Genomic DNA, 44,761 nt, shown 5'->3' on the forward strand with positions numbered 1-44,761 from the left:
CGAGAATTTCAATTTAGGGAGGCGGTCGCAAATTGCGATAACCTCTGAAATTTTCATGATTCCTTAGAATAAACGGCCAATTGGATTGTGCGCATTATATTCTTATCCTAAAGGGTAAGGGAGGGGGAGAGGAATTTGAAAAGCGACAATCTCAATGCAGATTGGTATTAATCCAAAAGGAATCATAATAGCTCTTTTACGTAGTTTAGAAGACATCGACCGCCTCAGCAAAGATATCCTCAGCTGGTTTCAATTGATTAGGATATCGCTTTAAAGATAGCGAAACGCGTCCTGGTTTTTTGCTTATTTTTTTCTGGAAAACATATTCGAAAAGAAAGCCATTCTTTTTCCTGGATCTTTGGCGGGCTTGGCGTCTGGCGATTTTTCCGGGGTTGTTTCCGGAACGGCCTCCGCTTCCAATTTGGAAATGACGCCCTCAAGAAAAGAAATGACTTTGGAAATGGAATCTGCGCTTTTTCTTTTCTTGTCCAAATTTTCTTCGTACACGGAAATCGTTTTTTCCAGCAATTCGCGGTTGAGGCTTTTTACGTCATTGACAACGTCGATCTTTTCTTCGTTTTTTAGATTTTGATAAACCTTTACAATGGTTTGCAGCGTTTGCGGAGTAACTTTCGATTTTACGTCCGGGAAATATTTTTTGATAAACTCCTTGGTGTAATCCCGGAATTTTTCCGAAAGGTCGATTTCGGTTTTATAAAGCGTATGTTGGGCTTTCATCTGATCGAGAACCGTTTGACAATACTGTTTGACCAAGGTTTTGATTTCGTTCTTGTTTTTACGGTTAAGTCCCATCCATTGGATGAACTCGCTCTTGGTGATATGGAGATTCAACGTACAATCGGCGCATTTTCTTTCCTGATATTGCAACGACTGCTCGATTTGTTTTCTTTCCACCAGCCCGATCTTGCCGTATCGGCTTTGGAAAAGAAGATAAAGTAGGTTTTTCGAAGATTTAACCGAAATCTGGCAATTTTGATAGCGCTCGTCCGCATCGACAGCGAGTTGTTCGTCCTTGCTCAGTTGCGCTTTGTTGTCTTTGAATTTGGCAAGATCGGCTAATACGCTGTTAATCGTATCGAAAACGAACTGGCCGTTGACCGTGCGCATGACTACGTCTTCGGATCGCGCGCCCGGATTGGCTTTAATATATTCCCTGACGAGCGTTTCTTTAATTTGCTCCGCCGCATGGCTGTATTCTTCATTTCGCATAGAATTATTTCCTCAAAGAAATAGCTGATCCGGCTCTGCAACGCTTATAGCGCATTATCAACAGAATACCCTCCGAGAAGATGTCTTTTCCCTCCCGGTTGGCGGAAACGTCAACTATCAGGTTGAATCATATGGTAATTGTATCTACAAAAGAAATAAATTCAAAAATTTCATTTCTTTGATCTCGCCGGGAGGGGCGGCTTCATTTTTTGTTGCGTTTTGAATCGCGGATATCGCGGATTTTTTTCGGATTTCACGGAAATATCTTTCACACAACGCGATTCCTTGCGCCACCTGTTTTCTTTTCTTTTTTTCGTGTTTTTCTTTTTCCTTTCGTATTTTCGTGATTCAAACGACGATGGCAAGAGATTCCATAAATTTCATATTGCGTATAACATGAGATAATAATTAGGCAGAAGATTGACGGGTTGCGCTTCGTTTTGAGCCTATCCTACTCAACAAAAGTGCGGATTAATGCGCCATGAAACACTCTAAACCTTTCCGTAATATTGAGTTAGAGCAGTTAAAAAATCCAGAATGCGCTAAGGAGTATCTTCAAATCTCTTTGGAAGAAACCCGCAAGGATGGCAATCGGGCCGCCTTTTTGCGCGCTTTGCGCAATGTGGTAGATGCGCGAGGCGGGGTAGTGAGTCTTGCCGAGAGGACAAATAAACCAACAAGCACGCTCTACAAGGCTATTTCCGAGGAAGGAAATCCCCGCCTTGATACGCTGGACATGATCCTAAACGATATTGGTCTGCAATTGTCCATTGATATCATTAAGCAAAACTGCGCTTAATAAAAAAATCCCCCTCCAAAATCATAAATCGACGTTTAAGGTTATTCGCTCGAAAAAACGTAGCCTAACTCCTTGTAATCATTATTCTCCCGGAAAGCCGCCGTTATTTGATCGATCAGTTGGGGATTAAGGCGCTGCTTCCATTGATCGGTTACGGCGGGATCGGGATCGCGATAGTACGATTCCCGGTCGTAATAGACGCCGTCGAGGCTGATTTCTCCCGTATGGGATTGGGCGGCGGGACGCAGCAGGCAATCGCTCCATTCCACGCCGAGAAATTCGCAGAGGGGCAGCAAAACGGCTTTCGGTTCCGCCGTGAGTTTCTCGAACAAAACAGTATTGACCCGGCTGGGACAGGCTTTGGCGGCGGCGGTTCCCGCGCGCACGCACTTTTCGATGCACTCGATGGCGTTTTCCAAGCTGACGCTGAAGGTTGGCGGCTTGATGCCCTTGTTGCGCGCTTTGACTCCTACCTGGATCATGGAGGCCACAATGGCGCGGGGATCACGGACGACGTGGATAAAATGGGCGGCGGGGAAAAGTACCAGCAGATCGCTGAAAACCAGAACGTTGAACGGCGTTTTCTCGCTTAAAAACCGCCGTCCGCGCCGGTCGGCAACAGGCAGGAGCAAGCGTTCTATGAGCGAGGCGATCCCGTCGTCGATATCTTCTTTGTTGCAGAAAACTTCCAGATTTTTTCCATCGGCGGAATGGAGAAAAGTGTTGCGCATAGTAACGATGTGGGGAAGATAGGTAAATTCCGGCCCGGCGAATATTTCGGGATGGCAATCCAGCATATTTTGCAGCAGAGTAGTCCCCGAACGGGGCGTCCCGCCGATGAAGATCAATCGTTCGCCCCGCTTTTCGCTGTTCATGGAATAGAACCTCATGCAAAATTTCATTATTCCTCCCCCAAGCCTGGGGGAGGTCAGGAGGGGGTTGCTTTAAGTCTAATAAAATCAACCCCCCTCTAACTCCCCCCAAGCTTGGGGAGAGAATTTGAAAAGCGGACTTTATTCATATTGCACGAGCCTCAAACAATGTAATCATTGCCCGCCCGCTTTGATCCATTCTTCGCTGAAATAAGCGTGTTTGATTGTTTTCAAATGGTAACTGTAAGTGACGTGCAACAATCCATCCTTGGTTTGGATGATGGACGGATAGTCGAAGCGTCCGCCGGGCGTGTTTTCAAGGTAGCGTTTCCATTTCCAGGTTTCGCCGCCGTCGTTGGAGAGTGAAACGGCAAGCCTATCGCGGGATTCTTTCGTATCGTTATATACCATCGCCAAAAGCCCATCGCGCAAGAGAACGGCTTCGATGCCCGCGCCGGGATTGGGCAGGGTAGTTTTGCTGACGGATGACCAGGTTATGCCATTATCCAGCGATTCGCTGCGCATGATGAAGCCTTCGTCGGCGCCGTCGCGGAAAAAGGCGATTAATTTCCCATCCGGCATACAAACCACGGATGGTTGAATGATACCCGCAGCGGGGACGACCTTTGAAAATACCCACGATTCCCCGCCGTCCGGCGTGATGGCCATGCCGGGGATGTCGAAATTCTCGTTGGCGAGCGGCAGCAATAGCGCCCCGTCCGGCAGAATGGTTGGATGGGCGCGCGGCATCCATCCCAAGCGGCGGTAATAGGGATTGTTCAGGCGCGAGAGCAGTTCCGAAGCGTAACGGGCGTTGGGATTGCTGCTGTCGGATTTGCGGCGCAATTCTCCGGCGATGCGGGCGGCGGTTTCGTCCAGTTCGTTGGGATGGACGACAAGAATGTTTTCTTTGTCCCACACTGGTTGCTCCGGCGTTTGATAATTGGAGGAAATCTTGTAGCGCAACAGACTGCTGCCCCACGTTTCCAAGGGAGCGCCCAGCATGGCGGTATGAAATAGCCATAGACGTTGCTGCTTGTCGACGATCAGGCAGGGATTGTTATCGGCGACTCCGAAAGTATCGGATATGACGAACGGCTCCGACCATCGACCGGCGCCTTGGCGCAGGCGGGCGGCGCCGATTCGCACGTTATCATGTTTGTCTTGATCGACAGTGTAATAATAGTCGTCCCGATCGACGCCGTTCTCGTACCAAACCGCCAAAAGATCGCCGTTAGGATATTCGACGACGCAGGAGGCGTGCACATGCCCGTGACTGACTTTTTCGGGATCGAAGATCAATTGCGAATGGAGGTTTTCTTGTGCGGAGGCGAGAGAAGAGATTGTTAGGGATGCTAATAGGGAGAGAATGATAGTGATCATAGTTTTTTCCTTTTATGTAGAATCAATCTAAGTTATCTGGTAAATATCCCAAGGATGTATCAAAATCCAATTCCCATAAACTGTTAATATAAGATGCCGCTCCATCGATATCGGGAAATAGACTCATCCGGTTAATGTTCATCTTATTTAAGTATTTAAGACATTCAATCCTATCTTTATTTGGATATTTGGTTGAGATGATGATTTTTTGGAGAATTTCTACCGTAGCTTGGTTACATTCCCAATTATTTTCGATATAAGATTCAAGATCGGACCCTGGGGGCATTTTTAAAAAAACTCCGCATTGGTTCAATAAACGATAACTTGTTTCTTTAGTGGGTAAAAAAAGTCTTGGCGCTGATTTATCGGGAGGATTTTTTATCATATTCCAACTTGATAAAAGACATAGTACAGCTCTTTTTTTTGGCGTTATGTACTCTTGATTGGGATTATGACAATTATTGTGTTCAAACGCAAAAAATAACGCGACGAAAGGTGAAAGAGTCCAATCCAGCATTGGAGTAGCAAGTCCATGCTGTTGAGCAAGCACCCACCATTCATCATCTGTAAGTTTAGGAGGATTTGCGCTTCGTTTTCCTTGAACGGCATTTTTGAAAGCTTTTAGATGAACTTCTCTGAGGGTAGGTGGACACTCAAAATATTCTGGATTTCTATCAAGTGTATAATTTGGAGTTCTTGGATATCTTTTTTCTAATCTATCCAATGTGGATTCAATTTTCCATTCAGCATTAGATTGTCCTCGATATATAAATGCAGGACAATTTGAATGATTTTCTAGAATAAAACCACTAAATTCCTCCCAAGAATTCAATTCATATTGAATAATTCCATTTACTTCCTTTGTACTATTCATAAACCACCTACGCGAAGTGAATTCAAATAAATATGAATCTATTATACCTTATCAATACAACGCCCATTCCTCCACGAACACCGGACGAGGGCCGACCGCTTTCTCGGCATAGTTCAAAAAGATCGGCGTTCGCGCTTTTACGAAGTCGCGCGCCAGCTGGGCGGCTTTTTCCCAATCCTTGGGCGTTTTATCGCGTCCCCACATCTCCGCTTCGGCGGGAACGGCGGCGCGCACTTCGTCGAGGCGTTGGTTCAACCGTTCCATTACGTGCGCTTCGTTTAGCGCCGTTTCCAGATAAGCGTTGGTTTTATTCCAAAACTTGGCTTTAAATTGTTCGTTTTTTAATGCCTTTCGAAAAATGTTCCCGATATCGGTATCGCCTGCGGCGTTCTCGAACGTGTTCTGCGCCACTTGGTAGCCGTTTATGCCTGAACCAAAGGAATATTCGACATCCCAGAGATCGAAGCGCCATTCTCCCGCCGCCGATTTTTCGCGCGCGGCGTACCAGTTGTGATGAGGCCAATCGTAGTTCTGCATCCATACGTTGAGGATGACGTAAGAGACGAAATTTTCCAGGTCAAGATATTCTAGCAAGTTCCCGTAATCCCCATCCGCCGAGAAGTCCCTGGCTCCGGTTACGAATGTCTTAAATAGATTCCATTCCTCCATATCGCCGTCGCGTAAAGCGCCTTCTACGATTACGTCATAAGCTTCTCCGCCCAAGTGTTGGCGATAGAAATCGTTATCCGTGCGCTCGGTGGGATTATACAATCCCCAATAGGTTCCGTTGATGTAGAGTTCGGCGAAGAGGCCGTCGCACGCCAGTTGTCCCATATCCATAAAAATATCGCGGCAAACCTGATCTCTGACGTTAATGACCGTAACGCGCTGCATTTCCCGGTCATACCCCCAGCTGTCGTTGAATCCAGCCCGCAGAACCAATTGATTGAAGCGCTGGACGGGATTGCCGGGAAACAGGGGATATTCCAGGCGGGCTTTGCCGTAATCGGAGCGGAAATAAAGCCGGAACGACTTTTTAGGCGAGCGGGAGCGCGAGGCGCCGCCATGAATGCGGACGCCGCAATCCTCTTGGAATCCGCGCCGTCCCTCCATCGTGAAGAATTCCACCGAGCAAACGCGCTCCCAGGCGCGTCCGTGTTGTACGGGATTGGCGTAGATGCCGGTTCGGCTGTCGAAGAGATCGGCAGGTTTGGCTACGAGAGAGAGAATAGGCAAAACCATTTTCTCCCGCATAATATACGTATTCGTTACGATATCGCTGGGGAAATAATTAGGGCGGAAAACGCGCGCGCGCACCGGCGTACTTACGTAGAAGCGAATAGGCTCAAGATAAAGCTCGCTCGTTTCCTCCGGCGGCGCGCCGTCAAGCGTATAGCGAATTTTAGTTTCCGGTTCCGGCGTGGATAATGTCAAATTGACGCTGTCGGGATATACGCCCGCCGCAACGGAAAAAATCGGCGCGGAGGCGAAGCCCGCTTTGCCGTCGGCGCCGTTCGCCTTTCCCGGCGTTGGATTGGCGAAATAAAGCCATGCCTTGCCGCCGGGAGCGCGTCCGTAGGAGATGTTGCGGCGCTGCTCGGGAAAACGAATCTCGTCCGCCGCCGTTCCGTTAGGCTGAAACAAAGCGAGATATTCGCCCTCGCGCCGCAGTTGGAAATTGGCGTGATAATTTCCTGGATCGAGCAGGCCATATCCCGTCGCCCAAATCAATAGATAAGCATCCGGTGGCAAGTCAATAACGGGCAGGCGGAATTTATACGGCGCTAAGGGATCGTCGGTCAACGCATACCCCGCCAAACTTTCCGCTTCCGTCCCTGCGTTATGCAATTCGATCCACTCGAGCGTGGATCCGTTTTCGTCCTCGGCGGAAGCGGAGGCGAGGAGTTCGTTGATTACTACGCTGCCGAATGCGGGAAAAGAAGAGAAGGCGACGAATATTAGCCATCCTATGATGAAGCCGCGTTGGTTCATAGCGAATCGTCCCTTATAATGACGTTGATGTTTATTTAACAGCCAAAGCAACGAGCTCAAGGGCAAAAAAAACCTTGCCCTTGCCACCCCCGATTCAAAATTCAAAATTCAAAATTTATAATTCATCATTCCATCCCGACTCTATCATAAATAGAAATCGGCGTCGCGTCCTAACGGCTGCGAGCGACGTTTTTGCGCTCGCAATAGGCGGCGAGACGGCATTGCGAGCATTTGGGCGAGATGGGGAGACATACGTTCTGCCCGAACGTCACTAAGAGGTCGTTAAATTCGATCCAATATTCCGGCGGCAGTTTTTCCCGCAACGCTATTTCGCTATGCTTCGGCGTTTTCGTGGCGATATAGCCCCACCGGTTGGGGATGCGGTGGACGTGGGTATCGACGCAGATGCCGGGTTTGTTGAATCCCAACGTTACGACGAGATTGGCCGTCTTGTGGCCCACGCCTTTCAATTTTAACAATTCGTCGATGCTGTTGGGAACCTCGCCGTTATATTCGTCGATCAAGACGCGGCTCACTTCTCGCAGCGTCTTCGCTTTTTGGTTATAAAAGCCAACAGGGTAAATGATGCGCGCTAGTTCTTCTTCGGGAAGCCGCAATATTCCCTGCGGCGTCTGCGCCCGGCGTTTCAGGCGGGTGAAGGCTTCCGCCGTGGTCTCGTCCTTGGTGCGCAGGCTCAAAAGGCAGGAAATCAATACGTAAAATGGATTGCGCGAATCCTCGGCGACGACGCTTACGGCTGGAGTCTTCCATTTCAAAACCTCTTGCCGTAGGATACGCACGATTTCATGGATGGAATTGTTATTCAATGGCGCGCCCTCGACGAGTTAACTCATGTTACGCAGCCTGGGAGCGCAGGCATCTTGCCTGCCTTTTGAAATACTCATCCCAGAGCGGTGAATAGGCTTAATATCTTCTGCGTTTTTGAATCACGAAAACACGAAATAACTCGAATTTCACAAAATTTACGAATCACGGATATCGCGAATTCTTTTGGATTTCATGGAAAAATCTTTCGCACGGCGCGTTTCCTTGCGCCAACTGTTTTTCTTTTCTTTTTTTCGTGGTTTTCTTTTTCCTTTTGCGTTTTCGTGATTCAAACGACGATAGATAATAGAATCCATTAATTTCTCATCGGGCGCAACATGAGTGAGTTAAGAGAAATATATAGAAAAAATTGTCCATCCTCCCGCTCTCCGAATCGTAATACGCAATAGACGAATAAAACAGACTCGCCGGAAAATGGGCGGCGGGTTGGATCGCGATCCAATTGCGTCCATAATAACGGAAATTCGGTACATCCGGCAATCCAGGATAAAGCATGAACGCTGCCGCTAAACGCATACTTTCCGCTCTTCTCCTTCTCCTTATTTTCGGACTGGCGCTTTACCTGCGCTTTTACGGCGCCGATTGGGCTTTGAAGGATAAAGTGTACAGCCCCCATCCCGACGAGAGGCATTACGAAAGCTGCGCTTCCATTATGCGTCCGCAATGGCTGAGCGCGGACGAGAGGAAATTGCCTTTACGGGAAAAATTCCGCTTGCTCTACGAGAGAAATCTCGACGCCTCGAAAATTCAGGGCGTGAGCCGGGATTACGGCAATCCAGCTTCCGTCTTCATGAGGGAGAAGCCGGGGCTGGCGCCAATCAATTACAATTATGGAACGTTTCCCCTGCATTTGTACCTGCTATATCAGGAATATCTGAAAGCCCATAGCGGCCTGGACCGGCGATGGACATTGTTGGCGTTTCCCGATTGGCTGAGCGGAATCGCCATAGCGCTGGTTCTTTTCATCGGTCTGCGCTTGTTTATTCTGGTCAGCCGCGATCTGCGGCAATCGCGGTTCCGGCCTATTCCCTGGCATAAGGACGACGAGCGCCTTTCGCTATTCTTTCCTTCCATCGTATTGCCCATCGTCAGCTTGATTCTATTTCTCTATATTCCATACCGGCTGATCGATTTTTCCCAATACGATCCCCAAAACGCATCGATTTTATTGACGGGGCGCATTTTGACGGCGTGGCTGGGGGCGTTGACGGTGTTGCTGGTTTATCTGATCGGACGCGACGCCTATAGCCGCGCGGCGGGGCTGCTGGGAGCTTTGATGCTAACTACGGCCATGCTGCACGTGCAGACCAGCCATTACATCACCGTAGACGCCATCTTGGGATTTTGGGCGACAGCGGCGGTATATTGCTTTTTAAAAATCAGCCAAAAACCGCGTTTGATCTGGTATATCCTCGGCGCTATATGCTCCGGCTTCGCCGTGAGTGCGAAGTGGAGCGGGGTTACATTGCCGGGAATTCTGCTGCTGGCTCACGCTATCGCCACTTGGGGCGACGAACGCCACGGCAAAACGGCGCGCGCTATTCATTCCTTCTGGCTTCTCGTCATGGGGACGCTATTAGCGCATTTTTATTACGCCGCTAAGTCGGTCAATCCGCCGTTGAACGTCACTCTGGCCGCTTTCCGCGATTTTTATCTGCATCATTGGATCGTTTTCGCTATTTTAAATTGGTTCTTTTTATTTCTCTCCCTAATTCTGCTTCTTGTCCGAAAATCCATAACGGGCGGAAAAACCGGCTTTTTCCGTCCCGCTTGGGATATCTACCGCCCGTGGTTGTGGCTGGGGCTGGCGATCCCCATCGGCGTGACTGCGTTCTACATCGGGCAGCCGATGGCTTATTTCGACAGCGCCGAATTCGGACGCAATATGGCGGAGCAGGCGGGCATCAACATGACCGGCGCTCGTCCCGTGCCTTATACGCAGCAATTCCGCAATACCTGGCCTTTCTTTTATTCTCTGGATAACCTCTTTTATCCATCTTTGGATTATCTCACCGCCTTTTTCGTCTTCGCTGGCTGCCTATACGCTTTCGTGCGCATCTTCACCCGGCGCAATTCCGCCGATCTGCTGCTCTCTGCTTGGGTGATTCCCAGCTTCCTGATGTACAGCAGTTTCAGCAGCAAGTTTCCCCGCTACCTTGTCATCATCTTGCCGGTGATGATGCTTATGGGCGGGCGGCTCATCGCCGATTTGGCGCGCTTGCGTTCTACGATTTATATTCCCGATATGCCCTGGCTGCGGCCGGTATGGAAGAAGGCGCTGCGCTTTGCGGGGATCGCGGGCGGCGCGGCGGCGTTGGTCTGCGGATTGATCTACGGACGGGCTTACGTAGGCATTTACGACCAGCCCCATACGCTGGTGACGGCGGGGCGCTGGATGCAGGAGCACATGCGCCCCGGTTCGCATGTTACTCAACAAAGTTGGGATGAGGGCATTACCGGCGTCCATACCGAATGGAGCGATATGATCTTTCTCCACGACCGCAATGCGGAAGAGAGCAATCCGCTGGGCCGCGTGGATTATTATACGCAAATTTTGAACAAAAACGATTACATCGTTTTGCAAAGCAAGCGCGGCTACGGATCCACGATGCGCAATCCGGATCAATATCCCGTTACCAATAAGCTGCTTCGCGCCTTGTTCGCCGAGCAGTTGGGATTCCGCATCGCCAAAGTTATTACCAATCCTCCTCATTTTTTAGGATGGGCGTTTCGCACCGACGAGGAGGACGAAACCGCCCGCATTTACGATCATCCCAAAATCGTCATCTTCGAAAAAGTCCACAAATTCGATGGGGAACAACTGCGCCGCTTGATTCTGGAACCGCCGGATTGGGTGAACCAGATTACAGACAAGGAAATCTACCGCGCGCGCGACGGCTATCCCGTCTTTATGGCTTATTGCGATCATCCGGCGCTGAGTTGGTGGCTGGCGATTCAGGTCTTGGGCTGGATCGGCTTTCTTTTCCTCTTTCCCCTTTGCGCAGCGCTGCCCGACCGGGGATACGTTGCCGCCAAAGTCGCCGGAATTGCGCTCTTCTCATGGTTGTGTTGGATCGTTGCTTCCGTGAACGTAATTCCCTTCTCGCGGATGCAATGCCTGATCGTATTTCTACTACTTCTTCTCGCCGCCTGCATCGCCGCGCGCAAACAAAGCGAAGCGCTGCTGGCTTATCTGCGCGAAAAATGGCTGCTGCTGATTGGATTAGAAGGGCTTTATTTATTGTTATGGATTCTCTTTCTCGTCATCCGCGCTTATCATCCCGCTGCGCTTTGGGGCGAGAAGCCCATGAATTTCTCCTTCATCAACGCCGTCTACCGCGCCGACGGCTTCCCGCCGGAAGATCCTTGGTTTTCCGGCTATTGGACGAATTATTACTATTACGGCCAGGCTGTTTTTTCCATTATTGGGCGATTCATCGGCGTTCCGCCGGAATATCTCTTCAACGTCGCCGGCGCCAGCGTCTCGGCCTTGGCGGGATTGTGCATCTTTTCCATCGCTTACGCCCTATGCCGCCGTACGCTTGTCTCCCTGCTCGCGCTTTATCTCGCCCTCTTCGCCGGGCATGTCATCAGTTATATCAACATCGTCAGGGAAGGTTTGGATAAGGGAGGCCCTACCATTTGGTTTTCCAAAATCAATCTTTGGGATTGCATTCTTGGCGTCAAAACCGTTTTTCATCTGATCTGGCTTTGCCTAATGTCTTATTTGGGTCTGGCTTCGGATGCGATGCTGCAAGAAATCCACTCTCTCAATTGGGATTTGATTTTCTGGCAGTCGCGCACCGATATTTTCCTAGGCAGCGTCGCCAACGAATTCCCCTTTTGGACGAATCTTTTCATGGACTTTCACGCGCACATGCTGGTGGTTCCCTTTTCCCTGACGTTCTTGATCCTGCTATACGCCTATTTTGCGCATCCGCGCAGTGATACGAATTTAGGACGCATGTCGGGTATGACCTTTTTCTTAGGATTATTGCTGGGAACGGTCATCTGCGCCAATACGTGGGATTTGCCGGGGTTGATGCTGGGATTGCTTTTTGCGACCGCCGTCAAGTTCTGGCGCGAGTCGGAATTTTTCCAGGACGGCCCGAATCGTCCCGCCTGGCTTAGCCCCGACGCTTTGCGCTCGCTGGCGCGCTTTCCTATCGGCCATTTCGCATCGGTTCTCATCCTGGCCGTTTTTCTTTATCTGCCATTCCATTTTCATTTTATTTCGCGAGTGTCGGAAGTACGCTTCATGACCGAAGGCAATACGCCGATTACCGCTTATCTTGGATTTTGGATTCATATCTTATTCCCCGTCGTTATCGCCATTTTCCTCTTGGCGGTGGTTCGCAAGGACGGCGGCGTCTCGCTTCCCCGGACGATGCTTTTCGCCGCCTTTCTCTTTTGCAGCGCCGCTTTCGCCTTGTGGTTCACTCGCGCCAATCCTTTGCATTATCCCCCTCCGCATCCTTTCGACTATCCGCCCTACGTGGGTTGGATCAAGCCGATGGATTATCGCGTCGTGGGATTATTCGCCCCTTTTCTGACGGTTTTGTTTTTCATGCTATGGAAAAAAGAGCGCGAGCCGGGAACCATCTTCGCGTGCCTTCTCGGCGTTCTCGGTCTGGGGCTTTCTCTGGGCATCGAATTTTTCTATGTGAAAGAAATTTGGTCCGAACCCCGCCATCGCTACAACACCGATTTCAAATTCAACCTGCAAATATGGCTCTATCTCTCCATCTTCGCCGCTTTGGGCATTGGGTACTCTTGGGACATCCTGAAAAGAATGGGCGAAAAGTACAAATTTTGGACGATCCAACCCTTCCGCGCCGTCTACTTGGTTATTCTGTTATTGCTCTTGGCGTTGACGCTGCCATTCGTTCTGATCGCGCCCGCCGTCGTTACCCAAACCGCCCGCGCCCATTCCCAAAGCGCGCGGGGCAATCCGCCGACGCTGGACGGCATGGAATGGATCAAGTCGGAGCGGTACGAAGCCTATGCGGCCATCAAGTGGCTCAACCGCTTCGTTCCCGGAACGCCCAACATCGTGGAACGGCGCGGCGGCGCTTATAACGACACCTCGCGCTTCTGCACCAATACCGGCCTGCCCGCACTCATCGGCTGGGCCGAATCGCCCCATATCGGCGAGCGTATTCATTTCAACAACGAACGCTACAACCGCATCCGCGCCGAAGAGGCCATCTTTGGATCGTCGGTAAAAAAAGAGGTTCTCAATCAACTTGGTTTATATGATATCGAATACTTGATCTTCAGCGATTTCGAACGGCGTCCTGCCGGCGGTCCCGCCGCGCTTAAGCGATTCGAAGAATGGGGCGATGTTTTTCGATTGGTTTATCGTTATGGCGAGACCTCCATCTTCCATATCGATAAAAACCTGAACGCCGCCTATGGCCTCGCCGCGCAATCCGCTACTCCAGCCCCGCTGCCGCCGCCCGCGAAGCGTCCGCCGGAATTTGGCGTTTCCATGTTCGAAGGCGGAACCGGCAGCGGCAACGGCCAATTCGAGGAAGGACGCGGCATGGCGCAGAACGCCGAAGGGCGCTTTTATATCGCCGATACGCGCAACCACCGCATCCAGGTCTTCAATCCCGATGGCTCTTTCGCCTGGAAATTGGGCGAGGAAGGCGATGGCGAGGGGCAGTTCCGAGAACCGAACGGCATCGCCATCGATCCCCAGACCCAAGACCTCTTTGTTACCGATACCTGGAATCAGCGCGTCGTCCGTCTCAGCAAGGATGGCCAATTCGTTGGCTCCGCTTCGTTAGGCTTTTACGGCCCGCGCGGCATCGCCTATCATCCAATATGGAAAATCCTATATATTACCGATACCGGCAACCATCAGGTCAAAGCGATGACGCTGGATGGACAATTGCAGCAAACGTGGGGAACGCCCGGCGGCGGTTCGCCGGAAGAGGCGTTCGTGGAGCCGGTGGGAATCGGCGTAATGCCCGACGGCAACGTCATCGCGCTCGACAGTAAGAATATCCGGCTAAAAGTTTATTCGCCCGATGGGAAATTGCTGCGCTTTTGGAGAGTGCAAACGGAATGGGACGGTTCCGGCGGCTTTGAAGGCCATATCGCCTGCTCGCCGGATGGAACGATCTATTTATCCGATCCCAACGAGAAATCGGTTCATATCTATACGCCCGACGGAGAATTGAGCGGCAAGATAACCTCCGACCTCGCCGGACGCCGCATGATGCGGCCGGTTGGGTTGCTTTATACAAGCGACCGGCAACTTCTCGTTACCGACCTGGCTTTAAATCGGGTTCTTCGTTTGCGTTGAAGGAAGTATATGAGGGAATGGTCAGGAATCGATTCAATTCCTTGGGATCATCCTGGGATTGCGGCAGCAGAAGAATGCGAATCGCGGAGGGCAATACGTCGTTGTAGCGTTCGTATTCTTCATTGAGAAGAAAAAAGAAGCCTTCTTCCGTTTCTTTGGGATCGTTTGGAAGCGAAACTTGAATTTCCATAGAACGCAAAGATGGAATGGCGCCGATTTCCTGCAACAATTCGTCTTTGGAGGGGATCGTTTTTTCCTTAAGAAAAATCGCAAGAAAATCGCTTAGCCGTTCGATGGCTTTTTCGTATTGCTCTCGGCGTTTGCTCATAAACACACAACCAATTCGGAATATCGAGATTCTAATTTTCTGTCGCGTATTGAATCGCGAAACCACGAAAAAACGAGAATTTCACGAATTTTCGAATCGCGGATTTCGCTGAGAAATACTATTACGCGTTATCTCTCCGTTTTTTTTGCCTTTTTTCTCGTTTTTATTTTTCTTTCGTGTTTTCGCGATTCAATACGATAAGAGAAATAACCAAAGATTATCCCGTCCCTTGCGCAAGGGAAGAATTATACTTCGCAGCCTAAGCAACGCCAACGGCTATTGAATCTTTCCCTTGGCGGCGGAAGGGTGGGTTTTGAGATATATCCGGTAAAGTTCGAAAAAGGATGGCGCGTCCAGGAGTTCGAGTTTTGAATCCGCCTCTTTCAATTTATCCCGCACTTCCACATACCAACTGGGGGGCTTCAAGATATTGCGGAACCAGTGAAAGGGGACTTTGCGCGCCTTTACCCGCTCCATAATGACTCCGACCGCCTCGTCGGGATTGCCGTTGACGTCGTAATCGGCGCGCAGAACCGGCATTTCTCCATGCAATAGGGTTAGCGGAATTTTCTGCGGAACGATGCCGTTGGGGCTGAATTGGGCGTAACAATCCAGTCCCTTCTGGTTCAGCCCCGGCGCATAGCCGTCGATGACGAAGCCGGTAACGCTGAGATCCCAGCGGTCGTAATAGGAGGCGCAATGCTTCCCCCAAGCTTCAAGCCCGCTGGGCAAGCCGGAAATGGGGCGCGGTTCTTGCAACATGCCGGGATTGAGATATCCGGCGCCGTTGTCGGGGGCGGCGAAATAATCGTTCGCCGCGGACGTGCGCCGCATATAATCCATCGCCATCCCCGCCCGCTTCTCGATGATGGGGCTGACGCACCACATCATGGGAAGTTTGCCCCGGTTAGGATCGTCCCAATAGAGGGGCATTTGCTGGTAGACCCAAGCGGCGGAATCGTAATCGCCGACATAAAAGACAATGAATTGCCGTCCGTCGAAATTGATCTTTCCATCGGGAGCGAGATAGCCCCGCGCCGTCAAGTCCTCCTTCGTCGTCCACGCCTGAGGATATTTTTCTTGCAAGGGGTAATGGGAGAAAAAGGAAGCGTTGGCCATCGCTCCCATTCCAAAGGCGTCGGCGTCTACGTAAGTGTTATAAGCGCTGGCGATGCGGCTGAATTCCCATTCCGTCGGCACGCCTTCGTGTTGGCCGCCGCCCGCTCCGTCGCTAGTATATTTGAAAGCCCAAGGGATAAAACCGCCTATATGAGTCATTACGTCTTTCCCGCCGCGCTCGTAGGCGCTTAGCAGCAAGGCTTTCAGCGTGTTCAAGTCCGTTCCCAGCACTTGCTTGGGATCGTCGATCGGCGCTTCGTCATCCCAAACGCCCAGGTCGAAAAAGAATCCGCGCTTGGCGACGAAGAAATCGTGATTAGTCAGCGTATGATGATTGGGATTGGCCGCCGTGGGATTTTTCAGCCAATAGGAATCGATGTAAAATCCGGCATGGACGGCGTCGCACAATCCCGCGTCGATGTATTTATTTTTCAGCCATAAATAAGCGTCGCATTTGGCGCTGCCGGTGGAAGGAATGTCCGTATCGGGAATGACGCCCCTGCCCGTGAAAAGTGAAGAACCGTCCGCTTTGAGCAAACGCTTGACGACCGGTAGTTTGGGGCCTTTGACGATGATTTTCGTATAGAGGGATTGCGAAGAGGGATCGTAGCGCACGGCGATCAGGTCTTCCGCTCCGGCGATGGTGGATGCGAGGTTGCTGGTTGCGGGAACCTTAGGATCGTAAACGACGGCGCCCTTGATGAAATCGCGGAACGTAGTGATGAGGGCGGCGATATCGGGTATCTTTTTTCTCTCTGCGCCCGCCAGCCATTGCCCCGGCTCCGACATCCGATTCAACCAATAATCGTCGATGTTAATCCCGCCGTTGGAAACGTACCGGATATACAGCCGGGGATCGTCGCGGTTGACGATTCCCTGCAAGGTGGCGGCGGCGTGGCAATGGTCCCAGGCGGCGGCGGCTTGCTTGGGATCGTTGAGATCGTAGTTGAGCGTATAGGTAAGATCGAATATGGCGATAGGCTCCATCTGGCCCATCATGAGAAGGACGGCGAGACAAGGAAGTATAGTCATGAATTAACGTCTCCTTACAGGCGGGGATCGATCCGCTATTTCTCTTGGCTAGATGGTAAGCAAAGGAAGGAAGGAAATCAATGCAGGAATGCTATTGAATTATGTTAGATTCCAATTCTGGATAGGATAATAGTTTTAGACCGCTGATGTAGCGATAATGTCGTTGGTTTTTAGTAACGAAAGGGATATTTTGCGCCAAGGCGGTGGCAGCAATCATCGCATCGGGGATCGATAAGCCGTGACTTAATCGATATTGGCGAAGAAGGTCTATCGCAGCTATGCACATTGCTTCATTTAGCGCGATTAGTTGGAAACGTCCCAAAAAACGTTCCGTCTTGCGAAGTTCCGTTTTGTTCCTGCATCCGACCAACAATTCCATCTGTGTGATTACGCTGATCGCCAACGCCGATTGCCGTTCGATCTGTTTTAGGCAGTTCACGGCCTAAGCCGTTTGCATGGCTGCATCAATCAGGATATCGCTGTCTACGATGGTTTGGCCGTTCATTCGTTGGGTTTCCATTCGCGTTGTCGCAAGTTTGGCGCCCACGACGCGCTGTCCTGCATATCTTTCCGTTTTCTCCACATGCCAATGAAAGGCTCATCGATCAATTTGCCTTTGGGTGGTCTTCTCATAGGCTGTCGAACCGGATGTTGGGATTTCAAAAAGGCGATGAAATTCATTACTTGCTTTTGATCTTCCGGCGGCAGCGATTCAATATCGCGAACAATGGCCATTGCTTCCATTTTAAGTTAACCTTTACCGAGTAATATTATCCTAATCGTCGCTCGTACCAAATTCAATTATAACCTACTTTATTATTATATCCCAAATCGCAACTTCCCAAATGCGTACATTCTATGCAATCAAGATTAAAAATCCAGAAATGAAAATTCCTTTGATTTATCTAAAAATTGATTTAATATTACTACGCCGATATAGTAAATTGTTCATTCCATCCGAAAGGCATTAAATCCTTGATACGAAATCGGTTAATCGTTCTCTTGCTATCAACCGTTCTTTTTTTTCCGATGGCGTGTTCGGAACGAAAAAATGTTCATGAGGGGAAAATCGTCGTTCTGGGCATGGATGCGTTGGACCTCAAAATTCTTCGCGAATTGATCGCGCAGAATCGATTGCCCGCCTTCAAGCGTTTGATGGAAAACGGCGCTTATGGAGTATTGCAGTCCTATCATCCCCACGTCTCTCCTTTGATTTGGACTACGATCGCTACCGGCAAAACGCCCGATGAACACGGCATTCTTGATTTTATGGGATTTGACAATAACGGCGCTCCTATCAATATTCCCTCGTCGAAAAGACGATGCTCCGCTTTGTGGAATATCCTTACCGATCATGGAAAATCTTGCTCCGTCATAGGTTGGTACGCCACTTGGCCGGCGGAGACCATTCGGGGAAGTATTATTTCGGATCGGTTCGTTCCTCCTTTGTATGTAGAAAAACAAAACCAGCCGGAAGATATCCTTCCCCATCTCGCCTTTCCGGAAAAACTGGGTTACGCCCTATACGATTACCGCCAAGAGTATTCGCAAATAGGCTGTGCGGAGTTGTCTTCTTACATTCGCTTGAATGAGGAGGAGTGCCGGAAAATTCTGGCGGCTCCCTTTTCGTTTTACGACCGAGTCCATTTTCTGCGATTGATTCTTTCCCGCACGGAGACCTATGCCAGCGTTTTGCTCGATCTTTTGCAAAACCATCCCGCGGATTTAACCCTCGTCTATTTCGACGCCGCCGATTCCGCCGCCCATCTTTTTATACAGGAAAGGCCGCCTCGGCAGCCGGAAATTACGGACGAAGATTATGCGCGGTTCTCGAATGCGGTGGACGCCGTTTACGAAAGAATGGATCGCCTCCTGCAGGAAGTTGAGAATCGATTGGACGAACGCGATACGGTGATCGTGATATCCGATCATGGATTCCGCAGCGGGGAAGAACGATTGAAACGGTCTTCGTTGACGACGATGGGACCAGCGGTGTTGTGGCATCGAATGGAAGGGACGATTCTCGCGCGCGGTCCCGCCGTTCAACCGGGCGGGATAGTCAACGCTTCCGTTTTCGATATCGCTCCCACGCTCCTGGCGATGCTTGGCATTGCGCCTTCTATGGAAATGCCGGGGAAAATCCTGCCCGAATTGATCGGGGGCGAGGAAAAAGCAAAAGCCTTCGTTCGAACGCCGGATTTAGACGGCGATTATCGTCCTCCCGAATTGCCCAATGCGCCATCCTCGTTGAATGCATTCGACAGGGAACAATTGGAGGCGTTGGGGTATGCGGCGGCGGAGGGAAAACGGACGAAAGAGGGGAAATGGGAAAACGTCAACGAATATTTCAATTTAGCCGTTTACTATGAGCTCCGAGAAGAATACGAAAAAGCCCTTGGGGAGATCGATCGCGCGTTATCCATCGATCCCAACCACCGATCGTCGTTGGGAACGAAATGCCGATTGTTGACGCGAATGAATTTATACGAAAAGGCCTTGCCGGAAATCGCTCGGGTGGAGGCCATCTTGAAAAGCAAGATGGCGGCGGCGGAAAACGAACTGGAACGGAAAAAAGAGGCGGAGTCCCTCAAAACCGAACTCATCCGCGCGCGTTTGGACGCCGAGAGAATCGGACTTTCGGAACTCTATCACAACCGAGGCGAATTGGAATATCAACAGGGCCATTTCGAGAAAGCCGTGGAGAGTTTTTCGCGTTCGTTGGAATTGGCGCCCGACAATATGGAGACGATGTACAATTTAGGGACTTGTTGCGGAATCGCCGGCCAATACGAACAATCCATAACTTTATTGACCGGCTTATTGAAACTCGATCCCCAACATAGCAAAGGACGGCAAAGTCTGGCGGTAGCCTATCTGCGAACGAATCGCGCAGAACTGGCGCGTCCCTTACTTGAATCGCTGGTTTTGGAAAAGCCGGACGACGCGAATATCCTTTACCTTATGGGTGAAGCCTTTCGAACGGAACAAAATTTCGAAAAAGCGCGGGAATGGTACGAAAAAGCGCTGCGAATCGATCCGAATTTGAAGAAAGCGAAGCAGAAGTTAGAAGCATTAACCGAAGAAAAGTAGGGTGGGCTCAAAGCGAAGCGTAGCCCACAATTCTTCTTATTTTAAAATAAAAGCCCCAGCGGATTGAGCTGGGGCATATTTTTATTGCATTTTAAAACAACAAGATTAGAAGAGTTCCCAATTGGCGATGCGCGTCGATTCTTTAAAAGTTGTGGATAATGTGAGGGTTCCATTCAATTGGGGATTTGCGTTTTTGCTTCCCGACGACCATCCGATCCAAGCGCCCTCGCCTTGCGCCGAAGTCATCGCAGCGATGCTTCCATCGCGGTCCATCAATGTAACATCGAATCCAAGCCCCCGGCCGTCGTTCATGTTCGGCCCCAAATCGACCGTGTCGAGTTTTTCATCGGGGTCCACGCCCTCTACCAGATAATTAAGAATCTTGAACGACATTTCGAACTGCCCGACATAAGGGCCGAAAGGCTTGCTGGCGTCTTTGGGTTTAATAACCCATTCCGCTTGGGCGAAAGGAGGCCGTCCATCCAACGTGACGGCAGTGAGATTTGTAATCCAAAACGCCGTGCCTACGTCGAGAATGTTACCCGCGGCGTCTTTTTCCTGGCTGGTGGCGTATTCGCCGTCCGTTCGATCCTTGTCGTTTTGAACGACCGCATATTGGACGTTGCCGTTTTCGGTATATCCGTATGCTCCCGTTTTGTCGTTATCCCATTCCACATAAATTTCCCACCGGTCGTAAAACCAAACGTCGGTGGGAATGACGCCTTCGTTCCATTTGGTCAACTGGGAGACGTTGACGTCATCTTCGGAATAACCGGCGACGTACAATTTGTTCTCCGAATCGTTCCACGCCACCATAAACCAGTTGTCCTGCGTACTCGCTCCGCTATTGTCAACTCCATAGCCCGGATAAAATTCTTCGCAAGAGCGCTTTTCCAACGTGTTAGGCCAATCGCTCAGATCCCCATCGACGGTAATTGGCTTAATCTGATAAACCGTCATGGTTTTGGGATTAGTCCCCGCTTGCGGATCGTGATGCGTAGGCTTTTGCGCAAAACATAACGTGGCGGCCAACAACATAGTTGCTCCAAAGACAAATCTTTTCATCCTTGTCCCTCCTATTTCGAAAATTTATCCACTAAAGCGATTTAAAAAGGAGCTTATGCGATCCTAACAGAGAAAGTCAAGTTTAAAACATAAAATGGTCAAACAATATTTATGCCTATTTTAGGAGGAGATAAATAAAAAGCCCCGGAGGATTGCGCCGGGGCTTTTTGCCGTCATTTTATCAAGCGAGAAAATTAATAGATATCCCAGTTGGCGATGCGCGTCGATTCTTTAAAGGTTGTGGAAAATAAAAGGTTGCCATCGAACTGGACTTGATTGACTTTACTCTCCGACGACCAGCCGATCCAAGCCCAATCCATTGAAGTAACCATTGTCTTAATATCTCCGTCCCGATCCATAAACGTCATGTCAAATCCTATTCCACGGCCATCATTGACATTCGGACCGAGATCGACAACGTCGGTGCTTTCGTTAGGTTCAACGCCTTCCAATAAGTAATTGAGAACTTTGAACGAAATTTCGAGCTGTCCAACGTAAGGGCCGAAGGGATTATTGGGATCTTTCGGTTTGAGGACCCATTTGGCTTTGGCGAAGGGCGGACGTCCGTCCGGCATAATCGTTTCGTATTTGTACATCCAAAACGCCGCGCCATCGTCAAGAATATTGCCGGCGGCGTCTTTTTCTTGACTTATGGCGTAATTGCCGTCGGTGCGCCCCTTGTCGTTTTGAACGATTACATATTGAACATTGCCGTCTCCAATGGGTCCGTATGTTCCAGCTTTGTCGTTATCCCATTCCACATACACTTCCCACCGTTCGCAGAACCAGGCATCGCCGGAGATGACGCCGCCGTTCCATTGGCTCAATTGGGAGGCGTTGACGTCGTCCTCGGAATAGGCGGCGATGTAAATTTCATTCGTCTGATCGTTCCAGGCCACCGAAAACCAGTTGTCCTGCGTGCTCAATTCGCTGGTATTGATGGCGTAGGCGGGATAGAACTCCTCGCAGGAACGCTTTTCCAAGGTGTTTGGCCAATCGCTGAAATCGCCGTCAACGGTGATGGGTTTAATCTGGTACGCCGTGACGGTTTTGGGATTGGTTCCCGCTTGCGGATCGTGATGAACAGGCTTCTGCGCAAAACATAACGTTGCGGTCAAAAAAATAGTAGCTCCAAAAATAAATCTTTTCATACTTGCCCCCTTTTCTTTTTTTAAAATGCGTCCCATAAAGAGACTTAGAAAGAAAGATAATCCTTCTCAAAAGAGAATGTCAAGTTTTAAGTACTAAATGGTTAAATATAATTTCTGTCTGACGTTAGAGAATGGCGGGAAAGAAATGATGAATGATGAATGATAATCTCTCCTGCCAAAGTATTTTTTGCGGTTGCGACGCCTGCGCTTCCAGGCGAAGAATAGGGATTAGCGATTTTTTTTCGATGATTTATTGGAAAATTCTATTGACGAAAGCGGGATTCGCCTATTATAATTTAGCCAAAATTGAGTTTTTTCGCCCTCTGTCGGCCGGATAAGAAAAAGGTCTGGCATCATCCCTCCTCTATCTTACTCTAGCAACCGGCTGTCGGAGGGTTTTTTTATTTCGCCAATTCCGCTTTCAAATAGTCAATGGCCGGGATCGGCGTCGGATCTTGATGGTAGAGATAGGCGAGATAGACGCTGACGTAATCCCCGAAATGGATAGTGGACATCATGCGCGCCAGCAGTCCTTCTCCCCGGCTTTGCCATTCCAGGATTTCCGTTCCTGACGCGGCGAGAATTTGTTTCATCGCCTGAAAGCGCTTCAATGTTTGCGGGTGATATCCCTCGTCCAGCAGGTAAATCGCTTTGAGATGCTTCAGCGTCTCCTGGGGATGGCTCCACCCCAATATTTCATTGTGGTTCATTTCCGGCAGCGCGGAATCGTGGGCGAAGGTTTTGGCGTTTTCATTGAATTGACTGCGCCAGCGGACGGCGACGGGTTGGAAAGCGTCCTGTCCCGCATAGATGACGGGGATGCTATCCTTCAATTGTTCCGCCATGCGCTTGGCGGGATTTTCCTCGTAAGGAACATCGAATCCATAGAGTTTTTGCGATTCTTCCAGCGCTTTGTACATCGCCGCCAACTTGGGCGTTTGGTTTTCGATCCAGCCCCAGCGCTCGAAGAGAACCAGCAATGGAAGAAATGAATAGCCGAGCGCAGCCCGGGGCGAGTATCCGGAAGGTATTTCCAGACGCGGACATCCATCCTCGACGCAGCGGCGGGAAATTTCGCCGCCGGTGGTTATGGCTTGGATGAAGGCGCCCCGTTCTTTGGCTTCTTCGTAAGCGGAGAGCGTCTCTTCCGTATTTCCCGAATAGGAACTGACGATGACGAGGGTTTTCAATCCGACGGAATGGGGCATCGAATAATTGCGCGCGATTTCGATGGAGATGGGAGATTTCCAATTGGCGTAAGCCCGCAGCAAATCCCCCCCAATGGCCGAGCCTCCCATGCCGCAGACGACGACGCGATCGATCTCGCCTAGATGGGGCAGAATAAATTCGCGCGCCAAGGCTTCTCCGTGAACGCATTGTTCCCGGAACGATTCCACGAAACCGAGCATATCTTGAGGGTCGATGGTTTTCCGGAAGTCGGGGTTGTCGAGAAGATGAGTCATTACGCCAAGTTCCTTTCGCCGTGCAATGGATGAACGAAAGTAAAATTTTAACGGCTCCGAAGCCGTCAGGCTAGATTCATTCGCTATGAGGAAAGGGAGGGGAAGGGAGGCGGTTGGGAAATAGGAGACAGTACTCCGCCGCGGGCAGAAAATCTGGAGGGACCGATCTTTGTTCGTTATTCCCCAACCGTCGACGATGGGTTCGTGGAATCGACGCTGGCTGAAGCGTCTTCCGTTTCGGCGCCGTCGATTTGGTAGCCGTTCAAATACTGCTGCCGGAATTCTTCGATGCCTTGCATAACCAGGTTATACGTCTTCTTGATATTGGCGCCGATTTCGCCGAGATTGTCGAAATGGCCAAGAATTTTTTCCGCTTCTTGAAAGCCTTGCTGGACGGCGCCGCCGATCAAGTCCGAAAAACCGTTGACTTTATCTTCCCGGCTGGCGTCTTGATGATTCTGGAGGTAAGCGCCGAAGAAACCAGTGGCGAAGCCTACGATCCGCTGCGAAGTATTTTCGGGGCTGAAGAATTCCATCAGCTCCTGCGCCGAGGCGTTTTCCGAGGGCGTTATATCCGCATTCTCCACGGCGTCCGGAGCGTTCGCCGCCGTCTGGCCGTAGTATTTCTGAAGTTGCGATTTGACTTGGTCGTAAACAACGTCTATGGCTTCTTTCAGAGCTGCCGGATCGCTGTTTAGATCGGACGACAATATTACAGCGTCGCCTTGGGAGGTCTTCGCCGCTGGAATGGGAGTATTTACAACAGCCGCCGTTGAATAGACGCTGCTTTTTATTCCTATGGAGAGAGAGAGCAAATCGGTCTCCTTCACTTTGGGGGCGGCGGCGTATTTATCCGGTGAAGATTCCTTGATCTTGCGGCTTTCGTCCCGCGCCGGTTTGGTTTGGGATAAAGGTCCCGAACGATTCGCTATCGTAGAACTGACTGGATCCAACATGATACCGACTCCTTGCCTTCAACTTCATATCTCAATGCGCTTCACAGAGGATAATCCAGTTTCATTATCGGCAAAGATGACGTTTATCTTAAGCTTTACGCCGTTAAGAATAACGGACTAAGTCATGAATTCGCGATGCGAAGCATCTCTTCATCGATTTCTTTTCGGATATGATCCAACCTCATTCGCAATTCCATCCAACGCGCCCGCATTTCTTGCAGGGGACGCGACAATTCCGCGGCGATCCAAGGGATGAATTCCTCGAACCAGCTGTCGCCGAATTCTTCCGCTCCTTCCCGCAAGACGCGGCGCGTTCCATTAGCGAATAATATTATCAACCAGACGGTATAAAAAACAAGCAAAAATACGGCGCTCTCCAATAATGCCCCCGCTCCCGCCAAGGAGATGGCCATGGCGATCATATCACCGATCCCAGCCAGCGAGAAAAAATGTTGTTCCCTTTGCGCCATGTGCAGCAAAACCGGCTGCAAAACCGGAAACCAGAGCAGGGGAAAATAGACTCCGAACCGTTTCCATCCCTTCGGCGCCGATATTCCCGCCGCAGCGCGTTGTACGACCTTTTCTTCATAAGCGTTCAAGAGGCGGCCGAATTCCCTGTCCACCTGTTGGGCGTAATCGTGCGCGGCTTTCATGCGGCCCAAGGATATAGATAGATTTTCTCTCAACGCGAGATGGATTTCCTGCATCCGGGCCGAAGCCGTGGTTCCTTCGAAGCGCAAAAGGTCGCGCGGCGTTTCCGCGCCGCCGTCTCCCGCTGGAGCGGAACCGAGACTGCGCCCCGCCAGCGAAACGATTCCCGCCAGCGGATAGCAAAGGTGGCGCAGGATAGGCCAGCTCTCGATTCGCCGATAAAACAAGTTCGTACTGATTCTCCGCCGCATCTGTTCCAATATTTGTATACGCTGAAGCACGGTTCGGCAATATTCATCTCCAAACTGTTCGCCGATGGTTTTTTGCAGATTTTCCAGATGCCGATCGATTTCTTCGATTTTTTCCGTCAAGGCGTAGCGTCCGGATAGCCGAGCCAGATTCTTGTCGAATTCCGCTTGAATGTTTTTTGCCTTCGCTTTGAGAATCTCTTCGATCGAATGGCGGCGAATCAAGCGGGTGTAAAGTGCGTTGTAATCGAAGCGATTCGGTTCCCGCGCGGAAATCAGCAGCAGACGGTCCTGTTCCGGCGGGGCCAGGCGCCTTTTGCGGCATTCTTTTTCCAAGTAATTCCCTATTTCCCGGCGTACGGTTTCGGAGTCGGCGGCGCCGTCCAGCTGATCCATTTTATTAAGGACGATGTAGTAGTTTTCGTTGCTTTGCGCGATGGATTCAAGGCGGTCTGCGAATTCGTGGTCGCCGTATTTGCGGGGAGTAACGATCCAGACGATGCCCTGTAGATGGCGCGAAAGGCTCCGAACATCGCTGCGATGGGTTTCGAAGCGGCTGTCGAAATCGGGAAAATCGAGCAGAACCACGTTGCGCAATTCGTCCCGGTTGTGCGGAGCGTACAACACGCGGCCTCCGGCTTCGCCCATGAGCCGTTTGCGCAGCGTAGGCTGATCTTTCTCATGGCAGTAGGCGACGGCGGTTTTGGTTCCTTCGTCCAGCAAGTCGGTGTCGATGGAGATGCGGCTGCCCGCCAGCTGGTTGATGAGGGTTGTCTTGCCCACGTCCTTGCCGCCCATGATGCCGTAGAGAAACAAAGTATCCTCTTCGGCCTCTCCGCTTTGAAAGACGAGCGCGTCCGGCGTCATTCCGGTCAGCGCCGCCAAATCGCGGTTCAATTCTTCCAATTGCCGGCGTAGAAATTCAATTTTCATGGTTTTGGCTGTAGGTCCTCAGCGCCTCCAGGATGGGATCGGCGTCTTCCAGCGCGATGGAGCGGCGAATCTCGTTCAATTGTTCGATTTCGCGCAGGAGCGTCCGCCGGACGATATCGTTGACATTTTGTTGAAATTTCCGCTTCGTTTTTTCGAAGGGTCCCAGAGGAATGTAGCGGAACAAACTGGGCGCCAACGCCCAGGAACCGAATCCGGGCAGCGTGAAAGCGTCCACCGCCAACGCCGCCGCTACGCCCAAGGCCACCAGTGGATCGTTCTTCAACGAAGTTTTGAGACTATCCGAAGCGAGCAGGTCGCGGCATTGCGTCTCGAAGGTTTGCACCGCCTCGCTCAACGAACCGGCGAGGGAGCCGTTCAGAGCCAAGGCGGCGGCGCGGAATTCCGGCGCGATTTCCATGAGACCTTGGCTTTCCGCATGATGCAGAATGCAATTTTTCAATCGTTCGCGATGATCGCTCAGGCGCTGGCGTACTTCCTCTTCCAATTTTTTCAAATCCAGATGCAGCGCATGGGAAAGAATTTGGTCCTTGCGATTACCGAAAGCCAGTTGAACGCTTTCGCGCAGGGAGCCGGTCTTCGCCGTTCTCTTCATGAATTGATAAAGATTGCTGACGGCGAAGCGCTTCAATCCCATATGATGCAGCGCTTGGATAACATCGTCATGCAGAATCTTGCGCAGTTCGATGGGTGGCTCTTTCGCCAGCGAAGATTGGATTTCGGCGGAAAGCGATTCTTGCAAGGATTGGAGCGCTTCCCGCCGCCTCCGATTTTCGTCGAGCAACTCTTGGGCCAGGGGGGCCGCGTTCTTAAAGAGAGGAGCGAGCGGCGCAGGATGCCGGACTTTGCGCAACGCTTCCCGGAAACGCAAAAACTCCGGCTCGCATCCGAAACGCTTGCCTCTGCCGATGTTGGGCAATACGTAAATGGATTCTACGCCGAAAAAACGCATGGATTCGCGCAAATCGCGATGGTTCAAATCCACCTGATCCAATCCCCGGTTGTTCAACACGCAAAAACGCGATTGTTGCAGCGTCGCCGCCGGTTCGGCGAAGGATTCGTAATCGCGATGATAAAGGGTTTCGTCGTCGACTACGAAAACCGCCGCATCCAGCCAGGGCATGAGCTGCATCGCCAACAGCCGCTCGTCGCGCGCCAGGGTGGTGTTGATGTCGGGCAGATCGATAAGGATTGTGTTTTCCCATTGCGGATCGGAAGAAGCCGTCCAAAGCAGCGCTCCGGGAGCGCCGGCCGCTTTCTCTCCATTGGCGACCATTTCGCGCTTCAGAGAAGGGAAAAGCAGTTTCCCCAGTTTCTTTTCCAACTCGTCCACCAGGCGCCAAAAGCGATCCTGGCCCAACATCACCGGCCCGCGCGTATTATGGGTTTTCCAGCCGGTAAGGCTCAATTCCCGGCCGGCCAGGCTATTGAAGAGAGTCGATTTTCCCGTTCCCGTACAGCCGATGAAACCGGCGAAAACGGGACGGTTTACGCCCAGTCCCGCCCGCAGAGCCGCTAAGGCCGATAAATTGAGCAAGGCTTCCGCCGCGGCTTCCGGGAAGGAGAACGATCGCAGACGTTCCGCCGAGAGGACCAACGTCTGCGCCGCTTCGATGTTCGAACGTTCCGAAGACATTACTAGATGAATTCCATTTCCATATTATAAAATCTATCGCCGCTCATCTCTTCGATAGAGGACGGCCGTCCGATGAATAATACGCCCGAACTAGCCATTTTATGTCGCTTTTAGTTCGAGCGCCGGACTTCGTGTAAATGATCTTTCCGTTTAGGGAAAAATTCAATGATCGGCGTCGTCGACGATCCGCCGCGCAAGCTAACGGCGGAGCCGCATGGCCCCGCCGTAGTCTTACCTCAGTTTCGGATTGTTCAATGGATTGGACAAGGGCCGAAAAGACCTTGCCCTTGCCACCCGCTTGGAATGACGAATGATGAAATAAAACAGGATGATCCATCACGCTTCACAGGGCGTCTCTACGATCCGATCAATTTTTCCAGGATCGCCTTTCCGTTGCGGATAGTGGCGTTCATATCGGGAACGCCGTCCTGTTCGAAGGAGAGAAAGCCGGTATAACCGATTTTCTTCAAGGCTTCCACGACTCCCGGATAATCCATGACTCCTTCGCCGATGCCTACGAAAATCAGTCCCTGCGCGTCGATGTCGCGGATATGAACATGGCGCAGATGATGCTTTACTTTATGGATCGCAAAAGGCGGGTATTCCCGTTGCAGTTGAATCCAACCGATATCCAGATTCATGCCCAGGGCGGGGCTTTTCACTTCATCCCATAATTTCAAGAAAGCCGTTGCGTCGTGAACGAGCGTGTGCGTATGATTCTCCAGCGTGAATTCCACCCCGTGACTCTGCGCCCGTTCTACGGCTTCCTTGATGGTGCGGACGAAAGTCGTCCATACGGCGTCCCAATCGAAGCCATCGGCGATATCGATATGGTATTTGCGTTGCGCGTCGTTTTTTCCCACGGCGAAGTAGCGCGGCAGATACTCGCGCGGTCCCGATAGTTCCCGCGCCCAGGGCGCCACGATGTTGATGTAGGGTGCGTTCAATTTCGCCGCGATCTTGCATCCTTCTTCGAAGACATCCAGGCTGCGGTTGCGCTTGTCCGCATCCAGGTTGGAGAGGTTTTCCACGGCGGATTGGAAAAGAACGAATTGCGAAACCGCCAGTTTATTCTTTTCCAATTTCTTTTGGATCGTCGATAGCGCCGGTTCCTTCTTCCAGTAATTGTCCAAATCTTCGGGACGCGAGACGATCAATTCGATTCCTTGCAGTCCCAACGCTCCGGCGGCGTCGACCGCTTCGTCCCAAGGCGGACCTTGGCCGATGCCGCGGAAGTTCCAACTCACGCTTCCCAGTTTCATCTCTCCGGGCCGAAAGCCGCTTTGCGCTTTTGGACTCGCCGCGCTTTTCCGGGCGACAGCCGCCGCTGCGCCCGCTAGAGCCGTGGTCTTTACGAAATCGCGGCGGGTAGTTCTCGCATTCTTTTCCATGGGTTTATCCTCCGTTCGCTGTATGAAAAGACGTTTCGATTTTATCATAAGCGATGAGTCGTCGTGACGGTTCTATGCGTTTTTCTTCAAATGCAGGACCGCTTCCAGGTGGTAAGTTTGGGGAAACATATCGAAGGGATGGAGGCTTTCGATGCGATAGCCTTTTTTCATGATCGCCGCCGCGTCCCGCGCCAGGGCGGCGGGGTGGCAGGAGATCATGACGATATCCAACGCTCCCAGTTCCGGCGCTTGTTGGCGAACCTGCGGCGACAATCCCATGCGCGGCGGATTCAGAATCACGGTCTGGAAAGATGCCTTGCTCTTCTCCAGAAAATGCTCCATGGTTTCATGCTCGATGCGGATGCGTCCGCCGCCTTGGTTCAGCTTTTTGCCGCGCACCGCATCGGCGGCGGAGGAAGCGTCCGCTTCCACGCCGGTGACGGATGCGAAGCGCTCCGTCAGGCGCCGGGTGAGCAGCCCCGCGCCGCAGTAGCCGTCCAGCGCCGTCTCCGATCCTGCGAAGGGTAGATTTAAGACATGCCGATAGAGTTGCTCGCGGGCGGCGTCGTTGACTTGCAAAAAAGATTCGACGCTGGCGGCGGTTTCCTTACCCTCTTCTTTCCTTAAAAAACGCCGCCGTCTTCCCGTTCCAATGGCGGCGATGATGAATTCCGCCAGTTCTTCCAGTTCGGTGGAGAGTTCTTCCGCCAGAGTCTCTCCCGCCGTTCTCGACGCCTTCGTCTCCAACAATTGGAGCGACATTTGTTCGCCCATAATCCGAAATACTAATTGCGAACCGTTCTCTTCGCCGCGGCGTGGAATTTTCAATTCCAATGGGACTTGATTTAAAATGGCTAACACTGGCGCCAGCGCCTGGCGGATTTTAGGGTGCGCGATGTAACAATCCTCGATCGTTACGAACTGAGCGGGCGCTTGCGCTTGATGGAATGCGTATTGGATTTCCTTGTCGGGCCGACGCAAGGGTACGTTGATTTTATTGCGATATTCCCATGGCTGTGAAGCCGCGACCGGCGCGGGATCGATTTCGATATGTCCGATCCGCCGAAAGGTCTCTTGCAGCCAATCCCGCTTCAAGCGCAATTGTTCTTCATACTCGATGTGTTGAAGCTGGCAGCCGCCGCATTTTCCGTAATAGGGACATCGCGGCTCCGCGCGGCGGGGATGGATTCTCACGCCTATACGGCGGATGGGCGCCGCCCGGTCGTAATTCTTACGGCTTTCCGTAATTTGAATTTCCCACTGCTCGCCCGGCAGCGTATAGGGAACGAAAACGGTTTTTCCTTCGATGCGTCCGATTCCTTCCCCTTGGGTGGATAAGGCATCAATCTCTAAAGTATTTGCGCTCATCAAGGGCTCTTTTCAAAATTTTGCATAATTTTTTAATTATAACTGGAAAATTACGTGAAATTTATGATAATGTTAGGTTGATGTTAGAATCACTAATCCAAATGACGGTATGAAATGCCATTCAAAGGAGGAACAAAGCATGAAAAAGTATTTAACGATCATCGTATGCCTGTGCGCCGCCGGTTTTGCAGGGGCGCAAGAAGCAAAGCAGGTGGATATTACCAGCTTTGAAGGGGAAACAGAATGGGCGTATAGCGGCGGCTCGATTGTAGAGTCCTACGTGGATACTATGCCGTTTTTCGTTCATGCGGATGTGACCGCCAAAGACGGGGAGAAAGCCCTGTATGTATCCTATGATAATTCCGGCGGCGTCTGGCAGTGGGCGCAGCTCAACTTCGCCGACGGCGCGCTCGACCTGACGGGCATGAGAGAAATCCACATGTGGGTCTATTTTCTTCCTGATTCCGTGGGCGATCTTACGATACGCTGCGATATTGGGGGCGGATCGTTGGGAACCCAAACGGTTCCAGCCGCCGGGGAATGGACCGAGTTGGTTTGGCCAATCGACCGCCTCACGTCGGATACTCGGATCGCCAGTGCGGGCAGCATCGGCGGCTTCATCGCCCCCGGTTCCGAAGGCGCTTATGGCGAAATCTATATCGATAAGATTTTCGCCGTTCGTCCCGCCGGCATTCCCGAAGTGGAAACGGTTCTAGTCTACGGCTTCAATGAAGAAAATCCTGATACGGCGGCGCCGATGGGTTGGGAAAAAGCCAACGCCGAATATTGCTTGCTCGGCCAAGGGGATGTCGATCCGTCGGAAGGTTCGAATTATATGGAAATTCCTCTAGCCGCCAATTATATTCAATCTTTCCGCACCACGAATGCGAAAGCCGATTTCGACCGCTGGGGGGAAGTGCTTGAAATCATGATCGACGCGCGCGTCAGCGCCGAGTATTCGGGGGGGTGGGTTCAATCCGACCTCATTATCCAATCCGGCGCGACCGACGCCGATGGCAACGCCGTTACGGAAGGCGTGGACGATTGGGACGGCCAAGGGAAAGAAATCGGTTTTTCCGATAACCGGAACGATTGGAAAACTCTTCTCTGGAGCGTGGATATGAGCAAGCACAAAGCCGTTTTCGAATACGAAAACAGCTGGCTTACTATCTCCTTCACCACGAACAACGACGCCTCCCAGGCGGGCGCCCGCGTCTTTTACGACAATTTCCGGGTGTCGGTTCCTATTATCGTCAATATTTCCAATTGGAGTCTCTATTAACCTCTTTCCCTGAATAAAGTACGAATGCGGGGGACGCGAATCATTGCGTCCCCCGTTCTATTTCTACAGCGAAGATTTTCGGCGTTATGCGGACGAATCTCTCGCGTTCGTATATTGGTTTAGAAAAGAGCGATTATAATAACGAAATTAGAAAAAATACGATATGGAGCATTGAATGATCGATTTTATTATTTCCGATCCGCAAGAAGGCGTGGCTTATTTTTGCATGTTGATTCTCGCTATATCGATTCATGAAATGGCGCACGCCTGGATGGCTTACCGGTGCGGGGACGATACGGCGGCGCTGATGGGGCGATTGACGCCCAATCCCGTCGCTCATTTCGATCCTATGGGTTTCACTTTTATCCTACTCGGCCCCATTGGTTGGGGAAAGCCGGTGCCCTTCAATCCCGCCCGATTGAAAAACGTCAGCCGCGATTCCATGTTGATCGCCTTGGCTGGTCCGCTCAGCAACTTCATCCAGGCTGTCTTTCTCGCCCTGTTGTTTCGCATCGTTCATTGGGGGATTGCGGAAAAATTCTTTTTGGGATTCCGTTCGGGAGAAGCCATGCTGGACGCTTGCGACTTGGTTTTCACGGCGGGCGTCGGCTGCAACCTGATGCTGGCGTTTTTTAACCTGATCCCGCTATTTCCGTTGGATGGGGAAAAAATCCTCGCCTGGTTTCTTCCCCGCGAACTGGCGATCAAGTTGGAAGAATTTCAATCCCACGGTCCTATTGTTTTGTTCTTGCTGTTGGCGTCGGGTTTTCTCTTCGGGTTGCCTATTCTTACCTGGTATCTTGAAATCGTTACAACGCCGGTCAGCTATCTATTGATCGGCTATTCCATTTGGGGATAGACGGCGGCAAAATACAGTAGGGAGACAAATAACGTTCTTAAACAAGACGGACGAACGATTGGAGGCTGCAAGCCAATGCCATTGCCGAAATTGAAAGAAAAATTCACTTATCGGGATTATTGCGCTTGGCCGGACGAAGAGCGTTGGGAATTGATTGACGGATTCCCTTATGATATGACTCCTGCGCCGTTCATCAATCACCAAATCCTTGTGGGCAATTTTTTATTTATTATTAGCAATGCGTTGAAAAATAAACCATGCAAGGTACTCCCCGCTCCACTGGACGTCGTCCTCTCTGAGTGGGACGTGGTGCAGCCCGACGTTCTCGTCGTTTGCGATAAGAAGAAAATTACGGAAAAGAACATTCAGGGCGCGCCCGATTTGGTTATCGAAATTCTCAGCCCCTCGACGGCGAAAAAGGATCGCTGGGAGAAGAAGAATCTCTATGAAAAATTCGGCGTACGGGAATATCTGCTCGCCGATCCCGATGGCAAGTTTGTAGAGCGGTTTTGTCTGGGCGAGGATGGCCGTTTCGATCGGGGCGAGGCTTTCGACAAGGCGGGCGAGATTACTTTGAAGTCATTGCCGGAGATTGTTATCAATCTTAATGAAATCTTTGGGTGAACGAAACATGCCATTGCCGAAGTTAAAAGAAAAATTCACTTATCATGATTATTGTACGTGGCCTGATGAAGAACGTTGGGAATTGATCGACGGACGACCTTACGATATGTCGCCTGCTCCAGCACTGAAACATCAGACCGTCGCTGGCAACTTCTTTACTCGCCTTAATATCGCTCTTCGAGGAAAATCGTGTACTCCTTTTTACGCGCCAACGGATGTCGTCCTCTCCGAGTGGGATGTGGTGCAACCCGACGTTCTCGTCGTTTGCGATAAGAAGAAAATTACGGAAAAGAACATTCAGGGCGCGCCCGATTTAGTAATCGAAATTCTTAGCCCTTCCACGGCGAAAAAAGATCGTTGGGAGAAAAAGAACCTCTACGAAAAATTCGGAGTACGGGAATATCTGCTCGCCGATCCCGATGGCAAGTTTGTGGAGCGGTTTTTCCGGGGAGAGAACGGACGTTTCGACCGGGGCGAAGCCTTCGACGCAGCGGGCGAGATCACGCTGAAATCGTTGCCGGAGATCGTCATCTCCCTTAACGAAATCTTTGGGTGAAGAAATCATGCCGCTACCGAAATTAAAAGAAAAATTCTCTTATAATGATTACTGTACGTGGCCGGACGAAGAGCGTTGGGAGTTGATTGATGGACGCCCATACGATATGTCCCCCGCTCCAGGCTTCCACCATCAAGATATCGCTCTTAGTTTCGGAACGTTGTTTAAAAACGCTCTTCGAGGGAAAACATGTACTCCTATCATTGCTCCTATGGACGTCGTTCTATCCGAGTGGGACGTCGTTCAGCCCGATGTTCTCGTCGTTTGCGATAAGAACAAAATTATGGAAAAGAATATCCAAGGGGCGCCCGATTTAGTAATCGAAATTCTTAGCCCTTCCACGGCGAAAAAGGATCGCTGGGAGAAGAAGAATCTCTATGTAAAATACGGCGTACGCGAATATCTGCTTGTTGATCCCGACGGCAAATTCGTAGAACGGTTTTGTCTGGGCGATGATGGCCGTTTCGACCGGGGCGAGGCTTTCGACAAGGCGGGCGAGATTACTTTGAAGTCATTGCCGGAGATTGTTATCAATCTTAATGAAATCTTTGGGTGAACGAAACATGCCATTGCCGAAATTGAAAGAAAAATTCACTTATCATGATTATTGTACGTGGCCGGACGAAGAGCGTTGGGAGTTGATTGATGGACGCCCATACGATATGTCCCCCGCTCCAGGCGCCAGCCATCAAGTTATCGCTCTCAATTTTGGTACGGCGCTTAATATCGCGCTGCGAGGAAAATCATGCACTCCTTTCATTGCTCCTATGGACGTTGTTCTCTCCGAATGGGACGTGGTGCAGCCCGACGTTTTCGTCGTCTGCGATAAGAAGAAAATTACGGAAAAGAATATTCAGGGCGCGCCCGATTTGATTATTGAAATTCTCAGCCCCTCGACGGCGAAAAAAGATCGCTGGGAGAAGAAGAACCTCTACGAAAAATTCGGCGTGCGTGAATATCTGCTTGTTGATCCCGACGGCAAGTTCGTAGAACGGTTTTGTCTTGTCGATGATAGCCGTTTCGACCGGGGCGAGGCTTTCGACGCGGCGGGAGAGATTACGCTGAAAACATTGCCGGAGATGGTTATATCCCTTAACGAAATCTTTGGGTGAATGAATCATGCCTTTGCCGAAGTTAAAAGAAAAATTCACATATCATGATTATTGCACTTGGCCGGATGAAGAACGCTGGGAGTTGATCGACGGACGCCCTTACGATATGTCGCCTGCGCCGGGAGTGAAACATCAAACCATCGTCGGCAATTTCTTTCGCATTATTGGCAATGTGTTATTGAATAAACCATGTAGAGTCTTCATCGCGCCAACGGACGTTGTTCTCTCCGAATGGGACGTGGTGCAGCCCGACGTTTTCGTCGTCTGCGATAAGAAGAAAATTACGGAAAAGAATATTCAGGGTGCGCCCGATTTGATTATTGAAATTCTTAGCCCCTCGACGGCGAAAAAGGATCGCTGGGAGAAGAAGAATCTCTATGAAAAATTCGGCGTACGGGAATATCTGCTCGCCGATCCCGATGGCAAATTTGTGGAGCGGTTTTGTTTAGGAGAAGATGGCCGCTTCAACCGGGGCGAGGCTTTCGACGCGGCGGGAGAGATTACGCTAAAAACATTGCCGGAGATGGTTATATCCCTTAACGAAATCTTTGGGTGAACGAAACATGCCTTTGCCGAAATTAAAAGAAAAATTCACTTATCAGGATTATTGTACGTGGCCGGACGAAGAGCGATGGGAGTTGATTGACGGACGCCCTTACGACATGTCGCCTGCTCCGTTCCTATATCATCAAACCATCGCCGTCAATTTTACCGGGATTCTCAGAAACGCGCTCTTGAATAAACCATGCAAAGTTTATGTCGCGCCATCGGATGTCGTCCTCTCCGAATGGGACGTAGTGCAGCCCGATGTTTTCGTCGTCTGCGATAAGAAGAAAATTACGGAGAAGAATATTCAAGGCGCGCCGGATTTGATTATTGAAATTCTCAGCCCCTCAACGGCGAAAAAAGATCGCTGGGAGAAGAAGAACCTCTACGAAAAATTCGGCGTGCGTGAATATCTGCTGGCTGATCCCGACGGCAAATTCGTGGAGCGGTTTTGGTTGGGAGAAAATGGCCGCTTCGACCGGGGCGAGGCCTTCGACGCAGCGGGGGAGATTGCGTTGAAATCGCTGCCGGAAATTACGATTTCCTTACGCGATATTTTCGAGCAAGCGCTGTAAAGATTCCTCCCAGATGGGGAAGAACATTTTCACGATGGAATGCGCTTCTTTGAGATGCCGGTATAAATAATCGTTCCGCCGATCGAATGGAATCCGCTCCAAAGGTGGTTCCAGTTGGAAGGGGAAGACGGCGTGATCGAGCAGCGCGCGCGTTTCCTCGTCGCGCAGGAAGAAGCGCCAGAGTCCCTCTATCTCAACCAGATTCCAATTTCCCGCTGCGGCGGTATTCATTCTTTCTTCCAGCCGCCGCAACCGCGAAAAACTCTCATTCAACGATTTGACGCAATTTTCTGGATGAAATTTCATGACCTTGGGAAGGGCTTGCAGTCGCTTTTCGAACTCGTTTCCCAGATTATCAAACTCGGCAATTACTTCGTTCAAAGGCCGGATTTCTGCGCCTTTTTTCAATGCGCCTCCTTCGGTGGCGTCGATCCAGCGTACGGAGCTCGACGCCATTAACGCTTCCAACCGCTCCAAGTAGAACTTGAAGGAATACAATGTCGCTACGGGTTCGCCGCGAATGCCTTCGACGTATACGATCTTATGCTTAACGCTGGTTCCGTCGGCGTTGACGGTCTCCATCTCATCGTCCATCAAGCGCAGTACGCGGGCGGCGCGGGCGCTGAGGCTGGAATGCGTCATGCCGCCCGCCGGCGGAATCGCCAAATCCAAGCCTGTAAAGACGATGGGATTGCATCCTAAAACCAGCGCCAGGCGAATCGCCGTTTCCGCCACGTGCAATGGGCGTGGAATCAATTCTTCGAAGCCAAGAAGATTTTTCAACCAATAAGTAAAACGGGCGCTGTCGTCATAGACGCAAAGGCGGCGTTGCAATGAGCGATATCGGCGGGGAATGGCGTAATAGCAATCGGGAGAGAAAGCGAATAGCGTTTTCGGCGGCAATTCGACGCCTTCGAGGTGTTTGTCGTTTTCCGGCGAGGGATCGGTGGCGACGACGATCGGCGGTTCCACGCCATGACGTTGCAATGTCCGTACGGCCGTATCGACGCCGAGCAGCAGAGCGCGGCCTTGGGCATTTCTTAACGCCTTCACGTTTCGATCTAGAGATGGCCCTCCGGCGGCGATGACGGCGGGCGTTCCCGCGAAGCGTCCGCGCGCGTCGTCCAGCGTGAGCGCGCTCAGCATCTCCGGCAGGTTCGTAATTAAATTCCGCTGCACGAGCGGTCCCCGCGTCAGCCGCGCCCGCAGGCTGAATGCCTCCCGCTCCATCATCCGCCGCAACTGCGTCTGGACGGCGTCGTAGTAGGACGCGTCCTCCGGCGGAATCGAGGGATGGCGCAGCAATTGAAAGCCGTGCGCCGCCAAGGAGGTTTTGACATATTCCAGATGGTCTTCCAATGCCTCCGGCGCCGCCGCCAGCGCCAAAAAGACATGTGGATCGCTCAGCGTTTCCGACAGGTCGCGGTTTTGCAGCGCCCAGGCCAACCGCCGCCAATCTTTTTCGACGACGGCCAGGTTTCGCAAGCCGAATTCCCGCCGCAGCATTTCAATGGCGGTTCCATCTCCCGCGCCCAAAAGGACGGCTTGCTCGGCGCCATTGGGCAGGGTTTTGCGCAGCCAGGCTTCCTCATATCCGGCCGTTATCGGTTCGCCTAGTTCTGGAGGCAATCTGCGTAAAGCGGCGGCGGCCTGGGGATAGCGCCGTTCCAGTGCGACTAGATTTTTTTCGTAAAGACGATCCTGCAAGGCGTTCACTCCGAGGATTGTACTTTCGGTGCGTCCATCGCCGCTCGAAATCCCATGATTCCCCAATAAACGTACCCGATTTGCGGCTGCGTTCCTCCGCGCCAGGCGCAGCGCAACAGCCGAGGGTTGCCTGAAAGAAACGAGCCGCCGCGAAACATGCGGTAGATCGATCCGTCATAGGCTTTCTGTTCCAAGGCGTCCGCGCACCATTCCATGACGTTGCCCGCCATATCATAGGCGCCATACGGGCTGACGCCTTCCTCGTAATAGCCTACGGGCGAGGTGCGGGCGAAGCCGTCGCTTTCGCTATGCGGCTGATAGTCTTTATTAAAATCTCCCAGCCAATTGCACGCTTTTTCTTTCCATTCGTTTCCCCAGGGAAAGATGCGTCCGTCCGATCCCCGCGCCGCTTTTTCCCACTCCTGTCCTGTGGGCAAGCGGTAGGGCTTTCCCGTCTTTATGCTCAACCATCGGCAATAGGCTTGCGCTTCGAACCAACTGATGGAGCAAACGGGATAACGTTCTTGATGCTGGCCGTTATAATCCCGATCCGTCCAACTTCGCGGCTGAGTCCAGTTCATTTGCCGCCGAAAATTCCATCCCTCTTCCGGCCAATACTCCGGTTTTTCGTAACCGCCCGCGTTAATGAAACAAGCGAATTCTTCATTGGTGATTTCATATTTTCCAATGAAATAACCGGGCAGCGCGGCTTTTTGCTGCTCGGGTTCATCCGGCGGAGCGAGGAAAGCCGATCTTTCCTCTTTGCTGGAACCGAAAAGAAACTCTCCGGCGGGGATGGCGATCATTTCCGGCTCGACCCATTCTTGCGCCCGGACGTTCGCCGCCAAGGCCGCGAAACCAATCGTCCATAACCATCGAAAGGTCTTTCGCGCCGCTTGAGAAGCGCGGCGATCCGCCCGATAATTTCCCCCACGTATGACTCCGCCAATCATAAAGAAATTAATAGTCAAACTGGAAACCTCCACGCCTCTGTTCATAGCGTTATTGGCCGCCGGGGCGGCTATACGCTTGATTTACTGCGCGCTGCCGCCGCTGTATACTACCGATCTTCTGCGCAATTTGGGCTACGGCAAAGCCTTCCCTGTCTGGGGATTCCGCTTGTACGATCTTACGCCCTCGGACTTGACGCCGTCGCCGATGCAATATCTTTGGCCTAACCATAACTTTCCCTATCCCGCTGTCACGCTGCTTTTTTACGCTTTGATCGCTTGCCTTCATAGTTCGCTTTTCTTCGGCAAACTGGCGCTGACGCTCATCGACGCCGTCAACGCCCGTCTTATTTTTAAAATCAGCCAAGACCGCATACTCGCGGCGCTCTATTGGTTTAATCCTATCAATATTTGGTTTGGTTCGCGCGAGGGCCAATTCGAGCCGTTCGTTATTCTCTTGATGCTCCTGGCCCTGCGCGAGTTGCAAAAGGGCCGCTCCCGCGCCTATTTCTATCTTGGACTAGCGGTGCAGGCCAAATTATTCCCTATCTTTCTCGCTCCTTATTTTCTCAGCCGCCTATCTTGGCGCGAGCTGGGCCGATGCGTTCGCGTTGCAGTTTGGGGAGCGGCCAGTCTTGTTCCCAGCCTGGCCGCCGCTTGTACTAGCGGCTATATGGCCTATTTCTTTCGTCCCGGTTATATTCCCGCTTACAATCCGATTACGTGGAACCTGGGCGATCCATCATTGTATCCCTTTTTTCCCTTTTCCCTTGTCCTTGCGCATGGGATCGCCGGATTCGCGTTTGTTCTCTTTTGCTTATACGGCCTGCGTCGAACGAGACAGCTTATGCAGTGGCTGGCGCCGTTGGTTTTCGTGTTTTTCGTCAAGTTCAACCGCATCGGACAGTTTTGGTATCTCATGCTCACGCCCGCCTTCTGTCTTACGGTGGAGGAGCCGAGCTGCCGCCGATGGCTTTTTCTGTTTTCCGCTGCACTGGGCGTTCGTTCCCTCTATTCCATCTTGATCGGTCCGATCGGCTATTACAATCCGCCTGACGCCCAGTATTTAAACATACTTTGTTTTTGGGGATTTTAATTGATGCAAACTTTTTGCCGAATAAAGAAATTCCATTCCAAGATAAGGCTGATTTTTGCCTGTATGTTGATTCGATTCATCATAATGTCGCGCTAGTCAATCATTGATCCTATCCGATGTTTTTCTATAATATATACCGCATTTCCATGTTCTATTTTTTTTTTTGATTATTTTTGAATTACTTGTTGACAACGGATCACTTTTGTGATTTACTCCTTTTCAGCGATGTTGTTGGGCGCTATTCCAAAACTACATATTTCACCAAAGGAGGATGCTTATGCATGCAGCAGGTATCATTATGCTCATCGTCTGCGCGCTGGCGGCGCCGTTGGCGCAGTCTCAGCCGCAGACGCAAGAGTCGTATCCGGCGCCGGTTTCCGAATACGCGGAAAAGACGGGGCCGAATACGATGACGTTTCTCGCGTATCCCAAGTATTATCGCGCAGAGGATGGGGCGCTGGAGTTGGTTAACACCAACCTTGTCGCATCCAAAAGCGGCGAGTGGGATTACGAGGTCGCGGCGGGGATTTGGCAGCTCTACGTGCGCGCCGACGGAACCTTCCAAGCGCGGCACGAGGGCGACATCTTCACCTACCGCTTTGCCGGGCTAGGCGTAGGCCGCGGCGCGGATTACAAGCCGCTGGAGTTGGGCAAACTCAACTGGGAGAATATCGGCGTCGTGGGCGATAGCGTGCGTTGGTCCGAGGTTCTGCCCAACGTGGACGTGACAGTGCGCTATATCCACGATATTCTGAAAGTGGATGTGCGGCTCAAAAGCGCGTTTATGAGGCAGCTACGCGAACAAGTGAAAACGGGCATTTTGCCCTCGGACGAGTATCTAACCGCCCGCTTCGATATCCCATCCGTGCAGATTACAACCCAAGCCAAGCAAAACGGCGAGGCGGCGGATGTATATGGGGAGAAACTACCATTGGATCAGCCGCTTCATTTCGAACGCGATGGGAAAGAACTGCACAAGCTGCTTCCCGTAAAGACATTCCTGGCGGACGAAGCGGGAATGCCATTGGACAAGACGGCGCCCGTTATTCGCTCCGCTCAGTCGTGGCGGCTGAAGCGCGACGCTGCGGGCGAGGCGGAAATGTCGGCGCATCTCGGCGATCTCGCCGCCGCCAAGGACGGCGACGCGGTGATCGATCCGAGTATGACGTTTGGCCCCGATCAAGGGATGAAGGATACGTTGCTGCGATACCAATCGTCAACAAATTATGGCTCCGTAGACCTCGTCCAATGGCAGCCGAATGATTTGCTATTATTCGGTTTTGGCGTTTCTACCTTGCCGAGCGGCGTATCGATCAAATCGGCGAAATTGAATATATTCAAAGCCAATAATACGCTGCAAGGAAGCAATATTAAAGCGAAAACCTACAAAGTCAAAACAAATTGGAATGAATATTACGAGGTATGGGAAACGAACTGGGGAGTAACCGACGCCAACTATTCCGATCCTAAATACCAAGGAAAATCAGTTTCCATAATTGGCGGATATAATTGGCTATCGCTTGACGTTACTTTCGCGTTTAAATCCCATTTTTCGGGCAGCAGCGGCAGTTATGACGTGACGAATAAAGGATTCACCGTGAAAATGACGGGGGCCACGAGCGGATATGTAGAAATAGCGATGAGAGAGAGAACGCAAGATCCTAACTATCGTCCGCAATTGGTCATCAATTATGGTTTCTGCGAATTCGGGGCGGATGCGGGTCCCTACGGCGACGGTTCCAGTCAACGGCAATTGTCAATGAAAAACGATAATTTGCATACTATACGTTTCTTCGACGATGGAGGTTTGTATGATTCTGACGGTTCGTTATTGGAGAATTTCGTTAATACGGTGGCGACGAATGGGATGAAGGTGATTACTGTTTTTGGGGCGTGGCCTTATTACTACGACAATGGGAATTACGACATTACAAAAAAGACACAGTATGCGCAGCGCTTAGTAACGGTATTTTCCAGAAACGGAGTGAAAAACCGCGTTCAAGACGGAACAATCATCGGAATCGAACTGGGAAATGAAGAAGCGAATGGCATATGGATAGGTATGTCTCCTGATACGTATTATAACGGTTCATCTATTGGTGGAGAGCGATATGCATCCTTCTATTTAGAAGCATATACTCAAATGGAATCCAATCTGAACTATTCGGAATGGAAATATTGCGATATTTTAGCCAGTGGAAGTTCTAATGCTAGTTATTCTCTAGCATGGCCATCCACCGATTGGGGAAGCAATGCGATCTTTCTGCAGAGTTTTGTAAACACAGTCATAACTAATGGCGGTTGGGATAGACTTCCTAACGTTATCGCTATTCACAATTATTCTTTGGATAGCTATACGTATTCATCGGAATTTCATGAAAATACATCTGATCCTAATACGCAAAGAACGGAATGGTTCGATAGACTGAGTCAATTACATAGTGTTTGCAATGGAATTGGGTATATTCCCAATTTCGCGATGACGGAATACGGTTATAGTCCGAGAACGGGATATGATCTTGCGCCATTGAATACGGACGATCGCGCGCAAGCCATTTACTATCTGCGAAGTTCATTGATATCGGCGACAATGAAAATTCCTAATGGGTCCAGTTGGATGAAAGGAATCGGATGGAAATACCACTTCTATTATCATCATTGTCAAGATTACTGGCCAAGCGAATTGGAAGATTACGGATTTTTTAATGAAAACAATCAGAGCCGCGTAATACGCATCCCAGCGGAATTACTACACCGCTCCTTAACCACCGGTGGAATAAAACTAGGCTGGGAGAATTCAAGAATATGGACTCCGGCAAATCGCGTTAAACCTACCGCTGTAAGTCCAGAAGGTTATGCGTGGTGCGGTTGGCAAGAAAACGCCAGCGACATATGGTGGGGCGCAATTTGGAAATATAAACATAGTAACTCATTTGAAGATATATCAGAAACATCAAAGAATTTCATCACCAAAGGAAATTTCAGCAACCGCACCGTTGACGTTTACAAGTTCGATTTTACCTTGAATAACGGCGTCTGGTCGGCAACATGGAACTATAAGACAACTATAAATCCTCCACCTGGCGGCTTTTCCTATAATTCCAGTACGGATGAAACAACAATTCCCGTCACCAATGTCGATGAAAATCCAACGTTCATTTTAATTGATTAGCAAAGGAGAAAAACAATGAACAAACTAATAAATACAATGCATTCCAGCATTGCATTCACTCTTGCGGTAATTTTATTAATCGCAATTAATTCTCCCAACGGCTTTACTCAATCCAAGCCTCTCGTAGTCGTTCAGGATGAGAATGGAATCCATAATTCGTTATCCTTTTCACCCGACGGAGAAAGGTTGTTAACTACTGGAAGCAAAACCGCTATTGTGTGGGACGCGAAAACGGGAGAAAAATTATTGACGTTTGAAGGACATATACCCTATGGTGGAGCTGTTGCTTGTGGAGATTTTTCCCCAGATGGGACTAAAATCGCAACGGGAGGATACTCGTATACGGCCCTGATATGGGATTCTAAAACCGGTAAAATTGAATTTAAAGCAAAATTCATTGAAGGAATGCTTCCCAATCATATTGATAGCGTCGCATTTTCTCCAAACGGAGAAAATATCGCCATTGGAGGTGGTCCAGTAGGATTATCTATATGGGATATTTTAAGCAATAATATGATTATACAATTTAACATGTCATATCAAGCGAATAAGATGGAATATTTCCCTGAGGGCGGAAAGATATTAACACAATACTTAGGAAATATTAAAGTGATATCCGTGAAAGGTGAAATTTTAATGCAGTATTCAATTAACGGAATTGCTGCATTATCAAAGGATGGCAAGTATATACGAAACATAGTCGGTGACATTGATGGTATACTTGACAAATACGAATTGAGAATAATTGATGTGGAAACAAATGAAAGAATTTCATCGTACACGTTCAACGCAAAAAGAGGTACGCCTTATTTGTCAACCGATGGTCAATTTATCGTAGCCGCTTCGGAGAAATCGCCGGAAGGAATAGGCATTCGCAAGGTAGGCGCGTTGGATTCGGTTATGAGATCATTTTCCCTTGAAGCTAATGTGGATTACAATTACATGAAAGTAGCGTTTTCCGATGACAACAAGAAATTCGCTTGCATGATTGATACTAAGGCGTATATCTACGATATCAGCGACATAACGTCGGTCATCAAAGAATCGACGGCGCAATAAGCAAGCACACGCGGATGCGCGTTGGACGCGGCGGCGGGGCATGGCGGAGACGCCATGCCCCGCTGGCTATGTTTAAAATAATGGCGTCTGGTCAGCGGCATGGAACCCAAAGCCGACAATAAATCCTCCGCCTGGCGGCTTTTCCTATAATTCCAGTACGGATGAAACTACGATTCCCATCGCCTATGTCGATGAAAATCCTACCTTCATTTTAATCGATTAATAAAGGAGATAAAAAAATGAACAAACTAATAAATATAATGCTTTCCAGCATTGCTTTCACGCTTGCGGTAATTTCAGTAATCGCAGTTAATTCTCCGTGCGGCTTTACTCAAACCAAACCTCTCGTTGTCGTTCAGGATGAGAATGGAATGCGCGGTTCTATAACCTTTTCCCCCGATGGTGAAAGGTTGTTAACAACAGGAGAGAAAACCGCGATTGTGTGGAATGCTAAAACTGGAGAAA

35 protein-coding genes are annotated in these 44,761 nt (G+C 50.6%); 15 read left to right on the forward strand and 20 right to left on the reverse strand.

From position 1 onward, the window contains the following. Positions 1-303: 303 nt before the first annotated feature. Complete coding sequence (locus tag AB1656_25670) at positions 304-1,230, reverse strand: hypothetical protein (protein ID MEW6238787.1); 927 nt, start codon at positions 1,228-1,230, stop codon at positions 304-306. A gap of 481 nt (positions 1,231-1,711) precedes the next feature. On the opposite strand from AB1656_25670, the gene AB1656_25675 reads away from it, so the two are divergent. Beyond that, the gene (locus AB1656_25675) at positions 1,712-2,029 is read left to right on the forward strand and encodes a transcriptional regulator (GenBank protein ID MEW6238788.1); all 318 of its coding nucleotides are present in this window, start codon (positions 1,712-1,714) and stop codon (positions 2,027-2,029) included. A gap of 41 nt (positions 2,030-2,070) precedes the next feature. On the opposite strand, the gene AB1656_25680 is transcribed toward AB1656_25675, so the two are convergent. From AB1656_25680 to nth, 5 genes are all read right to left on the reverse strand, one after another. Further along, a complete protein-coding gene (locus AB1656_25680; GenBank protein MEW6238789.1) occupies positions 2,071-2,904 on the reverse strand; it encodes a sulfotransferase in 834 nt (277 codons plus the stop codon). Positions 2,905-3,075: 171 nt separating this feature from the next. Beyond that, the gene (locus AB1656_25685; GenBank protein MEW6238790.1) at positions 3,076-4,284 is read right to left on the reverse strand and encodes a sialidase family protein; all 1,209 of its coding nucleotides are present in this window, start codon (positions 4,282-4,284) and stop codon (positions 3,076-3,078) included. Between the two features lie 22 nt (positions 4,285-4,306). Beyond that, positions 4,307-5,158 (reverse strand): FRG domain-containing protein, encoded by an 852-nt coding sequence (locus AB1656_25690; GenBank protein ID MEW6238791.1) that lies wholly within the window; start codon positions 5,156-5,158, stop codon positions 4,307-4,309. 51 nt (positions 5,159-5,209) lie between these two features. Then, on the reverse strand, positions 5,210-7,150 hold the full coding sequence (locus tag AB1656_25695) for a CotH kinase family protein (GenBank protein MEW6238792.1): 1,941 nt from the start codon (positions 7,148-7,150) through the stop codon (positions 5,210-5,212). Positions 7,151-7,320: 170 nt separating this feature from the next. Continuing rightward, on the reverse strand, positions 7,321-7,977 hold the full coding sequence (gene nth / locus AB1656_25700) for an endonuclease III (GenBank protein ID MEW6238793.1): 657 nt from the start codon (positions 7,975-7,977) through the stop codon (positions 7,321-7,323). A gap of 512 nt (positions 7,978-8,489) precedes the next feature. On the opposite strand from nth, the gene AB1656_25705 reads away from it, so the two are divergent. Continuing rightward, complete coding sequence (locus tag AB1656_25705; GenBank protein MEW6238794.1) at positions 8,490-14,309, forward strand: DUF2298 domain-containing protein; 5,820 nt, start codon at positions 8,490-8,492, stop codon at positions 14,307-14,309. Here AB1656_25705 and AB1656_25710 read toward each other — a convergent pair. From AB1656_25710 to AB1656_25725, 4 genes are all read right to left on the reverse strand, one after another. Then, positions 14,269-14,637: a hypothetical protein gene (locus AB1656_25710; protein MEW6238795.1), complete on the reverse strand. Its 369-nt coding sequence runs from the start codon at positions 14,635-14,637 to the stop codon at positions 14,269-14,271. The genes AB1656_25705 and AB1656_25710 overlap by 41 nt on opposite strands. 276 nt (positions 14,638-14,913) lie before the next feature. Further along, complete coding sequence (locus AB1656_25715; protein ID MEW6238796.1) at positions 14,914-16,788, reverse strand: GxGYxYP domain-containing protein; 1,875 nt, start codon at positions 16,786-16,788, stop codon at positions 14,914-14,916. A 91-nt stretch (positions 16,789-16,879) separates the two neighbouring features. Beyond that, the gene (locus tag AB1656_25720; GenBank protein MEW6238797.1) at positions 16,880-17,227 is read right to left on the reverse strand and encodes a type II toxin-antitoxin system VapC family toxin; all 348 of its coding nucleotides are present in this window, start codon (positions 17,225-17,227) and stop codon (positions 16,880-16,882) included. Positions 17,228-17,289: 62 nt separating this feature from the next. Further along, positions 17,290-17,532 (reverse strand): DUF2281 domain-containing protein, encoded by a 243-nt coding sequence (locus tag AB1656_25725; GenBank protein MEW6238798.1) that lies wholly within the window; start codon positions 17,530-17,532, stop codon positions 17,290-17,292. A gap of 231 nt (positions 17,533-17,763) precedes the next feature. On the opposite strand from AB1656_25725, the gene AB1656_25730 reads away from it, so the two are divergent. Further along, on the forward strand, positions 17,764-19,878 hold the full coding sequence (locus AB1656_25730) for a tetratricopeptide repeat protein (protein MEW6238799.1): 2,115 nt from the start codon (positions 17,764-17,766) through the stop codon (positions 19,876-19,878). 105 nt (positions 19,879-19,983) lie between these two features. On the opposite strand, the gene AB1656_25735 is transcribed toward AB1656_25730, so the two are convergent. The 8 genes from AB1656_25735 to rlmD form a co-directional block, all read right to left on the reverse strand. Beyond that, positions 19,984-20,943, reverse strand: a complete 960-nt coding sequence (locus tag AB1656_25735; GenBank protein MEW6238800.1) for a hypothetical protein — start codon at positions 20,941-20,943, stop codon at positions 19,984-19,986. A gap of 194 nt (positions 20,944-21,137) precedes the next feature. Beyond that, positions 21,138-22,061, reverse strand: a complete 924-nt coding sequence (locus AB1656_25740; GenBank protein ID MEW6238801.1) for a hypothetical protein — start codon at positions 22,059-22,061, stop codon at positions 21,138-21,140. A gap of 434 nt (positions 22,062-22,495) precedes the next feature. Further along, entirely contained in the window at positions 22,496-23,557 is a 1,062-nt protein-coding gene (locus tag AB1656_25745; protein MEW6238802.1) for a bifunctional phosphoglucose/phosphomannose isomerase, read from the reverse strand. 176 nt (positions 23,558-23,733) lie between these two features. Next, positions 23,734-24,513 (reverse strand): DUF5610 domain-containing protein, encoded by a 780-nt coding sequence (locus tag AB1656_25750; GenBank protein MEW6238803.1) that lies wholly within the window; start codon positions 24,511-24,513, stop codon positions 23,734-23,736. 122 nt (positions 24,514-24,635) lie between these two features. Further along, positions 24,636-26,345 (reverse strand): GTPase domain-containing protein, encoded by a 1,710-nt coding sequence (locus AB1656_25755; GenBank protein ID MEW6238804.1) that lies wholly within the window; start codon positions 26,343-26,345, stop codon positions 24,636-24,638. After that, positions 26,335-27,999, reverse strand: coding sequence for a GTPase domain-containing protein (locus tag AB1656_25760; protein MEW6238805.1), 1,665 nt, complete (start codon positions 27,997-27,999; stop codon positions 26,335-26,337). Before AB1656_25760 ends, AB1656_25755 begins: the two co-directional genes overlap by 11 nt. A gap of 356 nt (positions 28,000-28,355) precedes the next feature. Continuing rightward, positions 28,356-29,390, reverse strand: a complete 1,035-nt coding sequence (locus tag AB1656_25765) for a sugar phosphate isomerase/epimerase (protein MEW6238806.1) — start codon at positions 29,388-29,390, stop codon at positions 28,356-28,358. Positions 29,391-29,462: 72 nt separating this feature from the next. Further along, positions 29,463-30,758 carry a 23S rRNA (uracil(1939)-C(5))-methyltransferase RlmD gene (gene rlmD, locus AB1656_25770; GenBank protein MEW6238807.1) on the reverse strand — a complete coding sequence of 432 codons (1,296 nt, stop codon included), beginning with the start codon at positions 30,756-30,758 and terminating at the stop codon, positions 29,463-29,465. 139 nt (positions 30,759-30,897) lie between these two features. On the opposite strand from rlmD, the gene AB1656_25775 reads away from it, so the two are divergent. The 8 genes from AB1656_25775 (at position 30,898) to AB1656_25810 (ending at position 36,312) form a co-directional block, all read left to right on the forward strand. Beyond that, complete coding sequence (locus AB1656_25775) at positions 30,898-32,040, forward strand: hypothetical protein (GenBank protein MEW6238808.1); 1,143 nt, start codon at positions 30,898-30,900, stop codon at positions 32,038-32,040. Positions 32,041-32,215: 175 nt separating this feature from the next. Beyond that, a complete protein-coding gene (locus AB1656_25780; GenBank protein ID MEW6238809.1) occupies positions 32,216-32,899 on the forward strand; it encodes a site-2 protease family protein in 684 nt (227 codons plus the stop codon). 75 nt (positions 32,900-32,974) lie between these two features. Then, entirely contained in the window at positions 32,975-33,523 is a 549-nt protein-coding gene (locus AB1656_25785; protein MEW6238810.1) for a Uma2 family endonuclease, read from the forward strand. A gap of 7 nt (positions 33,524-33,530) precedes the next feature. Then, positions 33,531-34,079, forward strand: a complete 549-nt coding sequence (locus AB1656_25790) for a Uma2 family endonuclease (GenBank protein ID MEW6238811.1) — start codon at positions 33,531-33,533, stop codon at positions 34,077-34,079. Positions 34,080-34,086: 7 nt separating this feature from the next. Beyond that, positions 34,087-34,635 carry a Uma2 family endonuclease gene (locus tag AB1656_25795; GenBank protein ID MEW6238812.1) on the forward strand — a complete coding sequence of 183 codons (549 nt, stop codon included), beginning with the start codon at positions 34,087-34,089 and terminating at the stop codon, positions 34,633-34,635. Between the two features lie 7 nt (positions 34,636-34,642). Then, a complete protein-coding gene (locus AB1656_25800; protein ID MEW6238813.1) occupies positions 34,643-35,191 on the forward strand; it encodes a Uma2 family endonuclease in 549 nt (182 codons plus the stop codon). 7 nt (positions 35,192-35,198) lie between these two features. Then, the gene (locus AB1656_25805; GenBank protein ID MEW6238814.1) at positions 35,199-35,747 is read left to right on the forward strand and encodes a Uma2 family endonuclease; all 549 of its coding nucleotides are present in this window, start codon (positions 35,199-35,201) and stop codon (positions 35,745-35,747) included. Between the two features lie 7 nt (positions 35,748-35,754). Continuing rightward, entirely contained in the window at positions 35,755-36,312 is a 558-nt protein-coding gene (locus tag AB1656_25810; protein ID MEW6238815.1) for a Uma2 family endonuclease, read from the forward strand. Here AB1656_25810 and AB1656_25815 read toward each other — a convergent pair. Both AB1656_25815 and AB1656_25820 read right to left on the reverse strand, forming a co-directional pair. Continuing rightward, positions 36,283-38,019 carry a 6-hydroxymethylpterin diphosphokinase MptE-like protein gene (locus AB1656_25815; protein ID MEW6238816.1) on the reverse strand — a complete coding sequence of 579 codons (1,737 nt, stop codon included), beginning with the start codon at positions 38,017-38,019 and terminating at the stop codon, positions 36,283-36,285. The genes AB1656_25810 and AB1656_25815 overlap by 30 nt on opposite strands. 5 nt (positions 38,020-38,024) lie before the next feature. Next, on the reverse strand, positions 38,025-38,990 hold the full coding sequence (locus tag AB1656_25820; GenBank protein MEW6238817.1) for an SUMF1/EgtB/PvdO family nonheme iron enzyme: 966 nt from the start codon (positions 38,988-38,990) through the stop codon (positions 38,025-38,027). Here AB1656_25820 and AB1656_25825 point away from each other — a divergent pair. The 4 genes from AB1656_25825 to AB1656_25840 all read left to right on the forward strand — a co-directional run. After that, a complete protein-coding gene (locus tag AB1656_25825; GenBank protein ID MEW6238818.1) occupies positions 38,956-40,065 on the forward strand; it encodes a glycosyltransferase 87 family protein in 1,110 nt (369 codons plus the stop codon). The two genes, AB1656_25820 and AB1656_25825, sit on opposite strands and share 35 nt — an antisense overlap. Before the next feature lie 277 nt (positions 40,066-40,342). Continuing rightward, positions 40,343-43,237, forward strand: a complete 2,895-nt coding sequence (locus AB1656_25830; protein MEW6238819.1) for a hypothetical protein — start codon at positions 40,343-40,345, stop codon at positions 43,235-43,237. 15 nt (positions 43,238-43,252) lie between these two features. Continuing rightward, positions 43,253-44,296, forward strand: coding sequence for a hypothetical protein (locus AB1656_25835; protein ID MEW6238820.1), 1,044 nt, complete (start codon positions 43,253-43,255; stop codon positions 44,294-44,296). 239 nt (positions 44,297-44,535) lie between these two features. Further along, on the forward strand, positions 44,536-44,761 hold a 226-nt coding region (locus AB1656_25840; GenBank protein ID MEW6238821.1), incomplete at its 3' end, for a hypothetical protein.

Source organism: Candidatus Omnitrophota bacterium (assembly GCA_040755155.1).
Taxonomy (GTDB): Bacteria; Hinthialibacterota; Hinthialibacteria; order Hinthialibacterales; family Hinthialibacteraceae; genus JBFMBP01.

What these genes read in the sequence shown, in the direction of transcription:
- AB1656_25795 (MEW6238812.1), top strand. Translation starts at nt 34,087, where the DNA reads ATGCCGCTACCGAAATTAAAAGAAAAATTCTCTTATAATGATTACTGT.
- AB1656_25760 (MEW6238805.1), bottom strand. Translation starts at nt 27,999, where the DNA reads ATGTCTTCGGAACGTTCGAACATCGAAGCGGCGCAGACGTTGGTCCTC.
- AB1656_25785 (MEW6238810.1), top strand. Translation starts at nt 32,975, where the DNA reads ATGCCATTGCCGAAATTGAAAGAAAAATTCACTTATCGGGATTATTGC.
- rlmD (MEW6238807.1), bottom strand. Translation starts at nt 30,758, where the DNA reads ATGAGCGCAAATACTTTAGAGATTGATGCCTTATCCACCCAAGGGGAA.
- AB1656_25685 (MEW6238790.1), bottom strand. Translation starts at nt 4,284, where the DNA reads ATGATCACTATCATTCTCTCCCTATTAGCATCCCTAACAATCTCTTCT.
- AB1656_25690 (MEW6238791.1), bottom strand. Translation starts at nt 5,158, where the DNA reads ATGAATAGTACAAAGGAAGTAAATGGAATTATTCAATATGAATTGAAT.
- AB1656_25780 (MEW6238809.1), top strand. Translation starts at nt 32,216, where the DNA reads ATGATCGATTTTATTATTTCCGATCCGCAAGAAGGCGTGGCTTATTTT.
- AB1656_25745 (MEW6238802.1), bottom strand. Translation starts at nt 23,557, where the DNA reads ATGACTCATCTTCTCGACAACCCCGACTTCCGGAAAACCATCGACCCT.
- AB1656_25680 (MEW6238789.1), bottom strand. Translation starts at nt 2,904, where the DNA reads ATGAACAGCGAAAAGCGGGGCGAACGATTGATCTTCATCGGCGGGACG.
- AB1656_25835 (MEW6238820.1), top strand. Translation starts at nt 43,253, where the DNA reads ATGAACAAACTAATAAATACAATGCATTCCAGCATTGCATTCACTCTT.
- AB1656_25810 (MEW6238815.1), top strand. Translation starts at nt 35,755, where the DNA reads ATGCCTTTGCCGAAATTAAAAGAAAAATTCACTTATCAGGATTATTGT.
- AB1656_25825 (MEW6238818.1), top strand. Translation starts at nt 38,956, where the DNA reads ATGACTCCGCCAATCATAAAGAAATTAATAGTCAAACTGGAAACCTCC.
- AB1656_25710 (MEW6238795.1), bottom strand. Translation starts at nt 14,637, where the DNA reads ATGAGCAAACGCCGAGAGCAATACGAAAAAGCCATCGAACGGCTAAGC.
- AB1656_25705 (MEW6238794.1), top strand. Translation starts at nt 8,490, where the DNA reads ATGAACGCTGCCGCTAAACGCATACTTTCCGCTCTTCTCCTTCTCCTT.
- AB1656_25670 (MEW6238787.1), bottom strand. Translation starts at nt 1,230, where the DNA reads ATGCGAAATGAAGAATACAGCCATGCGGCGGAGCAAATTAAAGAAACG.
- AB1656_25725 (MEW6238798.1), bottom strand. Translation starts at nt 17,532, where the DNA reads ATGGAAGCAATGGCCATTGTTCGCGATATTGAATCGCTGCCGCCGGAA.
- AB1656_25830 (MEW6238819.1), top strand. Translation starts at nt 40,343, where the DNA reads ATGCATGCAGCAGGTATCATTATGCTCATCGTCTGCGCGCTGGCGGCG.
- AB1656_25695 (MEW6238792.1), bottom strand. Translation starts at nt 7,150, where the DNA reads ATGAACCAACGCGGCTTCATCATAGGATGGCTAATATTCGTCGCCTTC.
- AB1656_25755 (MEW6238804.1), bottom strand. Translation starts at nt 26,345, where the DNA reads ATGAAAATTGAATTTCTACGCCGGCAATTGGAAGAATTGAACCGCGAT.
- AB1656_25790 (MEW6238811.1), top strand. Translation starts at nt 33,531, where the DNA reads ATGCCATTGCCGAAGTTAAAAGAAAAATTCACTTATCATGATTATTGT.
- AB1656_25715 (MEW6238796.1), bottom strand. Translation starts at nt 16,788, where the DNA reads ATGACTATACTTCCTTGTCTCGCCGTCCTTCTCATGATGGGCCAGATG.
- AB1656_25675 (MEW6238788.1), top strand. Translation starts at nt 1,712, where the DNA reads ATGAAACACTCTAAACCTTTCCGTAATATTGAGTTAGAGCAGTTAAAA.
- AB1656_25775 (MEW6238808.1), top strand. Translation starts at nt 30,898, where the DNA reads ATGAAAAAGTATTTAACGATCATCGTATGCCTGTGCGCCGCCGGTTTT.
- AB1656_25750 (MEW6238803.1), bottom strand. Translation starts at nt 24,513, where the DNA reads ATGTTGGATCCAGTCAGTTCTACGATAGCGAATCGTTCGGGACCTTTA.
- AB1656_25800 (MEW6238813.1), top strand. Translation starts at nt 34,643, where the DNA reads ATGCCATTGCCGAAATTGAAAGAAAAATTCACTTATCATGATTATTGT.
- AB1656_25805 (MEW6238814.1), top strand. Translation starts at nt 35,199, where the DNA reads ATGCCTTTGCCGAAGTTAAAAGAAAAATTCACATATCATGATTATTGC.
- AB1656_25765 (MEW6238806.1), bottom strand. Translation starts at nt 29,390, where the DNA reads ATGGAAAAGAATGCGAGAACTACCCGCCGCGATTTCGTAAAGACCACG.
- AB1656_25735 (MEW6238800.1), bottom strand. Translation starts at nt 20,943, where the DNA reads ATGAAAAGATTTGTCTTTGGAGCAACTATGTTGTTGGCCGCCACGTTA.